General features: G+C 62.3%; 38 protein-coding genes, 2 tRNA genes and 1 pseudogene (2 of these 41 only partly in view). 23 read left to right on the top strand and 18 right to left on the bottom strand.

Annotation, left to right across the window (positions count from 1 at the left end):
- The 4 genes from NGM68_RS16235 to NGM68_RS16245 all read left to right on the top strand — a co-directional run.
- Positions 1–902, top strand: partial view of a PAS domain S-box protein gene (locus NGM68_RS16235; protein ID WP_252699269.1) — the 3' portion only. Its footprint begins 2416 nt before the window's first position; only the last 902 of its 3318 coding nucleotides appear in the window; its start codon lies beyond the left edge, outside the window; its stop codon occupies positions 900–902.
- A 114-nt stretch (positions 903–1016) separates the two neighbouring features.
- Positions 1017–1322 (top strand): HalOD1 output domain-containing protein, encoded by a 306-nt coding sequence (locus tag NGM68_RS16240; RefSeq protein WP_252699270.1) that lies wholly within the window; start codon positions 1017–1019, stop codon positions 1320–1322.
- A 139-nt stretch (positions 1323–1461) separates the two neighbouring features.
- Complete coding sequence (locus NGM68_RS18420; RefSeq protein ID WP_484549497.1) at positions 1462–1566, top strand: DUF7989 family protein; 105 nt, start codon at positions 1462–1464, stop codon at positions 1564–1566.
- Between the two features lie 148 nt (positions 1567–1714).
- Positions 1715–2686 (top strand): phosphoadenosine phosphosulfate reductase family protein, encoded by a 972-nt coding sequence (locus NGM68_RS16245; RefSeq protein WP_252699271.1) that lies wholly within the window; start codon positions 1715–1717, stop codon positions 2684–2686.
- A gap of 283 nt (positions 2687–2969) precedes the next feature.
- On the opposite strand, the gene glmS is transcribed toward NGM68_RS16245, so the two are convergent.
- From glmS to NGM68_RS16260, 3 genes are all read right to left on the bottom strand, one after another.
- Positions 2970–4766 carry a glutamine--fructose-6-phosphate transaminase (isomerizing) gene (gene glmS / locus NGM68_RS16250; RefSeq protein ID WP_252699272.1) on the bottom strand — a complete coding sequence of 599 codons (1797 nt, stop codon included), beginning with the start codon at positions 4764–4766 and terminating at the stop codon, positions 2970–2972.
- Entirely contained in the window at positions 4766–5938 is a 1173-nt protein-coding gene (locus NGM68_RS16255; protein ID WP_252699273.1) for a sugar phosphate nucleotidyltransferase, read from the bottom strand. The genes glmS and NGM68_RS16255 overlap by 1 nt, the downstream gene beginning before the upstream one ends.
- Positions 5939–6201: 263 nt before the next feature.
- Positions 6202–6651 carry a Rieske (2Fe-2S) protein gene (locus NGM68_RS16260; RefSeq protein WP_252699274.1) on the bottom strand — a complete coding sequence of 150 codons (450 nt, stop codon included), beginning with the start codon at positions 6649–6651 and terminating at the stop codon, positions 6202–6204.
- Positions 6652–6782: 131 nt separating this feature from the next.
- Here NGM68_RS16260 and NGM68_RS16265 point away from each other — a divergent pair, with 131 nt between their 5' ends.
- The 3 genes from NGM68_RS16265 (at position 6783) to NGM68_RS16275 (ending at position 9176) form a co-directional block, all read left to right on the top strand.
- Positions 6783–7805: a class I SAM-dependent methyltransferase gene (locus tag NGM68_RS16265; RefSeq protein ID WP_252699275.1), complete on the top strand. Its 1023-nt coding sequence runs from the start codon at positions 6783–6785 to the stop codon at positions 7803–7805.
- A gap of 135 nt (positions 7806–7940) precedes the next feature.
- Positions 7941–8013, top strand: a tRNA-Thr gene (locus NGM68_RS16270).
- A gap of 164 nt (positions 8014–8177) precedes the next feature.
- Positions 8178–9176, top strand: a complete 999-nt coding sequence (locus NGM68_RS16275) for a trypsin-like peptidase domain-containing protein (RefSeq protein WP_252699276.1) — start codon at positions 8178–8180, stop codon at positions 9174–9176.
- A 198-nt stretch (positions 9177–9374) separates the two neighbouring features.
- On the opposite strand, the gene NGM68_RS16280 is transcribed toward NGM68_RS16275, so the two are convergent.
- Positions 9375–9773 carry a CBS domain-containing protein gene (locus NGM68_RS16280; RefSeq protein ID WP_252699277.1) on the bottom strand — a complete coding sequence of 133 codons (399 nt, stop codon included), beginning with the start codon at positions 9771–9773 and terminating at the stop codon, positions 9375–9377.
- A 156-nt stretch (positions 9774–9929) separates the two neighbouring features.
- Here NGM68_RS16280 and NGM68_RS16285 point away from each other — a divergent pair, with 156 nt between their 5' ends.
- The 4 genes from NGM68_RS16285 (at position 9930) to NGM68_RS16300 (ending at position 17471) form a co-directional block, all read left to right on the top strand.
- Complete coding sequence (locus NGM68_RS16285; protein WP_252699278.1) at positions 9930–10409, top strand: hypothetical protein; 480 nt, start codon at positions 9930–9932, stop codon at positions 10407–10409.
- 126 nt (positions 10410–10535) lie between these two features.
- Entirely contained in the window at positions 10536–12782 is a 2247-nt protein-coding gene (locus NGM68_RS16290; protein ID WP_252699279.1) for a DEAD/DEAH box helicase, read from the top strand.
- Positions 12779–13858, top strand: a complete 1080-nt coding sequence (locus NGM68_RS16295; RefSeq protein WP_252699280.1) for a PD-(D/E)XK nuclease family protein — start codon at positions 12779–12781, stop codon at positions 13856–13858. Before NGM68_RS16290 ends, NGM68_RS16295 begins: the two co-directional genes overlap by 4 nt.
- Positions 13851–17471, top strand: coding sequence for a UvrD-helicase domain-containing protein (locus tag NGM68_RS16300; protein WP_252699281.1), 3621 nt, complete (start codon positions 13851–13853; stop codon positions 17469–17471). Before NGM68_RS16295 ends, NGM68_RS16300 begins: the two co-directional genes overlap by 8 nt.
- A gap of 149 nt (positions 17472–17620) precedes the next feature.
- On the opposite strand, the gene gltB is transcribed toward NGM68_RS16300, so the two are convergent.
- The gene (gene gltB, locus NGM68_RS16305; RefSeq protein WP_252699282.1) at positions 17621–22180 is read right to left on the bottom strand and encodes a glutamate synthase large subunit; all 4560 of its coding nucleotides are present in this window, start codon (positions 22178–22180) and stop codon (positions 17621–17623) included.
- Between the two features lie 267 nt (positions 22181–22447).
- On the opposite strand from gltB, the gene NGM68_RS16310 reads away from it, so the two are divergent.
- Together NGM68_RS16310 and NGM68_RS16315 are read left to right on the top strand one after the other, a co-directional pair.
- Positions 22448–23188 (top strand): AzlC family ABC transporter permease, encoded by a 741-nt coding sequence (locus NGM68_RS16310; RefSeq protein ID WP_252699283.1) that lies wholly within the window; start codon positions 22448–22450, stop codon positions 23186–23188.
- Complete coding sequence (locus NGM68_RS16315) at positions 23185–23529, top strand: AzlD domain-containing protein (RefSeq protein ID WP_425493582.1); 345 nt, start codon at positions 23185–23187, stop codon at positions 23527–23529. Before NGM68_RS16310 ends, NGM68_RS16315 begins: the two co-directional genes overlap by 4 nt.
- 510 nt (positions 23530–24039) lie before the next feature.
- On the opposite strand, the gene proS is transcribed toward NGM68_RS16315, so the two are convergent.
- Together proS and NGM68_RS16325 are read right to left on the bottom strand one after the other, a co-directional pair.
- Positions 24040–25527 carry a proline--tRNA ligase gene (proS, locus tag NGM68_RS16320; protein WP_252699285.1) on the bottom strand — a complete coding sequence of 496 codons (1488 nt, stop codon included), beginning with the start codon at positions 25525–25527 and terminating at the stop codon, positions 24040–24042.
- A 302-nt stretch (positions 25528–25829) separates the two neighbouring features.
- A pseudogene (locus tag NGM68_RS16325) lies at positions 25830–26267 on the bottom strand (DDE-type integrase/transposase/recombinase); the annotation flags it as partial.
- 69 nt (positions 26268–26336) lie between these two features.
- On the opposite strand from NGM68_RS16325, the gene NGM68_RS16330 reads away from it, so the two are divergent.
- Together NGM68_RS16330 and NGM68_RS16335 are read left to right on the top strand one after the other, a co-directional pair.
- On the top strand, positions 26337–26468 hold the full coding sequence (locus tag NGM68_RS16330) for an alpha-amylase domain-containing protein (protein WP_252699286.1): 132 nt from the start codon (positions 26337–26339) through the stop codon (positions 26466–26468).
- A gap of 239 nt (positions 26469–26707) precedes the next feature.
- Positions 26708–27676, top strand: coding sequence for a quinone oxidoreductase family protein (locus NGM68_RS16335; protein WP_252701444.1), 969 nt, complete (start codon positions 26708–26710; stop codon positions 27674–27676).
- A 77-nt stretch (positions 27677–27753) separates the two neighbouring features.
- Here NGM68_RS16335 and NGM68_RS16340 read toward each other — a convergent pair whose 3' ends face one another.
- The 4 genes from NGM68_RS16340 to NGM68_RS16355 all read right to left on the bottom strand — a co-directional run bounded on the left by NGM68_RS16340 (position 27754) and on the right by NGM68_RS16355 (position 30837).
- Complete coding sequence (locus tag NGM68_RS16340; RefSeq protein WP_252699287.1) at positions 27754–28245, bottom strand: 8-oxo-dGTP diphosphatase; 492 nt, start codon at positions 28243–28245, stop codon at positions 27754–27756.
- Positions 28246–28308: 63 nt separating this feature from the next.
- A complete protein-coding gene (locus NGM68_RS16345) occupies positions 28309–28686 on the bottom strand; it encodes a hypothetical protein (protein ID WP_252699288.1) in 378 nt (125 codons plus the stop codon).
- 79 nt (positions 28687–28765) lie between these two features.
- Positions 28766–30055 carry an MFS transporter gene (locus tag NGM68_RS16350; protein ID WP_252699289.1) on the bottom strand — a complete coding sequence of 430 codons (1290 nt, stop codon included), beginning with the start codon at positions 30053–30055 and terminating at the stop codon, positions 28766–28768.
- Positions 30056–30240: 185 nt separating this feature from the next.
- A complete protein-coding gene (locus NGM68_RS16355) occupies positions 30241–30837 on the bottom strand; it encodes a DUF6149 family protein (RefSeq protein ID WP_252699290.1) in 597 nt (198 codons plus the stop codon).
- A gap of 265 nt (positions 30838–31102) precedes the next feature.
- On the opposite strand from NGM68_RS16355, the gene NGM68_RS16360 reads away from it, so the two are divergent.
- A complete protein-coding gene (locus NGM68_RS16360) occupies positions 31103–32341 on the top strand; it encodes an NAD(P)/FAD-dependent oxidoreductase (protein ID WP_252699291.1) in 1239 nt (412 codons plus the stop codon).
- 1271 nt (positions 32342–33612) lie between these two features.
- Here NGM68_RS16360 and NGM68_RS16365 read toward each other — a convergent pair.
- Both NGM68_RS16365 and NGM68_RS16370 read right to left on the bottom strand, forming a co-directional pair.
- Complete coding sequence (locus NGM68_RS16365; protein WP_252699292.1) at positions 33613–34848, bottom strand: YncE family protein; 1236 nt, start codon at positions 34846–34848, stop codon at positions 33613–33615.
- Positions 34849–35147: 299 nt separating this feature from the next.
- Positions 35148–35942, bottom strand: a complete 795-nt coding sequence (locus NGM68_RS16370; RefSeq protein WP_252699293.1) for an Nmad3 family putative nucleotide modification protein — start codon at positions 35940–35942, stop codon at positions 35148–35150.
- Positions 35943–37310: 1368 nt separating this feature from the next.
- Between NGM68_RS16370 and NGM68_RS16375 the strand changes: the two genes are divergently transcribed.
- A complete protein-coding gene (locus NGM68_RS16375; protein ID WP_252699294.1) occupies positions 37311–37496 on the top strand; it encodes a hypothetical protein in 186 nt (61 codons plus the stop codon).
- A 410-nt stretch (positions 37497–37906) separates the two neighbouring features.
- Here the strand turns inward: NGM68_RS16375 and NGM68_RS16380 are convergent.
- The 3 genes from NGM68_RS16380 to NGM68_RS16390 form a co-directional block, all read right to left on the bottom strand.
- Positions 37907–37977: transfer RNA gene (locus tag NGM68_RS16380), tRNA-Pro, on the bottom strand.
- A gap of 41 nt (positions 37978–38018) precedes the next feature.
- Complete coding sequence (locus tag NGM68_RS16385) at positions 38019–39083, bottom strand: succinylglutamate desuccinylase/aspartoacylase family protein (RefSeq protein ID WP_252699295.1); 1065 nt, start codon at positions 39081–39083, stop codon at positions 38019–38021.
- 159 nt (positions 39084–39242) lie between these two features.
- Entirely contained in the window at positions 39243–42080 is a 2838-nt protein-coding gene (locus NGM68_RS16390; protein ID WP_252699296.1) for a PAS domain S-box protein, read from the bottom strand.
- 184 nt (positions 42081–42264) lie between these two features.
- On the opposite strand from NGM68_RS16390, the gene carB reads away from it, so the two are divergent.
- The 5 genes from carB (at position 42265) to NGM68_RS16415 (ending at position 54491) form a co-directional block, all read left to right on the top strand.
- A complete protein-coding gene (gene carB / locus NGM68_RS16395; protein ID WP_252699297.1) occupies positions 42265–45444 on the top strand; it encodes a carbamoyl-phosphate synthase large subunit in 3180 nt (1059 codons plus the stop codon).
- Positions 45445–45686: 242 nt separating this feature from the next.
- A complete protein-coding gene (locus tag NGM68_RS16400; RefSeq protein WP_252699298.1) occupies positions 45687–49094 on the top strand; it encodes a PAS domain-containing sensor histidine kinase in 3408 nt (1135 codons plus the stop codon).
- Positions 49095–49318: 224 nt separating this feature from the next.
- A complete protein-coding gene (locus NGM68_RS16405) occupies positions 49319–49540 on the top strand; it encodes a DUF8015 family protein (RefSeq protein ID WP_252699299.1) in 222 nt (73 codons plus the stop codon).
- A gap of 208 nt (positions 49541–49748) precedes the next feature.
- Positions 49749–52250: a dihydropteroate synthase gene (gene folP, locus NGM68_RS16410; protein WP_252699300.1), complete on the top strand. Its 2502-nt coding sequence runs from the start codon at positions 49749–49751 to the stop codon at positions 52248–52250.
- A 243-nt stretch (positions 52251–52493) separates the two neighbouring features.
- Positions 52494–54491 carry an ATP-binding protein gene (locus tag NGM68_RS16415; RefSeq protein ID WP_252699301.1) on the top strand — a complete coding sequence of 666 codons (1998 nt, stop codon included), beginning with the start codon at positions 52494–52496 and terminating at the stop codon, positions 54489–54491.
- Positions 54492–54758: 267 nt separating this feature from the next.
- Here the strand turns inward: NGM68_RS16415 and NGM68_RS16420 are convergent, their stop codons facing one another.
- Together NGM68_RS16420 and NGM68_RS16425 are read right to left on the bottom strand one after the other, a co-directional pair.
- The gene (locus NGM68_RS16420; protein WP_252699302.1) at positions 54759–55841 is read right to left on the bottom strand and encodes a glycosyltransferase; all 1083 of its coding nucleotides are present in this window, start codon (positions 55839–55841) and stop codon (positions 54759–54761) included.
- An 89-nt stretch (positions 55842–55930) separates the two neighbouring features.
- Positions 55931–56908, bottom strand: coding sequence for a hypothetical protein (locus NGM68_RS16425; protein WP_252699303.1), 978 nt, complete (start codon positions 56906–56908; stop codon positions 55931–55933).
- Positions 56909–57144: 236 nt separating this feature from the next.
- Here NGM68_RS16425 and NGM68_RS16430 point away from each other — a divergent pair, with 236 nt between their 5' ends.
- Positions 57145–57671: the 5' portion of a S9 family peptidase gene (locus NGM68_RS16430; protein ID WP_252699304.1), read on the top strand. 1354 nt of this gene lie beyond the right edge of the window; only the first 527 of its 1881 coding nucleotides appear in the window; it begins with the start codon at positions 57145–57147; the stop codon falls past the right edge of the window.

Below are 57671 nucleotides of genomic sequence, written 5' to 3' on the forward strand. Positions count from 1 at the left end.
ATCTTCGGCACGGAAAGTGGCGTACTGAAGCCCTCTCACGTGATTTTCAGAGCGTCTACGCTGTCCCGATGGTGTACGACGACTTCCTGTATGGGGTAATCTCCGTCTACAGCACCGATCACACCGCGTTCGACGACCCGACCCGGTCGACGCTCGCTGAACTCGGCGAAACGATCGCCTACGCGATCGACGCCGTTCAACGCAAACGTGCCCTTCTGGGGGACGAAACGACCGAAATCGAACTCGAGATCCCGGCTGAGACGCCGCTGTCGACGCTTTCACAGATCGTCGATGGTCGTGTCGATCTCGAGGGCGTCCTTCCACAGGAGGACGGAACGACGATCGTCTTCGCAAGCGTCGAGGGATCGGTCGAACCCGAGGAACTCGAGTCGATCAACACGGTCGCCAGCGGGAGCGTTATTACTCGTGATGATGATCGAACGGTGGTACAACTGACGCTCACCGAGACGTTCCTTTCGTCGATCGTAGACAGTCACGGCGGGGCACTTCGAGAGTTTACGACGCATCACGAAGAGGGGACGCGTACGACGCTCGAAGTACCACATTCCGTCGACGTGCGCGACGTCCTCTCCGACATCAACCGTCGTGGCCTGTCTGCGTCGCTGGTTGCACGGCGAGAACACATCGCGGACGATGGATCGAGTATCGATCCCACTCGACCAGAGCAGTACGACGAACTGCTTGGTAATCTAACCGATCGCCAGCGGGAGGTCGTGCAGACGGCCTATCACGGTGGCTTTTTCGACTGGCCGCGAGCTACGACCGGTGAGGATCTGGCGACGTCGCTCGACATTTCCCCACCCGCATTCCATAACCACGTTCGGACGGTAGAACGGAAGGTTTTCGCGGCGTTGTTCGATGGCGAACGCGCCGATGGTTAATCCTTTAACCACACCTCCTGGTAGCACTTATACAGTTAATAGTCACGCTCTTTAGAACCACCCTCGTACAGATAATCGTCTTCCCAGGACGCATATTGGGGGGTCGGATACAGCATGACCGAAACGTCTACACAATCACAGGGCATGGTTGCTGAAGCATACACAATTCAATACGATCGACTCGATAACACACCGCTCAGCGTAGCGGTAGCCGAAGCCGTCGGAACCGCCACTGGAACCGATATTACGGCACTCGACCCGCTTCATTATGCGATCGATGCTGACGCACTCGAGCGACTTTTTGAACCCCGGGCAGACGGGCTTCGAACCGGCGGTCGGGTTACGTTTGAATTCAACGAGTGTCTAGTTACAGTCACATCGGACGGTGAGATCACCGTCGAACCGATTGCTGAGCGTTAATCAGTTACTTTCGTTTCCGTTGGTATTTCACCCTGGTGTGGGGACGACTTCGTTGGGCCAGGGTGGGATATTAACACACTATATTGTATTTATCCATCATAGGAAACTGACTTATACCTGCTAGTCGCTACGATGTGCCATGACATCGAAGACAACGATGAAAGACGTCAGTCACACCCCACCAACCGGCGATTCAGTCACGAACGTCTGGCACCGAGGCCACTCGGCGCACGAAGACGAGTAGCGGACATCGTTCGGATTACGCAGTGTAAGCTATGTTGAGGTACTCGAACCGCGGTACGTACACTCGAGTGCACTCCCGACGAGTACCGACAGAGATTTCCGCCGCCCCAAGGGGTTTATACGCTGGTAATTATATCTCATTATAGCGTATGGCCACAGATTTCCCGCACAACGTTACCGTCGATTACGAAGACGGCATCGACGAAGACCCCGAGGACTATCCGCACATCCACGACAAAATCGAGAAAGCCATCGACGTCACCCGCCAGAGCCTTGAGCAGTACGAGAACCCGGCCGTGATGTGGACCGGCGGCAAGGACTCGACGCTCGTTCTGTACTTCGTCAAAGAGGTTGCCGATCGATACGACCTCGAGGTACCGCCAGCGATCTTCATCGATCACTACCAGCACTTCCAGGCGATCCACGACTTCGTCGACCACTGGGCCGACGAGTGGGATCTCGACGTCATCTACGCGCGCAACGATGACATTGGCGACTACGTCGACGACCACGGTCTCGAACCGGGTGACGACATCCCCGTCGCTGCACTCGACGAGCACAACCGTCACCACATCGAGAACATCCTCGAGTACGACGAGGAGTCGTTCCCGTTCCTGCTCGACACCTACGCGGGGAACCACCTCCTCAAGACCGTCGCACTCAACGATGCCCTCGAAAATTACGATGTGGACGGCGTGATCTCTGGTGTCCGCTGGGACGAACAGGAAGCCCGTGCCGACGAGACGTTCTTCTCCCCGCGCCACGATCCGGATATCTACCCGCCCCACGACCGGGTTCAACCGATCCTCCACTTCGACGAACGGGCGGTCTGGGAGGCCTTCTGGAACTTCGTCGTCCCCGATACGGTAGCGAGCTATCCCGACGACGGCTACGTCCCACAGAACGCCGAAGACCTCCCCAAAGGAGTCGAACAGGACGACATCCCGGTCTCGCCCAAGTACTGGGAGGGGTTCCGATCGCTCGGCAGCGAAATCAGCACGAAGAAATCGAACGACGAACCGGCCTGGCTCCAGGATCTCGAGGGGACGACCGAGCGTGCCGGCCGTGCCCAGGACAAAGAGGATCTGATGGAGCGGTTGCGCGACCTCGGGTACATGTAACTCGAAACGGAACGAATTGCTATTGGACGTATACGCCGCGACGTTCTGGTCACGGTGAATACCCCACACTGTCAAAAGACTCCGGTGGCATCGGAGAAAGTCGGCTCAACCAGTCCGGCGGAGGCCTGGTTCTCGAGCTGGACGAGTTTCCCAGCTGGCCCTACACATAGCGGAACCAGAATCGGAACATACGCTCCAGTAATCGAACGATTCTTTCGTGTTACAGGTGGATCGGCCGTCACCTAACGAGTGAGAACGCACCACCCTGTAACTGACCAACCGATCACTCGACCGTGACGCTCTTGGCGAGATTCCGCGGCCGATCGATCGAGCGGCCCAGTTCGTTGGCCACCCAGTAGGCGACCAGTTGTAACTGCACGTTAGCCAGCACCGACCCGGCGATCTGGTCGCTTTCGGGTACTTCGAGCACCGCGTCTGCGTACCGTTCGACGTCGCTTTTGCCGTCGGTCACCGCGACAACTGGTGCACCTCGAGCCTCGACTTCTTTGACGTTCCCGATGGTCTTCCGGGCGGCTTCCCCGTTGCCGATCACCGGAGCGAAGACCGGCGTCTCCTCGGTTACGAGCGCCAGCGGGCCGTGTTTCAGCTCCCCGGCAGCGAACCCTTCGGCGTGTTTGTAGGTAATTTCCTTCATCTTGAGTGCCCCCTCGAGTGCGGTCGGGTACAGTAACCCGCGACCGATGAAGAAGTACGCCTCGGCGTCGCGAAACACCTCGGCGACGAGTCGGGCCTGGGAGGTGTCGAGCACCGTTTGCACCTGCCCGGGGAGATCCCGGAGCGGTTGGATCGTCTCCCGATCGGGCGAGTCTGCGAGGTGCGTGGCAACCAACGCGAGTGCGACCTGCTGGCTCGCGAAGGTCTTCGTGGCGGCGACCCCGATCTCGGGGCCGGCCCGGATGTAGAGCGCGTGATCGCACTCTCGCGCGGCGGTGCTGCCGACCGTGTTGGTCACGGCGAGCGTCCGGGCACCCAGCCGGTTCGCACAGCGAAGCGCCCTGAGCGTGTCGGCGGTCTCACCGCTCTGGGTCACTCCGACGACGAGCGTATCCTCGTCGATGACGGCCGACTCGGGGGTGTACTCGCTGGCCAGGGTCGCGGTTGCCCGAATCTCACGCGCTCGCAGTAACTGAGCCCCAAACATGGCGGCATGATAGGATGTACCACAGGCGACGAACTGGACGAACTCGCCGCTCGAGAGTCCATCGAGATCCTCGAACGTGACGATCCCGTCGAGTTCGTCGACGCGGCCGCGAAGGCATTGCCGTAGCGCGGTCGGTTGCTCGTTGATCTCTTTGAGCATGTAGTGGTCGTACCCGCTCTTGCCTGCCTCCTCGGGATCCCAGTCGATCGTCTTCACGTCCATCTGGAGGGGGTTCCCATCGCCGTCGGTGACCGACATCGATTCCGCGTCGATCCTGGCGAACGTCCCATCCTCGAGGTACACCACTTGATCGGTGTGTTCGATGAACGCCGGAACGTCGCTGGCGAGGTAGTTCGATTCCTCCCCGAGACCCAGGACGAGCGGGGAGTCCTGGCGGGTTCCATAGATCGCGTCTCCCTCCGCGAACACCGCAGCGATTGCGTAGCTCCCCTCGAGTCGATCGATGGCCGTTCGAAACGCCCGTTCTTCGTCGAATCCTGCCTCGAGGTACTGCCCGATCAGGTGGGGGACGACTTCGGTATCGGTATCGCTCGAGAAGGCGACGCCCGAGTCCGTCAGTTTGTCCCGGAGCGACTGGTAGTTCTCGATGATGCCGTTGTGGACGACGGCGACCCGTTCGTCGCTGTCGGTGTGTGGGTGTGCGTTCTCGTCCAACGGTGGGCCGTGGGTACTCCAGCGGGTGTGGCCGATTCCGATCCGCGTCTCGAGGGGCGATTCCTCGGCGAGTGCGCGATCGAGCGCCTCGACTTCACCCGCACGTTTGCACACCTGAACGTCCGGGCCGGGAACGGCGACACCAGCCGAATCGTAGCCGCGATACTCGAGACTGTACAGCCCCTCGAGCAACACGTCCTGGGCGATGTCCTCGGAGCCAGCGTAGCCGACGATGCCGCACATCAGTGCCACACCTCGGCATCGCTCTCGAGCGTTCCATTGACGGTGGCTCCTGCGTGGATTACTGTTTCGGCACCGACCATCGTCCCGGGGGCGTACGTCACTCCACCCTCGTCGCTCACGCGATCGGCGAGCAGCGCTCCCAGGGATTCGCGCTGATGGATTCGGTCACCGACGACGACGTCACCGGGACCGCCGACGACCGAGGAGCCCACGCCGATCTGCACGCCTCGACCGGTGACCCCCTCTATCACCGTCGCGCCCGATCCGATTCTGGTGTCGGCATCGACGACGCTGTGTTCGACAACGGTTCCCGAACCGACGGTCACGTTGGCCCCCAGCGAGACGTACGGCCCGACGACGGCACCCGGCCCGACGACGCAGTCGGCCGATATCGCAACTGGCTCGCGAATCACGGCGGAGTCGTGGACGCGTGCAGCGGCGTCGACGTGGCTCTCGACGAGTCCGTGATCGAACAGTGCCCTCGCCACCTCGAGTAAGTCCCACGGATAGGTCGCGTCGATCCACAGCCCTTCGGAGGCGACACCGCGAACGGTTTCACCCCGATCGATGACTGCAGAGAGACAATCGACCAGCGACAGTTCACCCGCCACCCGATCCATCGATTCGAGAACCTCGAGGACGACGGGTTCGATCGCGTAGACGCCGGCGTTGAGGCGATAGTGCCGGGAATCCTGCGGTCGTTCGACGAGTTCGACGACGCGGTCGCCTTCGAGGATGACGCCACCGTACAGCGACACGTCGTCCCGTCGTGTCGTACCGATCGTCGCAGCGGCGGCTGCGTCGTGGTTGGTACGGACGTCCTCGACGATTCGCTCGTCGACGAGTTGGTCACCGTTGACCACGAGTGCGGAGCCGGAGATCTCCGAGGCGGCAGTGAGCAACGCGTGGCCGCTGCCGAGTTGCTTGTCCTGTACGACGTACGTGAGCGGGACGTCGCGATAGGTCGACCCGAAGTGAGATTGTACCCGGTCGCGACCGTGGCCGACGACGACGACGATTTCCGTTATTCCGGTATCGACGAGGACGTCGAATACGTGCTCGAGGATCGGTTTCGTGACGGCTGGTAACATCGGTTTCGGCCGATGTCGGGTGAGCGGGCGGAGCCGTCTCCCCTCCCCTGCAGCGAGAACGATAGCGAACCGAGGGTTCATACTACTGATAATAGATACACACAACGTTATTCTTGTGGCTTCCGAACAGGGGTCGTCGATGTCGGTGCCGTGTGGCAGATCGCGTATCGTGACTATCGCGAAGCGGCGAGTCTCAGGGAATTCGTTGACTGCTCGACTCCGTCTGTTGGTGACGGGATAGGTCACTCGATGAGTGACGATTGGTTACAGACCCGTCTCCCCTGCAGCGAGGGTACCGGACGCTCGTATGCAGCCCCATCGGACGGCGATAACTCGAGCCCGATTCAAAACGAGATGTGCGACGTCGATGTCGGGCCACTATCGTCATCGCCATCGCCATCGTCTTCATCGTCAACGCCGTCGATCCCGCCCTCGTGGGCGAACACGTGGCTCGAGTCCGTGAGGAAGACCGTTCCGTCCTCGACGGTCACGTCGATGGAGACGAGCCTGGTGCCCTTCGCTTTGCCGTTGTCACACTTGCCGGAACAGGCGTCGAACATGGAGCCGTGGCGCGGACAGACGATGTTGCCGTTGCGAATCGCGGCACCGAATCCACGGTCGAGACGCTGTGGCTCGTGCATACAGCGGTTGACCCAGGCCTCGACCCCCGACCCAGTATCACAGGGGACGAGGATGACCTCTTCGGGAGTGCCGAACTGATCGCGAACGGTGAAAAGCCAGGAGCCGTCCTCGTGGACGGTTTCGACGCTCGTGAGTTCCGTGTTCGTAGTCATGTGAACCCCTCTGGAGCAGACGGCAAAAACGATTGGTGATCTGCTCTCGAGGCCGATACCCTGGTGACTGCGCTGGTCATCCTACGGCGACGAAACGTCAGCGTTAGGGTACCCGAGCGGCGAGAACGCGTATGGACGTGCCGTGTGTCCGCGTCGCGCCCAAACACGGGGAGGCTGTTCGAAGTCGCCTCGCCGACGCGGACGTCGTCGCCGACGAGTTTGACATCACCGTCGAGGAGAGGTGGCTCTATATCCCGATCCGTGACGTCGAGGAAGCCACAGACGCACTCGAGGGATCGGCTGCCGAGACCGAGGGGAAGGTCATCGCGTACGATGTCGTCGACTACGCAGCACCGCCGCGAAAGACACAGACCATGCCGGCTGACATCCTCGGCTGGGAACCCTCCTACGAACGCCTGGGCGAGACAGCCCTCCTCGAGGAGGACGACGACGAACGGGCCCGCGAGATCGCTCGCGCAATCGCCGACTCGGATCTGCCGCTCGAGACGGTGTTGAACAAGGCCTCGAAGATCAAAGGCGAGACGCGCGTCCGCGACTGGGACGTCCTCGCCGGTGAGGGGACGACTGTCGTCCACCGTGAGTACGGCTGTACGTTCGAACTCGACCTCGCCGAGGTGTACTTCTCACCGCGCCTCGCGACGGAGCGCCATCGGGTCGCCCAGCAGGTGACGACGGGCGAGCGAGCGTTCGACATGTTCGCAGGCGTCGGCCCGTTCGTGATCCCGTTCGCCAAACGTGGGGCCGAGTGTGTGGGCGTCGACGTAAACGAGACGGCGATCGAGTACCTCCGAATCAACGCCGAACGAAACGGCGTCGAGGATCGCGTGACGGCGATCTGTGCGGACGTGCGGTCGGTCGCACCCGAGTACGGCAACTGGGCCGACCGGATCGTGATGAACCTGCCGCACAGTGCCGACGAGTTCCTCGAGTCCGCGGTCACGATCGCCGGCGACGACTGCCTCGTCCACTACTACGACATCCAGCACGAGGACGATCCCTTCGGGCCAGGCGAGCGAACGATTCGGGAGGCCGCCGAACCAGCCTACGAGGTGTCCGTCGAGACCCGCCGCGTCGTCCGGTCGTACGCTCCACACGAACTCAACGTCTGTCTGGACGTCCGCCTCGAACGTTGATCACCGTCTGATCACAGTCGTTTGAAGAGCGGCCTCGAGCGCTGAGTCGCGTTGACACGGCTCTCGATAGCGGATACGATTCGCAATCCTTATGCCGGCTTTCGATCCTACGTAGAAGTGGACGCGATGATCCGCGCCAGTGTAGCTCAGCCGGCAGAGCGAATCCTTCGTAAGGATTAGGTCGAGGGTTCAAATCCCTCCACTGGCTCTTTTCTATTCCTCGTGACGAAGCGGAAGCCACGCCCTGATAGGATCTTGATTTCGTCCATCTCTGCCGCGTTGTCAGCGTTCGACACGACACGCCACGTCTGAGACAACGAGCAAAAAAGAGCCAAAAAACGTTACTGTCCGTCTTCCGTATGAGAGGTACGCATGGACGGCTCGAACCATGACGATCCGAAATCGCCCTCACGTCGCGCACTTTTGGGCGGGATGGGCGTTGGGTTCGGGATGGCTCTCGCGGGCTGTGCTACGCCTACGAGCAGGGAAATTGATGACGACGGTGATGCCAACGACCAGTCTCGAGCCGTCGATACCGAGGCGGAAGACCGGATCGACGCCCTCGAGGCGGAGCTCGCTGCGGTCACCGCGGAAAACGACGCACTCAAACAGCAGGTGTCTGATCTCGAGAACGACCTCGAACGCTCGCGGCAACGTCTCGAAGCCGCTAATCTCTGGGGATTCGATCAAGCAACGATCGAAGCGCTCCAGCAGATCGCGGACGAATGGAAAGAATCGGTCGTCGTTATAGACGCGATCACCGACGACGGTCTCTGGAGCGTCGGAACCGGCTGGGTGTACGACGATGGCGTGATCGCAACGAATGCCCACGTGGTCGAGCCGCAACGGCTGCCAGACGACCACTCGATAACCCGCTATCACGTCTGGGATTACGAGGGGAACCGATCGACAGGCGACCTGCTCGGGTACACGTACGGAGGAGACGAGATCTTCGACGACCGGGAGGACATTGGCTTTCTCGAGGTCGCTGGCTCGATCACGGCAGGGAGGCGGATGAAGTACGGGATCTCGCGAGAGCTCGGCCCGGACGAACCGCTCGTTCAGATCGGCCATCCGTACAGCCTCGAGTTCTGGACAGCCGCTGGAGGGCCCTTCATCGCCCACGAAGAACCGTTTTTCACGTCGAATATTCCGGGTCAACCGGGCGTCAGCGGCGCTCCCGTCCTCGACCTCGACGGCGACGTTATCGGAATGACCTGGGGCGGCCGATACACGCGACGACAGCATCGACAGATTGGCGACGCCCCGCAGTCGGGGGACAGAAACGTGCTTACGGCGTTCGAAAAAGCGGTAAACGGAGCCCACTCCTATATGCGCCGAATTCACACGGCAGCCGATACGCTCGTTTGAAACGGTCGAAACGAAGGGGCCTTTGGCAGTGCGGCGGTGCGGTACTGGTAATTCGGATCTGGGTTACGTGCCCGAAATAGGGTGGCGAGTGGAAACGTGATACGAATAGAACGGCGTAAAGGCACCTCGAGTCACACTCCTTGAGGACAACGTAGAGGGGTTCGACGAATTAGATTACGCTGGTAACGGCGGCGACGCTTACACAGACGCCCGGAGCGTCGTCAGATAGCTCGCCAGATCGGTCGTCGTCACGATGCCGACGACGCTGCCATCGTCGTCGGTGACGGGCATGTGGTGAATCCCCCGCTCGAGCATCGCGTCGGCCACATCGACGATCGGTTGCTGGGGCGAGGCGGTGACGACGTCGGTCGTCATGTACCGGGAGACGGTCGTCTCGGCCTTCGGGAAGCTTTCGGCGACGATGGTCACGAAGTCGGTCGTCGTCAGGATCCCCTCGAGGTGTCCGTCCTCGTCGACGACGACGAGCGAGCTAATGCCGTGCTCGAGCAGTTTTTGTCCGGCGTCTTCGACGAGCGTATCTGGCGTGACGGTCACGAGATCGGAAGTCATCAGGCGTGCGACGAAAATATCGTCCATACGTGAGGGTGATGGACGCATCGTATAAATGTTGTCGTGGCAAGTGGTAGCTATGTACGCACCGATACAGCGTATGCCCTCGTTTCCAGAGCGTCGATGTCACGCTCGTTGAATATGCCCTCCAGAACTAACCGTCTGGCCCGCTTAAATTGCGTAATGGCCGAACGAGATACCGCCGACGCGGGCGACGCCGACACCCAGCAGACGCAATCTCGAGTCGACGCGACGACGGGCTACGGCGTCGCGATGACGTTCGTCGCCGGGGTTTTGCTGGCACTCGCCTACTACGGCTGGCTCGCGATCCAGGGGCCTCGAGCTATCGGACAGGGACTTCCCGAACCGTTTTACTTGCTCGCAATCGCCCTGTTGTTCGTCATCGAACTCCTCAACAGCCGTCAGGCAGGGATCGTCGTGGCCGTCGCCCGGGGTATCGCCGTCGCCGCAGTCTATGGGGCCCTGTTCGTCCTCGCGGTCGAAGGTGGCGTGTACATTTTGAACCAGCCCGAGGTCTTCCTCGACAACTTCGTCGGCGTCACTGTCGTGGCGGTCTCGCTCGTGGTCGCTGCCCTCCTGTACGTCGCGTACCTGACCGTCCTCGACACGATGGATCGCCCCCGGGAACCGGTAGAGCGGTAGCGGTTCAATCAGGGAAACGGTAGGGTTCCAATCAGGGCAGCGGTAGCGACCCCTGCTCGAGTCCCGACTATTCCGATCGGACACAGGTTTAAGTACCATACAGTCACTACACCGTGACAGACCACCATGCCGCCAGACGGGCCGCCGGCCCTCGAGGGAACGCTCGTCGCCTGTTCCCACCCCCGAAGCGACCTCCACGCGTGTATCACCGACGAGTACGCCGACCTGGTCGACCGCGTCGGCGCAAAGAACGTCCTCGTCCTCCAACGCCATCCGTCGGGACTCGAGCGACTCGAACGGACGCTGGTCGAAGCCGATACGATCCACACGCCCCGACTCGAGGCCCTGCCCGAACACGCCTCAAAGGTACTCGAGGAGTACGATCCGACGCTCGAACGCCTCGAGTACGAAGAGCGGATCGAACTCATCTCGCTCGTCATCGCCGGAGCGAGTCGCGACGTCCCGCCGTACCTCGAGCGTGCCAGCGACCACGATGGGTTCGCCCGTGACGTGGGTCGTCTCCTGCTCGAGGCGACCCGGCAACGAATCGATTCGACGACCATCGATCCAGACACCCATTCTTGTCTCGCCTACCTCTACGCGATGAACGATCGGTTTCACGACGAACTCGAGGCACGGGGGTTCATCGAGCGGGCGAGCGTGATTCCCCGGGTCGTCGATTTGCTCGAGGCGGACGCCGACGGCCTCCGAGAGCGCGTCACCGCATCGTTCGACGCCGTTCTCGCAGTGCAGTTCGAGGAGTTTCGCCGGCTGGATCGACACTATCTGGCGGCGCTGACCGCCGACGCCGACCTCGTCTGTGTCGGGCAACGGCACGCGAGCGTCGAACGTACCCGCGTCGAACCAGGCTCGCTCGAGTCGATTGCGACCGGGGTCGGTCTCGAGTGCCGTCCCCCAGCACGCGAGACGGGACCGGAGACGCCCCACCGAACGATTACAGAGCTCCTGGCAACCGGCTCACCCCCAGTGGACGAGCAGGATCCGTCTGGCACCGCCTACCGAATCCGGGCCGAAACCGCCCGCGACCAGGCCACACAGGTCGCCCGCGAGATCGAGTCACTGTGTGTTCGGGAGGGCTGGTCGTACGACGAGGTCGCCGTCGCCGTGCCGCGAGCGGAGCGGATCCCGCCCACCCGACGGTGGCTACGTGACGCCGGGGTGCCGACGGCGACCGTCGGCACACCGTCGCTGGCGGACGATCCGGCCGTCAGCGAACTGTACGCGGTCATCGAAGCCCAGTGTACGCTCGATCGGGGCCGCTCCACGGCCGACCTCGAGGAGGTCGTCGTCGATCGACTGGCCGCTCGCGTTCCCGACTTCTCGCCGACCACGCTCGAAACCTGCCGAGACCGGTCGGTGACGACGACCCTCGAGCGCTGGCTCGAGGTGACGAACCTCAAAGGCCGCATCGCACGCGACGAGCCCTGGGTCGACGCTCGCGAACAGTTCGAGAGCGTTCGCCGCGTCCTCGAGATTGCCCGTTTCGTCGAGCAGACCGACCTCGTTGCCCCCGACTGGCAGGGCCTCCGCCGGATGCTCCAGCGGACGATCGAGTACGACGCGCCTCACGTCCACACCATCGAGACCGCCACGACCGGTGGCGGAGTGTCCGTCTGTCCGATCGACGACCTCGCCACCGACACGCGGGAGGCCGTGTTCGTGCTCGATCTGACCGACGACAACTATCCGGGGACGCAGTTTCTGACCCCGTTGTTTCCTCAGGCGTGGCTGCGGTCGATGCCGGCGTTTCCCGCCGTGACGAATCCGACACCGGTGGAACTCGAGGAGACGTTCGCCACGGTCAGGGCGGACGAAGCGGTGGCCGATCCCTTCGAGCGCTACCACGCCGAACGATCGCGTCGGAAACTCGCGCTGGCTTCGCGGGCCGCACGGTGCCACCTCTGTCTCTGCTCGTACGAGCGCGAAACCGACGGATTACGCCGAACGCATGAGGAATCCCGGTTCGTTCGCGAACTCGACGCCTCGCCAGTCGTCGAACTGGAAGACGTCGATCCCCCCGATACTCGCGGGCGGATCCACGGCCGCCAGCGCACGCTCGAGGCGATTCTGGGGACGCCCTGGAACGACCTCGAGACCCTCCGGCGACGGACATCGATCGGTGAAGTGGCGTCGCTCTCAGATAGCGAGGAGTGGATGCAGGAGATCGCGCTCGCACTCGAGACTGTCGGGGGTGACAGGGATGCTGGTGGTTGGGCCGAGGATGCTGCAGGTGACGATGACGGAACCGTCGAAGGTGGCAATGACAGGGTTGCTGGCGGGTGCGTCGACGAGGAACTCCGACAGGCCATCGAGACGCAGTTCGAATTTGCCGCGGGGGAAGTTCGTCGATGACCGCCGAACCCGACCCGGATGCGGACACGGGCGACGAGAGCGGCTCGAGTGACTCGAGTGACCGCCACAACGTCCCCATCGAGGGGATCCAGACGTACCTCTCCTGCCCACGCCAGTACGAGTACGAGCACGTCTATCGGCTCACAGCCGACGACGAGAGCCCCGAGACCGACCGCTTGCACCTCCTGCGGAGAGCGATCTGTGCGGCGCTTCGAGCCGGCGACGTCGAGACGCTCGAGGAACGGGCACTCGAGGAGTTCGAAACCCAATGGGACGACTACGCCGAGGAGGTTCACTCACCCACACAGCGCCGTCACGAACGGCGCGTGCTCGAGGCCACGATTCGAGCCTACGCCGAAGCGGTCGGTTGCGACCACGCCAAGGGGCTGTACGCGACCAGGGCGACCGGCATTACGGGGGAGCTGGTCGGCCCCGATCTGCCGGTGACGGCGACGGTTTCCGCTACTCGAGTGGGCGGTGAGAACGTCGTCGACCTCGACATCGACGCCACCATCGACTACGCCTTCCTCGAGGGATCCTCGTTCGTCGGTGTCCGATTCGTGGCGGCGCCCGACCACCTCGGACTGGCTCGCTATCGCGACTCGTGGGAGGGCGACATTGAAGACGCGTTCGCCGATCACGTCGACCCAGAATCCGACAGGTTCGAACCGCGTCTCGTCGGCACCCTGTTCGAGACGGCCACGGTGCTCGAGGGTCTCCGCACCCTCCGGGATCGACTGGGGCTGGAGGACGCCCGAACCTGCCGATACGTCCAGATCCCACTCCTCGATCGAGGTGGGCTCTCAGTCAACTGGCATCGCGACCGCGTCGAAACGACGCTCGAGCCAATCGATCTCACCGATCGGTATCTCGACCACGACACCTTCGGGATGACGCTCGAGCATCGCAATCGAACGATCGACGGCCAGCTCAAACGGGTCACATACGCGGCGTCGACGGGATCGTACGAACCCACCGAGCGCTGGGAACAGATCGAACGCCACGCCTGTCCGACCTGCCCGTACACCGTCTGTTGTCCGGAGTATCTCTCGAGCGAGGTGGCGTTCGATGGGTGAGGAGGGAGACCGATCACAGACCCCACAGGGCAATCAGCGAGCAGTCATCGAGAGCGACGCGACGTGCATATCGGTCGACGCCGGTGCCGGAACCGGCAAGACGACGACGATGCTCATGCGGATCGAACGGGCACTCGAACGCGGGGACGTCGACCCCGAGGAGATCCTCGTCGTCACCTTCGCGAACGAGGCTGCCGCCAACATCCGAGAGTCGATCGCCGACAGACTCGAGCCCGCGGTGGCCGCACGCATCGACGTTTACACCTACCACTCGCTATGTTATCGGCTGGTTCGGGAGTACGCCTACTACCTCGGCCTTTCGCCGTCGTTCGAGGTCGTCACCGAACGCGGCCGGCGACGACTCCTGAATCGGCTGCTCGCCGAGCGCGATTACGGGTTCGCGGCGGTCGACGTTGCACCCGGTGAGCGGGCAACACCGGCGACGCTCGCGAGAACCGTCGACGAGTTCGTTTCCGTCATGAGCCGGGAGAACATCGATCCCGACGACCTTGAGGCGGCGCTCCCCGACGAGCGCACGCTCAACTTCCTCGACGAACTCCTCTCGATGGCCCGGCGGGAAGCCACCGCGTCGCTCTCGTTCGACAACGAAGCGCTCCGATACTTCAACCGGGACGAACATCTCGAGGCAGCCCGCGAAGCACTCGTCAGCTACGGCACGCGGTTGACGTTCTGCCGGGAGAAGATCGCCGAATCTCCGGCTTCGTTCCGGGAGGAACCACTCGTCGAGGAGATCGACGCGTATCTCCGCACCGTCCAGGCCTGCGTGACGAACGTTCACGGCGCGATGGATCTCGACGATCCTACTACGAAACAGCTTCCTCGGGTGCTCTTCGCAAACCAGATCTGGGGGGATCGAACGAAGGCGATCGAGCAGACGCCGATCGGTCGCCTCGAACACTACGTGGCCTTTCTCAGGCAAGCGATCCACTACACGGCGATCTACGCGGACTATCGGGAGCTCCTTGCGACGGAGGGTGCCGTCGACTTCGACGAACTCGTTCGGACGGCAACGCGACTGGTTGCCGATCCGAGGGTCGCCGACGAAATCGTCGGTCGGTGGACACACGTTTACTGCGACGAGTTTCAGGACACCGACGCGACCCAGTGGTCGCTGGTGACCGAACTCACCCGTGGCGACGACCGACCGGAGCTGCTCGCGATCGGCGACACCGACCAGGCGATCTACGGCTGGCGTGGCACCGATCCCAGGGGCCTCGAGCGCGTCGGTGCGGACGACCCGGATCACGAGTCGATCGAACTCGAGGTGAACTTCCGATCGAGACAGGAGATCCTGGATCTCACGAATCACTGTTCGTACGGGCCGCAGACGTCGAAGACGCTCCGGGAGTTCGGTCGAATCCCGGGCGAGTACGACGAATCGAATCCGCTACACCGCGTGCTGAAAGTCGAGAGCGACGACCTCGCGTGGTCGGTACCAGAGCAGGTGGGAATGACGATTTCCCGCCTGCTCACCGACGAGTGCGCCCGCGTTCCGAAGCGAACGGTCGGCGACATCGCCGTGATCGTCCGGACGAACGCTCAGGCACAGGCGATCACCGACGAACTCGAGTCCCGCCAAATCCCCTACGAGCGGGCCGGCTCGACGGTGGGTTCGACCGCCCCGGGCGTCCAGACGATCATCTCGTACCTCCGGGTGCTCGCTGACCCCGGTGCCGAGACCCACCTCCGGCGGGTGTTGCTCATGCGATACCGGCTGTCGGAGACTGACCTGACTCGACTCCAGACGGCCGACACCGGGCTGTACGAAGCACTCCGTTCCGTCGACATCGACACGCTAGAAAACCCGTCGCGCGTCGAACGAGCGCGAGCAGATCTCGAGGCGCTCACGGCCGAGACAGACGCCTATCCCCTCACCCAGTTTCTGCGACGGTTCCGTGAGCGAACGCGACTCGAGTGGTTCCTCGAGCCGGCGGCTCGACGTGCCTTCGACCGGATCGAACGCTTCGCCGACACGTACGACGGCAACGACGTGCTGGGGTCGCTCTCGACACGCTTCGTCGATGCGCTCGAGCGAGCGGTGACCGGTGGATCTGGCGACCGCCAGCAGGGAACGACCTCCGAAGATGCGATCGACGTTATGACCGTTCACCAGGCAAAAGGCCTCCAGTACGACACGGTACTCGTGCCGTACTGCTCCGACGAGGAGTGGTGTGTCCGATCTGACTACGCCTACAGCGCGCGATATCGACTGCTCACTGCCATGCTCGATGCGGACGAGGGGTCACCGTCACCATTGTATGCGGATCTCGCGACCGAACCGGTCGCCGAATCCTGGCGCGTTCTCCACGTTGCGCTGACGCGGGCCGAAAATCACCTCTTCGTGTTCGGTTCCGAGTACGACTACGAGGGCGGATCGGATGCATTGGGGTCGTCCACGGCCGAGGCGTGCCTCCCGTCATCGATCGAGTGGTCGGTCACAGGCGAGCGCCTGGATCTCTGGACGACACTCACCGAGGCGTTCGAGCGGGTCGAAGAAACCTATCCGGAGACCGTTGTGGACGTGACCGACACCCTCTCAGCGACCACGCAGGGCCCGATGGGAGAGGTTGCCTACACCGACGGCGATGACGAGCGCACGCTCGAGGCCACAGAGGCAGTCGGGGTGATCCACCGCCTGGGTCGGTTGCTCCGTAACGGCTCCCTACTCTCGGCGTCCGACGCGGCACCGTCCGTGTCCGAAACACCGATTCCAGCGAGCCGCCGAACCGGTGCGCTCGATCGGGCTGCCGTTCGATTTTCGATCGACGCCCTCTTCGATCCGACCGGTGACTCCGCTCCCGGCGCGCTCACCCACAGCTACAGCGCGTTGCGAACCCACGGCGAGTGTCCGCGAAAGCACTACCTCGAGTACGTCGTCGGTGCCCCGGACGATCCAGTAGCGGACGACTCGAGCAACGGAGAGGGTTCTGCCGACGCCACCGATCCGACGGCACCCCGCCAGAACGCTCGCCTCGTCGGTACCGTCTTCCACGCCGTCGCCGAGGAGTCGTTCCACCGAGGCTATACAAGCCAATCCGAGTGGGAGAACGCCGCCAGGCGACAGCTGGCGGCTCGTGGCCAGCACCAGCACGAACCGACCGTTCTGGCGTGTATCGACCGATACTTCGAGGCAGGCACACCTGAAATAGACGCACCCGTCCACGAGTGGCCGGAACTCGCCGCCGAAGTGTCGTTCACCGTCGACGACGTCCCTGGCGTCGACGGTTCCGTCGTCGGTGCGATCGACACCGTTCGTCGGACGCCCGACGGAGATCTGGTCGTCCTCGATTACAAGGCCACTGGCGAACGGATCGACCCCGACTCGGCCGTCCAGCTCTCGCTGTACGCCCGCGCCTACGAACGCCAGTTCGGCGAGGCCGTCGACGCAGTGGGCTACGTCTACGTTGGCCCGGTCGACGGTTCCCGACCGCGGGTGGATCTCCGCCAATCCACCGTAGTCCCCGCCTGGGAATCAGTTCGCGACGCGCTCGAGGCACTCGACCAGCCAGGGTACGCGGAGACGACGCCAGGCTCACACTGTCAGTACTGTGCCCACCGCTCGCTGGGCTGTGGGCCGGATCACCTCGAGTAAGCGGTGTGGCGAGCGATTTCGGCGAACTCGGGCTGGCGATCCTAGTCACTCCATTCCGCCGACTGATCGCAGGTGAGTCGGCTCGAGACTCGAGAGTCGAATAACGAGTCGGCTGTGACGACTACAGGTCGCTCGAAACGCAGGGTTGGTCAGTCGTCGCTCGCGGCGTAGCCCGCCGACTCCGGTTCCGGGGCTGCGCCAGCCGTACCCGGCAACTCCGCCCGGACGTCATCTCGCCCGTCCTCCGTAATCGCCTGGTGGTAGGCGTCTGGCATGACCTTCACGAACGCCTCGAGGCTCGCCTCCCACTCCTCGAGCAGTTCCCGGCCGCGTCCGGAGCCGGTGTAGGCGACGTGGTTTTCGAGCAGGCGCTCGAGCATGGCCTCGTCGGCCTCGTCGAGGTCGTCGTACAGCGAGACCATTTCGGTGTTGGCGGCCCGGCGGAGCGTCGATTCGGGGTCGTAGACGTAGGCGATACCGCCGGACATCCCGGCCGCGAAGTTGGTGCCCGTTTCCCCGAGGACGGCGACGACGCCGCCGGTCATGTACTCACAGCCGTGGTCGCCGACGCCTTCGACGACCGCCTTGGCACCGGAGTTGCGGACGGCGAAGCGTTCGCCGGCGACGCCGTTGACGTACAGTTCGCCATCGGTTGCACCGTACAACGCGACGTTGCCGATGGCGACGTTTTCGGTTGGGTCGTAGCCGGCCGTGTCGGGCGTCCGGACGGTGATCTTCCCGCCGGAGAGTCCCTTGCCGACGTAGTCGTTCGCGCCGCCCTCGAGGTGGAGTGAGACACCGCTGGCGAGGAACGCACCGAAGCTTTGCCCGGCGGTTCCCTCGAGGTCGACGGTCAGAGTGTCCTCGGGCAGCCCTGGCTCGCCGTACCGGCTGGTGATCCGGTTCGAGAGCATCGTGCCGACAGCACGGTCGACGTTCGAGATGGATTTCGAGAGGGTTCGCGGCGTCTGGGATTCAATCGCATCGGCCGCATCCTCGATGAGTGTCCGATCGAGATGCTTATCGAGTTCGTGATCCTGCTCGCGAATCTTCGTCCGCACGTCCCCGGCGGGGTCGGCGAGGACGTCCGAGAGATCGACCGTCCGCGCTTTCGGGTGGTCGACGTCCGACCGCTGGGTGAGGACGTCGACGTGACCGATCATCTCTTCCAGGGATCGGAAGCCGAGTTCGGCCATGATCTCGCGCAGTTCCTGGGCGATGAACGTCACGAAGTTGATGACGTGCTCGGGTTCGCCGGGGAAGCGCTTGCGGAGATCCTCGCGCTGGGTGGCGACGCCGACCGGACAGGTGTTCTTGTGACACTGGCGGGCCATCACGCAGCCCTCGGCGACGAGGGAGGCGGTGCCGAAGACGTACTCCTCGGCCCCGAGCAAGGCGGCGACGGCGACGTCGCGGCCGGTTTTCATCCCGCCGTCGGCGGAGACGCGAATGCGATCACGGAGACCGGTCGCACAGAGCATCTGGTTCGCTTCAGCGAGGCCGAGTTCCCAGGGGAGACCCGCGTGTTTGATCGAGGTTCGTGGGGAGGCACCGGTGCCGCCGGAGTGGCCCGAGATGTGCACGACGTCGGCGTTCGCCTTCGCCACTCCTGCGGCAATAGTTCCAATCCCGGCTTCTGAGACGAGTTTGACGTTGATGTCGGCGTCTTCGTTCGCCGTTTTGAGGTCGAAGATCAGCTGTTTGAGATCCTCGATCGAGTAAATGTCGTGCTGTGGCGGCGGTGAGATCAGGCCGACGCCGGGGGTCGACTTGCGCACGTGGGCGATCATCTCATTGACCTTCTGGCCGGGGAGGTGGCCACCCTCGCCGGGCTTGCTCCCCTGGGCCATCTTGATCTGGAGTTCGTCCGCGCTCGAGAGGTACGTGCTCGTCACGCCGAAACGGCCGCTGGCGACCTGTTTCACGGTACATTCGCGTTCGGTGCCGAATCGCTCGGGCGGTTCGCCGCCTTCGCCGGAGTTGGACTTCCCGCCGATTCGGTTCATCGCGACGGAGTTATTCTCGTGAGCTTCCGGAGAGAGGCTCCCCAGGCTCATCGCTGCCGTAGAGAACCGCTGGACGACGTCTCGGACGGGTTCGACCTCGTCGATCGGGATCGGGTCGCGGTCGCTGTCGAATTCGAGGAGTCCCCGGAGCGTCCGGAGGTCAGTCGACTGGTCGTTGATCTGGTCGGCGTACTCCCGATAGCGCTCGTAATCGCCCGAGCGGACGGCCTGCTGGAGAGTGCCGACGGTCTGTGGGTTCCACTGGTGGTGGATACCATCCGAGCGGTGCTCGAACTCGCCCTGGCGGGCCAGCGTCGCCTCCTTCTCGTCGAACGCGGCCGCGTGGCGCTCCATCACGTCGGCCTCGAGTTCGGCGAGCCCGATTCCTTCGGTGCGGTTCTCGGTGCCCTCGAAGTACTCCGCGACGAGCGAGGAGTCCAGACCGACGGCCTCAAAGATCTGGGCGCCCTGGTAGCTCTCGATCGTCGAAATGCCCATCTTGGCCTTCGTCTTCAGGATGCCGTCCTCGAGCGCGCCGACGTAGGCGTCGATCGCCACCTCGATGTCTGCGCCGTCGGGGCCCGCGGTGACGTCCTCGATGGTCTGGTAGGCGAGGTAGGGGTTGATCCCGTCCGCGCCGTAGCCGATCAGCGTCGCGAACTGGTGGACGGTTCGGGGATCGCCAGTCTCGAGGACGATCCCGGCGTGGTTGCGTAGCCCCTCGCGGACGAGGTGGTGGTGGACGCCCCCCATTGCGAGTAGACTCGGGATGGGAACGGTGTCTTCGTCGACACCACGGTCGGAGAGGACGACGACATCGTGGCCCGCTTCGATGGTGGCAACTGCGTCTTCGCGGACGCGTTCGATGGCGGCCTCGAGTGCGGCCCCCGGTTTTGCGTCGTCGACGGCTCCTCGATCGTAGGTGATGTCGACCGTCGCAGCCGTAATACCGTTTTTCTCGCATCCGCGGATCGCCTCGAGCTGGGCGTCGGTGAGTATCGGCGAGTCGGCGACGAGCTGACGGGCGTGTTCGGGCGACTCCGCGAGGAGGTTGCGCTGGAAACCCAGGCGGGACTCGAGGGAGGTGACGCGCTCCTCCCGGATGTAATCGAGCGGCGGATTCGTCACCTGCGCGAACAGTTGCTTGAAGTACGAGAACAGCGGCCGGTTGAACTCGGTGAGCACCGACAGCGGCGTGTCGTCGCCCATCGAACCGATAGGATCCTTCCCCTTCTGGGTCATCGGCTCGATCATGTTCTCGAGTTCGTCGTGGGTGTAGCCGAAAGCGGCCTGAGCGGCTCGGATCGACGGGACGGCGTGCTGGGGCGCACGTTCGCCCGTCGTTTCGATCGACTCGAGTGCCACCTGTTCGCTGGCGACCCACTCGCCGTAGCGATCGTCGACCAGCGACTCGAAGACCTCCTCGTCGGGGATAACACGCCCTTCGTTCGGATCGGCGAGGAAGAGTTCTCCCGGCTGGAGTCGACCGCGTTCGGCGAGGTTTTCGGGGTCGGTCTCGAGCGCACCGGCCTCGCTGGCCATGATCAGTCGATTGTCGATCGTCACGTCGTACCGGCAGGGACGGAGCCCGTTGCGATCGAGGACTGCGCCGACGCGCTCGCCATCGGTTGCCGCGACGAGTGCCGGACCGTCCCAGGGTTCGACGAGCGAGGCGTGGAAGTCGTACCAGTCCCGGCGAGCCTGATCCATGGTCTCGTCGCTCCGCCAGGCCTCGGGGACGAGCATCCGAAGGACGTGCGCGAGGTCGCGCCCGTCCTGGAGGAGGAGTTCGACGGCGTTGTCGACGCTCGCCGTGTCGGACTGGGTCGGATCGTTGATGCCGGGTTTGACCGCCTCGAGATCCGAGATGACGTCGCTCTCGAGATCCGTCTCGCGGGCGCGCATCCAGTTGACGTTCCCCTGAATCGTGTTGAACTCGCCGTTGTGAACGACGTTGCGGTACGGGTGAGCGAGGTGCCAGGCACCGAGGGTGTTCGTCGAGAAGCGCTCGTGCACCATCACGAACGTCGATTCGAGGCGCTCGTCGGTCAGATCCGTGTAGTAGGTCGCGAGCTGTTCGCCCTTGAGCAGGCCCTTGTAGACGACGGTCTTCGAATCGAGCGAGCAGACGTAGAAGCGGTCGGAGCCGTCGATATCGGTGTTCTCGACACTGTTCTCGAGTGCGCGTCGGGCAACGTACAGCCGTCGGTCGAAGGCCTCGCGCTCGAGGTCGTCCGTCGGCGCAACGAACACCTGCCAGACGTCCGGTTCAGAGGACAGTGCGGTCTCGCCGAGGCCGTCGGCGTCAGTGGGGACGTCCCGCCAGGTCAGCACCTCGAGGTCGTACGTCGCGAGAACGTCGGTGACGATATCGGTGAGTTGGTTGCGGGCGGTCGCATCCTGTGGGAGAAAGAGCGAGCCGGCGGCGTACTGCCTCGGCAGATTGACGTCGAGATTCGCGTCGAAGAACGAATCGGGCGTCTGTACCATGATCCCGGCACCGTCGCCGGTATTCTCCTCGGCACCGGTGGTTCCACGGTGCTCGAGGTTCACGAGTAACTCGATTCCGTCGGCGACGACGTCGTGGCTCGAATCGCCCTCGAGATCCATGACGACGCCGACACCGCAGTTCGACCGCGTGTCGTCGGGGCTCGCGAGACCCCGGTGGCTGTGGAGCGACGAGGCTCCGTGTGGCTGTGGCATGTCTTCACGAGGGAGCATCTCCCATAAGAGGTTACCCCATAATGACTAAGTGTATTATAATCACATATTAGGTTATTTTATCAATACGGGTGTACTCGAGGTCGAACACCGGTTCGACGAACCGGTGTCAGGAACGCGCTCACAAATCGGCGATATATTCCGCGGACGAAACGCTATACTACCGTGTTCACAACGGAGATGTATGAACGGGTGGATCGTCAGGAAACTGGAGCCTCGCATCAGATCGCGACGGCGGTGGCCCTCTCGATGACGGCCCGTAATGATTTTTTCGACGGGATGCGCGCGTGTGCGCCACTTATGGTCGGGATGGTGCCGTTCGCGCTCATCGCCGGCGTCACCGCGGTGAACGTCGGTATCGATCCAGTACTGGCTGTTGTGATGTCTCTCGTCGTGTTCGCTGGAGCGGCTCAACTCGCGGCGATCGACCTGATTGGACAGACGGCATCTGTCGTCGTCGTCGTGTTCACGGCGATCGTCATCAATCTCCGCTTTATGATGTACAGCGCATCGATCGCACCGCATTTCAGCCGCTTTTCGCCTGCCTCGAAGTGGTTCAGCGCGTACGTACTTACCGACATGGCGTACGCCCTCTCGGTCGCCGAGTTCGACGCGTCCCCCTCTGAAGACCGGAGCAGAAAGTGGTACTATCTCGGGACGGCGATGATGGTCTGGATAACCTGGCAACTTGGCACCATCGCTGGCGTTATCCTCGGCACCAGTATTCCGGACGGGCTCTCCCTCGAGTTCGCGATCCCGTTGACGTTCATGGCGTTACTCTTCCCAGTCCTGAAGGGGCGTCCGACGATGCTTGCGGCGCTGGTCTCCGGGTTCATCGCGATGATCGCGGCACCACTGCCGTTCAATCTCGGGCTGGTAACGGCGGCCCTCGTCGGCATTCTCGCCGGCGTGCTTATCGAAGTGCGAGCCGGGAAATTCCCGTCGGGGCGACAGGCCGAGGACGTCGGCGACAGTGGTGAGTCGGCGTGACGACCGGCTACAGCTCACAGACCATTTTGGTGATAATCATTGCTGCTGGAGTCGGCACATTCGCATTGCGCCTCTCGTTCATTCTCCTGTTCGGCCGACTCAGCGAGGTGCCACCCCGTGTGATCGGCGTCCTGCGGTTCGTGCCCGCTGCGGTTCTCGCCGCGCTCGTCGTCCCCGCCATCCTCAGTCTCGAGGTAGACCCTACGATCGGGCTCGAGTTCGAGTGGCCGACGCTCATAGCCGGAACAATTGCTGCGGTCGTCGCCTGGCGAACCGAGAACGTTCTGGCGACTATCGGTGTCGGCATGCTCGTGCTGTGGACGCTACAGCTGGTGCTGTGAGTTGGTGGCGACTGACCATCGTGTGTTCCTCACAATCAGGGCGATAGCGACACCACTCGAAGTGATGGTTCCACAAAAGGTGTCAGAGGCACGTAGTGCCCACCCCAACGGATGAACACCACGTATGATACTCTCTGCTCCATCCATATGCGCTCAGGGGCTAAACGATTAGGGTTGGTTGGGATTATCACACATCAGTCGCCTCAGGGTCTGGCTCACTCTCGATATGGCGTTCGATCGTGTACGCAATTCTATGTCCACTCACGCACAATCTCACGCTCAGTTCAAGATTCCATGTACACTCACGCTTAATTCCCCGTCTAGCTTGAGTACGCAGGACGCGTGTAACCGGTTTCACCGACAAGCGCAAGCACGAGAACGAACGTCGATAAACAATCGAGTAACCGCGTCCGGATTCGGACGAGCCGACCTCATAGGTATGTTGTAGTCTCTTTTCGGTGATTCCCCTCCAGATCGACAATAACCGGCAAAAAGTTACAGCAAACCGTATCAGTACGTCCGGGCGAAGTACGCCAGCTGATCCGCGTGCTCGCCACAGATCGTACACGTCGCGTCTTCGTCGTCGGGGGCCACCGGTTCGCCGTCGGTCTCGGGGCTTTCTTCGGCGAGGGGCTGGAAAACGATCTCAGCGGCGACTTTCTCCTTGATGACCTCCTCGCAGGCCTGGTCGCCACACCACGGCACCTTCACGTAGCCGCCGTGGCGACCGATCGTTCCCATGATATCCTCGGGGCTGTCGGCCGTCCGAACGTTCGACTCGAGTGTTTCCTCGGCCGCATCGTAGAGCTTCTCGTAGATCGTATCGAGGTGTTCGTCGACGGTGTCGTCGATCCCCTCGCGGTCGGCGACCAGCTTTTCGTTGTCCGGCCGGTGAACCAGCGTGACCTCGCCGTCCTGTGCCTCGTTCGGCCCGATCTCGAGCCGCAGAGGGACGCCCTCGAGTTCGTGCTCGTTGAACTTGAAGCCGGGATTGCGCTCGTCCCGGTCGTCGAGTTCGACGCGGAAGCCGGCGGCCTCGAGTTCGTCGGCGATGTCACCGGCGTAGCCGAGTACCTCGTCCTGGGTGTCGGCCTGCCAGATAGGGACGATCACGACCTGCGTGGGCGCGACCGTGGGTGGGAGCACCAGCCCCTGGTCGTCCGAGTGGGTCATGATGAGCGCGCCCAGTGCGCGCCAGGACAGTCCCCAGGAGGTCGTGTACGCCGTCTGCTCGTTCTCGTCCTCGTCGGCGAAGGTGATGTCGAACGCCTCGGCGAAACTCTGGCCGAGGTGGTGGCTCGTCCCGCCCTGGACGGACTTGCCGTCGGGCATCAGACACTCGACGGTCGTCGTCGTATCCGCGCCGGGGAACTTGTCGTGTTCGGGCTTCTTCCCTTTCAGGACGGGAATCGCGAGAACGTCCTCGTACACCCGCGCGTACTGCTCGAGACGTGTCCAGACCTCCTCCCAGGCCTCCTGGTCGGTTTCGTGGGCCGTGTGGCCTTCCTGCCAGAGGAACTCCTTGGTTCGGAAGAACGGTTTGGTGTCCGTCGCCTCCCACCGAACCACGGAGCACCACTGGTTGAGCCGCATGGGCAGGTCGCGGTGGCTCCGCGTCCACTCGGCCATGAAGGGTGCGATGATCGACTCGCTTGTCGGGCGCACCGCGAGACGCTCCTCGAGTTCGGTGTGCCCGCCCTGGGTGACCCAGGCGACCTCGGGGTCGAAGCCTTCGACGATGTCTTTTTCGCGCTCGAGGTAGCTCTCGGGGATGAAAATCGGGAAGTAGGCGTTCGTGACGCCGGTCTCCTTGAACCAGCCGTCGAGGGCATCCTGGATCGATTCCCAAAGCGCGTAGCCGCGGGGTTTCGTGACGATGAAGCCGCCCATGGGTGCGTAGTCTGCCAGTCCGGCCTTCTTAACGACCTCGGCGTACCACTCGCCGGGTCGATGCGATTTGGACTCGGTGATGCCGAGTTCCTGTGATTCCTCGCTCATACGTCGATAGTCTGCCAGCGCACTCTTAAACGATGCGAAGGTGTGTGAGCGTTACTCCCCCCGAGTGTGCTGCTTCAACACGTTGAAGGCGCGTATGGTGTGCGTAGCACCAACTGAAACGAGCTACACACCGATCGAAGCCTCATCTTGCGATCGGAAGTGCAGTGACGTTCAGTGGCTATTTTTGACTCGGTCGACACGAGGCCACAACTGATTGGCTCGCCGATAGCCCAGTATCGACCGGTTATTCGTACACCCCTGTTATCGTTATTTCAGCATCATATTTAGTCACACGGTACTGTCTAGTTCTTCACCTCCTCGACGGGAGTTCGTTCGTTTAGTGCCTGGTTCGATCGATCGTGGTTATAATGGTGTCTGAAGCGTCTCAGCCAGCGGCGTGCACTGGCTGGACTGCCCCGCCAGAACGAGTGAAAGCGGTCGATCCGCATCGACACGGTCTGAAACCACTTTTCGATGTGGTTTCGCTCGCTGTAGTCGAGCTGACCGCTCAATTTCCGACGAGCAAGGGCAGTCAGATAGCACCCAGCATCCACGAGAAACGCTGTGTCGTTGAGTTCGTGTTTCTCCTCCAATCGGTGGAGAAAGGCCGCTGCGGGGTCGGTGCCGCGACGGCTGAACACGTCGATTTTGAGCAGCAGCTTCGATTCTGTGTCGATTGCGGCGTACAGCCACTTTTTCTCGCCGTCGATCTCGATCTGTTTTTCGTCGACCGCGACCTCTACGTATTCGAACGCGAGGGGAACCTCCTGGCGGGGATCAACAACGGGGACGGGCCGCTCGAGACGACTGTGGACACTACCTGGGCTGATCAGACGCTCACCGATTTCACCGATCACGGTGACGACGTCGAGGTTGCGGACGACGGGACGGTGACGCTCGAGGTACCGGCCAAAGGCTGGGTGATGTACGCCCCAATGTAGCTCGAGACGGAAGACAGTACTTCAAAAAGTATAGAATGGATGTGGTCGCCGAATTGGATTGCTTCCAGCGGCTCGAGCGACTCTCGCTGAGGCGTTTCAATCGTATTCGGCGGCAAACACTAATCAGAGACGCCGGTCACGGTCACGCCGGCGTGAACGTGAACGGGAACCCCGTTGGTTCCGGTTCTCCGGCTTTTATGCGAGTTGGTCAAAAACACGTAAGGACGCACATGACCACCATGCACGCGATCGAAGTCGGTGCCTACGGCGACAGCGACGAACTCGAGTCGGTCGAGCAACCGGTTCCCGAGACGGAGGCGGGCGAGGTTCGTATCGCCGTCGAGGCGGCGGGTATCAACTTCGCGGACATCATGCAGCGGCGCGGTCTGTACCCCGGGGGGCCGGAACCTGCCTACGTGCCGGGGATGGAAGTCGCCGGAACGATCGATGCCACCGGCGAGGGCGTCGGCCTGAGCGAGGGTGACCGGGTCGTCGCCATGTGCAACGGCGGGGGCTACGCCGAGTTCGTGACAGTCGACGCACGGATGATACTCCCCGTTCCGGATGGGATGAGTTTCGTCGATGCCGCCGGATTCCCCGTCCAGTTTCTCACGGCTCACTCCTGTCTGTTCGCCTGGGGTGGGCTCGAGGCGGGGGAGTCGGTGCTCATCCAGTCCGCCGCGGGCGGCGTCGGCACGGCCGCCGTCCAGCTGGCCTCCCGAGCCGGGGCGACGGTGTTCGGTACCGCCAGCAGCGACGAGAAACTCGAGCTGGCGGCCGACCTCGGATGCAACCATCCGATCAACTACACCGAGACCGATTTCCGCGAGGTCGTTCGAGCGGAGACCGACGACGGCGTCGACCTCGTCCTCGAGAGCGTCGGCGACGACGTCTTCGACAGGAGCCTCGACGCCCTGGCTCATTTCGGTCGGCTGGTTACCTATGGCGTCGCGAGCGGGGTTCCAGCGACGGCCCAGAACCAGCGGCTCCTGTTCGAGAACAAGTCCGTTATCGGGTTCCACCTGGGGCAGGCGTCCCGTCGCGACCCCGAGCGGATCATGCAGGCCATTCCGGAGCTGACAGAGGGGCTCGCGTCGGGCGACCTCGAGGTTGTCGTCGGCGAGACGTTCCCGCTCGAGGACGTCGCCGAGGCCCACCAGTTCATCGAGGATCGAGAGAGTATGGGGAAGGTCGTACTCGTTCCCTGAGTGCCAGTGCCAGTGACAGTCGTCCGTCTCTTCGGATGTCCCTTCGAGAACGCACGTGTGAGTCAGTATAATCGAGTTTACGCCGATCCGTCGAACGAGACGCCGCGCTCGAGACCGTGATCCACGAAGTCCGCTTCGTCGAGCGGCCGACCGCCCTCGAACCGGAACGTTCCCGCGACGGTGTCGCCCTCGAGGACGGCTGGCAGCCACAGGCGGTCGTCCTCCCACATTCGATCGTAGGGAACGGCGTCGACCGACACCCACTCGGGTCTGGCTTCGGGTGTCGCCGTCGGCTGTCCTTCGTATTCGGTGGTACGGAACACGTGGCAGACGGTGTGCACGTCGCCATCCAGCAAGAATGTGAGTTCGCCCGCTTTTTCCGTCTCGTTGGGATCGATCGCGAGGCTCACCTCCTCGTGAACCTCCCGCACCGCACACTCGAGTGGTGTTTCGCCGTCCTCGAGTTTACCGCCGGGGCCGTTGTACCACCCCTCGCCGAGTCCGCGTCGTTTTTCGATCAACAACACGTCGCTTCCGTCCAGGATAAAACAGAGCGTCGCCTCGATCATACGCGTGTGTTCGCGTGTGACGGGAAAACTGCTGGTGATTTTCGATCGGTTCGTTTGGGGTGGCTACCGATCGGCCGCGACCGCCCGGACGGCGGCGACGAGTACCACGAGGCTACAGAGGATCATCGCCCCCTGTGCCCCGACGGCGACGGGTGCGTCGACGGTGTCCCCGGTCAGCAACTCGAGCAGGTCGGGGATGCCACGCGTGCTACCGGCGATGCCGAGCACCGACAGGCCGGCCAGCCCGTAGACGGCGAGGGCGGCGTGCTCCGTTCGACTGCCGGCGAGACCCAGACCCACGAAGAGAACGCCGAATATCGCCGGAATGAGGGCGGTTACGCTCGCGAAGTCTGTCACCACATACGCTGCGATGCCGATGACAATCAGGAGCGCACCGATAACCGTTCCGACCGTGAGCGCCTGGTTCGTTGCTGTTGCCATACCGGCCGTTCCGTGAGAGTTACCAAAAAGGTGCCTGGTACGCGTCTCGATAGATAGCTCGGTTCTCCAGCTGCCTCGCTCACGCCTCTGGGTCGACCCCTGCGTCCGTCGACTTCCGGTCTAACAACCGGTCGAGACCGAGCGCGAGCGCAACCGAGAGGCCAGCACCGACGAACGCGAAACTGGCGATGACGACGAAGAACGTCGAAAGGGCGAACTCCTCGAGCACGAAGCCAGCAATCGCGATGCTCGCCGCTCCGAACCCGAACTCGCCGAGGTAGGTGTAACCGTACGAGAGGCCGCGACTATCGGCGGGGGTGTAGACGGCTACCGCGTTCTGGTAGAACGGCTGGATCGCAAAGAGGAAAAAGCCGAGGACGCCACTGAGGACGATCAGCGCGCCCAGTCCCAGGTTTACGACGGGGATGAACGCCAGTGCGAGGACAGCGAGGATGACGAAGAAAACTGCCAGCCCGCGGGCGGCTGGAATCCTGTCCGTGAGCTTTCCGCCAGCGTACTGGCCGGCCATCCCGACGACCAGGAGACCGACGTATATGTAGAACCCGGGATCGATGTCGTACTGCTCGAGCGCGGGCAAGATTTCGAGTCCCTCGACCGCTGGCAGTCCGTGCATGATCTCGGGGAGGTAGGTGAGCATCCCGCGGTAGTACAGGCCTTCGAACGTGACGATGACGAAGACGATGGCGAACGCACTGGCGAAGAGGGCTCTGGAGTTCGTGACCAGGTCGCCGAGCGACAGCGCTTCGTCCGGGCCGGCATCGACGTCGTCCGCGACGGCCGCCGTCGAATCGAAGTCTGCGCTGAGTCCGTAGACGACCGCCAGAAAGCCTGGAACCGCGAGCATGGCCGCGACCAGCGGCCACTCGAGGAAGATCAGCAACGTGGCGGCGACGAACGGACCGAGGGCGATGCCAAAGTTCCCGGCGATCCCGTGCCAGGCGAACACCGTTCCCCGTTCCTCGACGCCGGTACTGATGAGCGCGAGTCCAGCGGGGTGGTATATGCTCGCGGCGATCCCCCACAGCAAGAGCCCGACGGCGATGGCGTAAATCGACTCGAGAACGGAGGCGGCCGCGAGGACGGTGAACGCGAGGCTCATCCCGAGCAGACAGAGCAGGATCAGTCGTTTAGGACCGTACCGATCGGCGAGGATGCCACCCGGGAGGGCGCCGATGCCGAACGGTGCATAGCCCAGGGCCACGATGAGGCCGATGAGGGTGACGGTCACGTCGAACTCGGCGAGCCAGACGACCAGAAAGATCGGAATCGCGGTCTCGAACCAGTGGACGAGGGCGTGGCCCGCCATGGTGAAGCCGGCGATCGATCGATCGTTCGAGTTGAGAGACATACGAGTGGGTTGGTACTCGAGTGGCTGGCGTCCGACTACTTAGCCGCTTGGAATTCGGCACTCGAGGGAGCGGTGACGAGACTGCTGTGAAACCGGTGATCAGATTGCTCGGAAATGGCTCTTCGTCGACTACATTCGGCTCGTTCCTGGAATCGAAGGAATAGCGAGTCCGTGCCTGAAGAGGGTTACTCGTCTTCGATATCGCGATCGCGAACGCCGACGGCCTTCGAAACGTCGACGTCCTCGGGTTCCTCCTGGCCACCCACGACGAGGTCGCCGTCGGGCCCCTCGACGTAGACGTCGTCGGCAAACCCGCCTTCGGCGTGGGGGTGTTCGGGATCCTCGAGTCGCTCGGGGGTCGATGGAGCCTCCGGAATGCCGCCCTCCGGTTCGAAGTCGCCGAGCGGATCGGCGATCGTGATGCCCCAGGTGTCGAAGAAGTCCCTGTAGCGCTCGTAGTGATCCTCGAGTTCGTCCGCGGGGAACTCCATCATCTCCGTCCAGCCGTGGTTGTAGAAGTCGAAGTTCGCCTGAATGTGGGTGATCTCGCGCGCTTCGGCCTCGGAGTACCCTTCGCGCAGCGCCTCGAGGTAGCTGTCCATCGTCGCCTCGAACAGCGCGTCGAGGTGGGCTTTGCGTTCCTCTGCGTGGGCCGAGTCGGCCTTCCTGGTGAACACTTTCGTGTGTAGGCGAACGAGTCCGGAGACGGCGACCGTCCGGACGACCGGCGTCTCGAGGGCCTTCCGGGAGGCGAAGTGACGAGCGTTCTGTCGAAGCTTCATAGGTCGTCGTAGGGGGCCGATCCTAAAGAGCGATGTGGAGTCGTCTCAGCGGACTCGTACGGATGAGTAATGCGTGGTGCCTCTCGGCCACGGGGAACTCGAGTGGACGCGTTCGATCAGAAAGCACATTCGTTCGGACATAACACGTTCACATGAACACCACCGCGCTCTTGAGGTCGTCACTCGGTTCAAACGAACATGTCCGATGACTCGAGGATAGGCGATATAGCAACCCACTTTAACCCCCGTTGCCAACATTTCGGACATGACTGAGTACGTCATCATCGGCGACGGGATTTCCGGCAGTTCGGCTGCCGAGACACTCCGGGAGGAGGATCCGGAGTCGTCGATCACCGTCATCACCGATGAGGGTGAACCGCTGTACAATCGAATTCTGATCAAAGAACACGCCAAAGGCAAACTCCCCGAGGCACCGATCTCGATTCACGACGAGGGATGGTACGAAGAGCGCGACATCACGCTTTCGCTCAACACCCACGTGACAACCGTCGACACCGACAAGAAGATGGTTCGTACGCACGAGAAAGCGGACATCTCCTACGACAAGCTGCTGATCGCGACCGGTGGGACGCCGACGCAGTTGCCCGTCGAGAACAGTGACGCCGACGGCATTCATCACTTCTGGACGTTCCAGGACGCCCGGAAAATCCGCGAGAGCGCCGAAGCAGCCGACGACGCCGTCATCGTCGGTGCTGGCCTGCTCGGAATCGACTTCGCCGCCGTCTGTGGTTCCCAGGACGTCGCCGGCAAGTACCTGATGCGCGGGGATCGGTGGTGGCGCTACGCGCTGTCGGCCGACGGGGCTGAAATCATGCACGACGGGATGCGCGACGTCGGCGTCGAACCGGTCTTCGACAGCGGCGTCAGTGAGTTCGTAGTCGACGACAACGGGTGCGTTGAGGCCGCCATCGACGCCAACGGCGACCGCTACCCGTGTGACTTCGCGGGCGTGGCTATCGGTCTGACGTTCAACACGGAGTTCCTCCGCGAGACCGACATCGAACAGGAAAACGGCATCGTCGTCGATCAGTACATGCAGACCAACGTCGACGACGTGTACGCCGCCGGCGACCTGACGCAGTTTTACGACGTACTACTGGGCGAACAGGCACAGAACGGTTCCTGGGGGTCGGCCAAAGAGCAAGGTCGGGTCGCCGCCGTCAACATGGCCGCCGACGACGACGCCGAGGAGTTCGAGTGGGTCTCCTCGTACTCGATCACGCACTTCGACTTCCCCTTCCTCTCGTTTGGCCATCCGACACTCGGCGACGAACACGCCGAACGACGCTACTCCGACACCGAGTGGCGACGGATCGCGTTCAAAGACGGCAAAGTCATCGGTGGCGTTCTCATCGGGGATCTCTCAGCACAGAGCAAGTTGAAACAACTCATGCGCGAACAGCGCGTCGTCTCCGATCAGGCCGAGGTACTGCTCGAGAAACGCGTCGATCTCGACAACCTCGCACCAACCCAGGAACAGTAGCCTTCGATCCGATACCGACCAATCGTCGATTTCTGGTGTTATTCCCATCGAACGGGCTGTAGAACCCATTCCTCGAGATTGCGGTGCTGGTTCAGCAGTGTTCATCGAGAAGTCACTCGAGTGTACGGATTCGGTTAACTCTGTTGAAACCCTTTAGGTGTGATAGAAATAGCGTACTGAATTGAGAGGATGGATGCAGAAAATCGACGCCGTTACTTTAACCAATTCGCGTAAATAATAACGACCAGTGGAACTACCTATTGTTTGTTAAGGGGGCGACAAAATAGTTACTTTATTGTAATCGATCGTCGCTATTTTTTACCTTTCCCCTTTTTGTACCCTTTGCCCTTTCCACACTTCTGCCTCGGCTTGTGGCCCTTCTTGCCTTCACGTTTTTTATGTTTATTACGGCTGTCTTTGCCAGTGTTGACGTAGCGAATGCACTGTCCTTGGTTTCGGAAGCCGTAGTTTTTCCATCCGCCACTCTTACAAGCCTCTTTGTTCGTTGGTGAGTCTCCGACTGCCGTGGCGCTCCCGCTCGCTGCCGTCCCCACGACGACGAGTGCGCCTACTGCCGCTCCTTTTTGCAACACGGAGCGTCGGATACACTGTCCGTTATTGGTTCGCTCTTTTCTGTCATGGTAATTCCACCTCACGCCTGTGAGGCGAACGCAAGTACTCCAGAGGCCCACTTTTAATAGATAGACCGTTCCAACCAGATCACATAATGGTTTCAATGGCAACACCAGAATTCGGTACAGAAGTCGACTGATAAACTGAGGTTGAATTTGACTAATTTTCCAGGACACATTTTACCAACCTTGAACATATTTGTTGTAGAATTTACGTTTCAACCTCCATTAATTGTTTTCATCAACGTAATTGCGTGGGTAATATCACGGTGGCGTGATTATTTTGACGGGAGCAAGAGGACATTTACACCATTAAAGACGGGTTATGAGCCAAGACCAAAATCGGGAAGAAATGCATTTGCTTACGCGTTCAAAAAATCCAGTCCAGAACAGCACGTGGGCAGTGAGCGTCCCATGAATCCGTGTAGAATCACCACCACCACCACAAACCATGCCAGATCTCGCGTGGCGTTCGCGCCCTGTATTCAGCACGACCCTTGAAACCTATCACCGATTACGGATCTCAACAGAGCCGTTCATTTCTGTTTTCTCACTGCTGCTGTGAGTCTTTCCTCTCGAGTGAACCAGGAGTCACGACCTACACGTCACCAATTGCGAACTGCAAACAAGTGCTCTCTACTACGTCGACCGAACGCCGATGCCGTGGAAGTCGCTGTCCTCGTTACCCTCGTCGGGTTCGACGACGGTGACGATCTCGCGATCCTCGACGCTGAGAACGGAGAACCCTGGCGACTCACCTTCGGCAGCGTGTGGGTCGCCCGAAAGCGGCTCGGGGCCGCGAAGGCTGACGAACATGTACTCGTCGTCCGGGGAGCCCCACATGATGTCCGGCGCGGGGCCGTAATCGTCAACTTCGTCGACGACTTCGTTTGTCTCCGGGTCGACGACCAGGCCGTTATCCGTTTCTCGGTTGAGAATCCAGAGTTCGTCGCCGTCGTCGGTGAACCAGAATCCGTGGGCGTCGTAGCCGTCGGTGTCTCGAGCGACGTCCTCGGCACTGTACTCGTCGGTCGGTTCGTTGGTTTCCGGATCGATCGGTTGGGTAGTTTCGGTGTCGACGGCGTACCACTCACCGACGCCACCCGTTTCCTCGTGGTTGCTTGGTGCACCAGCGGTCAGGTAGACGGTTTCCTCGTCGGGGCTGGCCATCGTCCCACAGTTAGTGCGGAGCTCAGCAGGGCTGAAGACGTGATCTATCTCGAACGAGTCGTAATCGAGCACGACGACGCCAGCGAAGTCGATTGACGGCCCGAGCGTGTGATAGGAGTGGCCGTTCGCATGATCGTGACAGATCGGTCGCCCGCGCACGCCGTCGTCGTCTTCGGGGAACTCGTCCTCTCGATCAGCGAACGCCGGTGCCTCGTCGATGACGAGTTCATCGACGATTTCGAACTCCTCGCTCTCGATATCGGCGTCGACGCGAACAATCGCTCCCTCGCCAATGGCGTCGACGTGGATGTGTTCGTCGTCGGGAGTGAACCCGGCGAAGTGCGAGCCAGCACCGGTCTCGAGATTCGCGACGAGTTCGCGATCCTCCGTTCGGTAGACGAGCGTCCGTGCTCCGGCGGTACACGCTACGGCGGCGTACTCGCCGTCGGAGCTGAAGTCAATCATGTGGGGTACCTGTCCGAACTCGTCGACGTCGTCGTTGACGTCGATCGAGGCGATTTCCTGGAATTCGTCGTCGCCGGTTGGTTCGTAGACGTAGATCTGGTCAGTTCCCTGATCGAGCGCCCACACCTCGTAGCTGTCGCCGCCGGCACCGTTGTCGTCGCTGCCAAGGCAGCCAGCAACGGCCGTGAGGGTCGCACCAGCCGCCCCGCCAAGAAACGCACGCCGAGTTGATTGTCTCATCGTACTACTCTCTGAGAACCCCATACGCAAAAATACACGGGTTTCAAGCCGTCTAAGCGGCAAATCTCATATCTAGACATAGGCTCCGGCAAAACTTGACACAGGTTTTTGTGTGTGTTCGAAGCGGATCAATGGATGTTCCTCGAGTCGCCAGTTGACCGGTCGGTCTCGCGAGTACAAACCCGACATGCGGTAATATATGCCACTTTCTGTGACAACGGCGGAGGTGGACTCGCAGGTGGTGACAGTACGCTGTGTCCCCCACATTGATTTCGTTGGGCCTATCAATGAGATGGCCGTCAACGCTGGCCAGGCACTCCGACGCACTTGCGGAACGCTTCCCCGGACAGGTCACAGCGGTAGGCCGGCTTGTACATCATGTTCGAGCCACCGGCGTCGACGCACCACTCCTCGGCGATCGACTCCCGGAGGTAGTACTGCGGGCGGACGTTCCCCGGCTGTACAACGTACTCGCTCAACTGGATCGGGGCACGCTCGAACAGCCCGCCCGGTTCGCGGCCGTCGATCAAGACGACTGACTTGTCTTCGAGATAGAGTCGCCCATCTCGAGCGCGCTTGGTGTGAGCGTTGTCGGGATGTGTCTCGAGGATTCGTTCCCGCTCGGTTCGTGGCGTCTCCGGGGTGACGACGTCGACGCGGTCGACGGTCAGGTAGCCGATCAGGTAGCGGTGGGCTCGTCCGTCGGGGTCGTCTTCGCGGCGAAGCCCCGCGTAGAAGCCGACGACGTCGCCTGACTCGAGTTCCCGGAGGCTGGTGACGTAGCCGCTGGTACGGTGTTCGCCGTAGGTGAGCGCCTCGAAGTTCGGATCGTGGTGGAGCGGCCAGGCGGCGAGGTCGTCGCCGGTGACGACGGCATCCCCGTCGTGGATTGGCTGGGGTCGAATGCGGGTCGTCAGATCGGCGGCACAGCCCTTGCTGTATCGGAGGTTCCACGAGCCCAGTGTTTCCGTCTCGCTGGTCTCGCGCGTTTTCTCCGGGATCGGCACGTACTCGAACCGGCCGTCGGCGTACAGCGGCGCGAGCGCGCCGATGTTCGTCGTATCAGCACCAATACCGGCGAGTACCACGGTCATAGGCGATGCTCGAGCGGCGGGTACAAAATCCTCGTGATGTCGGTGTCGGCGGTCGCTGTTGAGGGGTGATGGGTGCCGACGATTGGTCGTGTATCGTTTGCGAGGTGCCGGCGGTGAGACGATCGGTCTCGGTTTGGGAGCACACCGCTGGTCATTTCTCGACAGGGGTTCAAGAGGGGGTAGATAGAAACTATTATTTGAGACCCATATATTGTGTGACACTGATGGCACATCGTGGTGATGGGGAACGAATCTTAGCCAAATGTGCTAACTGCGACTCCGTTTATGCAGCACGGATGTGGCCAAACGGTGATGTGCAACCGATCGGTGCCACCGAATGCAGGTGTGGCACGACGGAGTTCATCGTCCTCGCAGAAATTGAGGATTCCGACTCCTCGAGGACGACCGGCACGGAGTGACTGCTGTGTGTTCTCGATCGTTCAGCGAGGGAAGACGCTCGAAAGCCACTGGATGAATCGGTCTGCCCATCCGATGAACCGCGTCGAGATCACGTGATCCGAAAGCCTTCGTCTCTCGTCAGTACGGTAGCCTCGGTCTGGCGAACGCCCTCGAGGCACGCGCCTTGCTTCGTTGAAGAGCTGTACTCCGTAGCTGGTTTAAAGATATAGATCGAGTACCGTCGCTCGCGAGAATATGAACGTATGTTCAAGAGTCAGTTTTTCCTGCGAGATCCTTTTGTCCTGCTGTAGCGTGAGTCGAATATGGCGACCAAATCCGACCCATACTGCAAAATCTGCAACGATACGATCGATTCCGGTGATACTCTCGAGCATCACTTGGTGAAAGAACACAGGCCGCCCGAACTGGCCGAGCGGCTCGCTTCACAGTGGGAAGCGGAAGAACTCGGTGACCCCGAGTGACGACGCTATTCGCAGCCAGTAATCGTACTGGCTGGGTGCCCGTCCAAATCACACTGAATAAACCCATTTAGCAAGGTTCCCTCACCGGCTACTGGAGGTACCGAACGCATGTGCTGTTCGTTCCCAGCCGGTAGACCAAACCTCGAGCCAAGAACTACGACCTGAATTGGACACACAGGGCTCGAGAAGATCGCCGGATCATTCGCTGAGTGAGGACACTTAAAGATCAGCTCGAGCGCTCGTAGCGACCCAGTCGAACACCTTTCACGGAACGTGTCGGCTCTGCGCGGGGCCGTTTAACCACGTCGATAGGTTCGTCACAGCGTGCATTCCCTGTTCTCGGCGAATCGACTGCCGAGATATACCCCTTTGAGTTCGCAGCGACTTCTCAGACTGCGATGACGAATGATCAGCCCTCTGCCGTGGTGAGCATTACTGACTGTGTGCTCGTAGAATATTTTTATAGTATTGCAAATAGTACTGAGGCATGAACACCCTGGAAGAATACCTCTTCTCGGCCAGCTTTTCACTCCCCGCTATTGGGTTCGTTGCTGGATTTTTAATGGGTGGCCCCATTGGTGCAGCATTGCTCGGAATCTTTGGATTCGTAGCCGGGATACGGTTAGATAAGATCGATGAATTGGAACGTGGAATTGAACAATTGAAAGACTAACTAATGGCACCACACACGGCCGAAACGCTCAGTGGCGAGCGTGGGTCAGTCAAGCACGTGCTTCCCCTGAGTGTTCGACTGCTACAGTAGAGATGCCTACAGTTTCGGGTGTGGTTTTCGGGCAGCAGACTTACTCGAGTGTGTCGGAATTGAACAGGCAGTGAATCTCGAGTGGCACTAACGAATGGCCGCACAGCGGTCATTCGACCCCTTTCTTCTGCGTCGTGAAAATGGAACCGCGGTCGCAGCAAAGCTTCTCCCTGCTCCCATTTTCATTCCTCGCTCGCCACGGTCGCTCCGCTCCCTCGGTTGCTTCGTTGTGAAAATGGAACCGCCGAGATTGAGCAAACCCGCAGGGTTTGCGATGTACGGCGGTCTCACGAGTGAACGAGCGCAGCGAGTGAATGAAGTGGGACCGCCGAGAGTCGAACTCGAGTCCTACGGACCCCATCCGCAGAGGATACCACTACCCCACGGTCCCGCATTCTGACCGATGGGCGTCCGGCGTTTAAGCGTATCGCTTCACGAACGGGGTGTGACGAGGTCACCTTCGTCACGAATCGCCAGACTCGAGACCGGATCGTTCTCGTAGGTCACCGGCGAGCGCCACCCCAGGACGTACCCATCGTGGGGTGCCGAAAGCGTCTCGACGCAATCCCCGTGAGGCGACACCACATCGGCAACCGCCTCCTCGGCCTCGAACGCGGTTCCGGTCTCGATCTGAGGTCGACAGATACCCACCGACTCGGCACGCGGCCCGACGAACCGCCTGACGGGGAACGACACCGGCGACTCGAACCCTGGATCGGCCCCCGCTATCGATTCGGGAACCGACGGCAGCATCTCGAGGTGCCTCATCGCTCGGTAGACAGCGGCTACGCCGGCCGCACGACTCCCTTCCTCGATCGCATCGTGCCCGCCCAGCTCGAGCGTCAACGCGGGAATCCCTGCCTCGTTGAGCACGGCACCGGCGGTCGAGCGGTGGAGATTACGGTCGGCGTACTCCTCGGCGGGGTACTCGTTGACCAGCGGGAGTTCCGTCGCTCGAGCAAGGCCGTCGAGTCGGCCGGCCAGGTCGCGGGCCGCCGCTTCGTCGCGATGGGTGCCGTAGAGGACGCGGTCGCGGATGACGAACGGCACGGAGCCCACCTGGGCGGTGTGCAGATCCAGCAGGGCGTCCGCGGAGTCGACGATTTCCTCGTACAGCCGCTCGTCGATCAGTTCCTGCACTCGCTTCCCGGTCGTATCCGCCGCATCGGCCGCCGGGAAAAACCGATTGGGATCGTCGTCGTGATACGAGGAGGTACGCTCGAGCCGCCTGATCCCGGAGGGGTTGCACATGGGAACGCAGACGACGGTGCCCCGTAACCCATCGGGAACGCCGTTGGTGAGGACGTCCTGCACCGCGGCCACGCCCGTCATCTCGTTCCCGTGGATGCCGCCGGTGATCCACAGCGTCGGCCCATCGCCTTCGCCGCGAGCGACCACGACGGGCAGGCGTTCAGCTCCACCGGTCGGTAGTGTCGTGACTTCGAGATAGCCGGTGGTTCGCGTCCCTGATTCGCACTGTACTGAACCAATCTTCATACCCGATTTCACGGACGGGGGTATCGAAATGGTACCGACTCGAGTCCGCTGTAGTCACGCTGACACTGGTACCGACTCGAGGGTCTGTGGGTACGCCGGAAGAAACGGACTCGAGGGGCTGTCGGTACTCCGGAAGAAACGGACTCGAAGATTCTACGGTCACTCCGAATCGATTCGGCGGGCGTGATCGGCATCGTCCACGGCACCAGCCTGGTCGCTCGGGTCGCCAGCGACGGCGGGTCTGATCTCGACGTCGAAGCGGGCACCACCCTGTTCGCTCTCGGCGATCATCACGTCCCAGCCGTGAGCCTCCGCGACTTCGGTAACGATCGCCAGTCCAAACCCTGTGCCTTCTGGATGGGTCGTGTAGCCAGACTCGAGCACTGATGACCGTTCCTCCGGTGGAATCCCTGGCCCGTTGTCGGCGACGTAAAATCCCGTTTCGGTCACGCCGACGGTCACGGTGACGTCCTCGCCAACGTGTTCGATCGCGTTCCGAAAGAGGTTCTCGAAGAAAACGAGCACCCGGTTCTCGTCGGCCATCACCGTCGGTAACGTGCCCTCGATCTCGATCCCGAGATCCGGGTCGACGGTGCGTCCGGCCTGCCGGACGACGTCCTCGAGAGCGAGGGACTCGGGATCGGTGAGGTTTCGGCCGCTTCGGGCGAGGGCGAGCACGTCGTCGATGAGTTCGTCCATCCGCTCGAGCGCCCACTCGATCTCCTCGAGGGAGTCAGTGATGCCCATATCGTCGGTCGCCCGGTCGGCGATCAGATCGAGGTGTCCCGTCGCGAGCGTGAGCGGGTTTCTGAGGTCGTGGGAGACCGTCCCGGCGAACTCCTCGAGTCGTTCGTTCTGGCGTTCGAGTTCCTGGCGACGTGCGTCCAGTTCGCTCTCGCGTTCGGCTCGTTCGATTGCCGCCTCGACGTTCGCCGCGAGGATGTTCGCGAGCGCGAGTGATTCCTCGTCGAAGTCGTTGCGGTCGACCGACGCGACCAACAAGAGGCCGTACTCGCCGAGGGGAAGGTGTGCTTCGCTTCGAATTGGCGTCTCCGGGTTCTGTACTCCGTTCTGATACCGGACGTCGCCGTGGGCAATCGGCTGTCCAGCCTCGTAGGCATCCCAGGCGAGCCCGCCATTGCGCTCGATAATCGGTGGCTCGCCGAACAGCTCGCGAACACCCTCCGAGACCGCGACCGGAACCAGACCGTCGACTTCGGGATCGTATCGGTGAATCCCGTTGAGCTGGTAATCGAGGATTTCGTCGGCGATGTCACACCCAACTCTGGCGACCTCGTCGGCGTTTGCCGCGGCCATGAGTCGGCGGGTACCGTCGTGCAACGCTCGGATTCGTTGTTCCCGTTCCTTTCGGTCGCCGATGTCGCGAATCACGCCGACGCTTTTGATGAGGGTACCCTCTTCGTCGGCAATCGGTGCGATGTTCGCCTCGGCGACGTGTTCTTCCCCATCGGTGCTGGTAAAGGTGAGTTCGAACGTCCCCCACGTGCGCTCGTCGTCGTCGATGATTTCGTACAGTATCTGTTGGCCACGTGCGACCGCCTCTTGTGGCATGAATTCGAGGGGGTGTGCACCGATCACCGCCTCGCGGGTCGTCCCGACGGCGTCGATCATCGCGTCGTTTGCCACTTCGATCGTCCCATCGGTATCGAGAATGTACATCGGATCACCGACCGTTTCGACGAGCGTCCGATACTGCTCGAGTTCGGTCTCCCACCGTTTTTGCTCGGTGATGTCGGTGTAAATGGCGTATTCGTAAACCGTATCGTCGAGTTCGACCGCGAAGCCGCGAGCGAAGAACTCCCGGGGGCCGTTTGCCGTCTGGCGAGTGACTTCGGCGGAAATGACTTCGCCGACACCGACTGTGTCGTAGACGTCGACCGCTTCGATGCCGTCCGGTAACACGTGTTCGTCGAGCTTGTCGCCGATCACCTCGGAGCGATCGTAGCCGAAGAGTCGTTCGAAGGCGGGGTTGACGTCGACGATGGTGTCCGATCCCGCCGTCCCCAGGAAGGCGACGGCGTCCGGCACGTTCTCGAACAACGCGGCGAATCGGTCTCGCTCGCGACGAACCGCCTTCTCGGATCGGATCCGGGAAATCGCAGCGGTGACGTGTGCGGCGAGTAACTCGGCGAGGGTTCGATCGCGTTCGGTGAACGACGCCGGATCCGTGGCTGCCGCCTGCAACACGCCGAACGAGCCAACGGGGACGCTGACCCCCGAACGAATTCGTTCGTCGACCGGTTTCGCCTCCGCACCGGTGTCGACGTGGTGGACGATCGAGGACTCCCCGGATCGATAGGTGCTTCCGACCACGCCTTCGCTCACCTCGAACGATTTCGACAGTTCCGACACGATCTCGCCAGCAACGGCGGCGGGGCGTAATTGACCGTCGGATTCGATGTAGAGGGCACTGGCGTCGCTCTCGAGGACGTGTACCATCGCCTCGACGGCCAACTGATAGACTCCGTCGGGGTCGTGGCAGGATTCGAACTCGAGGGCGACGTCGTGCATCGCGTCGACGCGGCCGAACCGGTTTTCGGCGTCGTCGGCCAGTACGTCGATGACGCGTGTACAGAGCGTCTGGAGCGCGGCAGTGTCGGTGCCAGCTGTCTTTCGAGCGTCCGAATCGGTCACCGCGGGCACGTACGCAGAAACACCCGCGTCGATTGCCGTAGCGGCGAACGCTTCGGAGCCGTCGCTCGCGTACAGAATGACCGGCGTTTCCGGGTACGTTCGCCGAACGGTTCGAGTAAACGAGAGGCTGTCCGATCGGGAGAGTGGCGACGCGACCACAACGCAATCGACCCGTTGGTCACCGAGGGTCGAGATGGCGTCTGCGGCGGTTTCGACGGCCGTCACTTCGAGCCCAGGGCACGACGACTCGAGGGCCTCGACGGTGCGAGGTGAGCGGTCGGTGGGGTCGACATACAGGAGCGTCCCGTTGGCCGTCGACCGCCGCGCTCCGGAGTCGGGCATGTCGTCTATTTCTACCTCCGTGGCAACTGGTATAAGCGGTTCGGCCATTGGTCTCGTGAAGGATCCGTCCGCGTTCGCATATCGATGGACGATCGGGCCAATGTGCGAAATTCGAAATTCTATTTCGAGATTCGCATCATTTCGTGGCGTTTATTACGATGTACACACTCCGGACGCACAACGAATGAGCACCGACGACGACACCGGGGACGATGGGCGCACTATTTTGTTGATCGGCAGCGGGCCGATACAGATCGGCCAGGCCGCCGAATTCGACTATTCGGGTGCACAGGCCTGCAGAGCCCTCCAGGAGGAAGGAGCGCGCGTCGTGCTGGTCAACTCGAACCCGGCGACGATCATGACCGACCCGGAGATGGCGGATCGGGTGTACATCGAACCGATCACGACCGAAGCCATCGCCGAGATCATTCGCACGGAGCGTCCCGACGGCGTCATCGCCGGCCTCGGCGGCCAGACCGGCCTCAACGTCACCGCCGAACTCGCCGAGGAAGGAGTCCTCGAGGAGTACGACGTCGACATCATGGGCACGCCGCTCGACACGATCTACGCGACGGAGGATCGCGACCTCTTCCGCCAGCGCATGGAGAAGATTGGCCAGCCCGTCCCTCGATCGACGACCATCTCGCTCGACGCTGGTGAGTCGGTGAGCGACCTGAACGAGTCCCACCTCGAGGAGCGCGTCCACGACGCCGTCGAGAGCGTCGGCGGCCTCCCGGTCATCGCTCGGACGACCTACACGCTCGGTGGCTCCGGATCGGGCGTCGTCGAGGAGATGGACGAACTGCTCGCTCGCGTACGCAAAGGACTTCGTCTCTCGCGGAACAACGAGGTGCTCGTCACCGAATCGATCGCCGGCTGGGTCGAACTCGAGTACGAGGTGATGCGCGACGCCGACGACTCCTGTATCATCATCTGCAACATGGAGAACATCGACCCGATGGGAATCCACACCGGCGAGTCGACGGTCGTCACGCCCTCGCAGGTAATCCCCGACGACGGCCACCAGGAGATGCGCACCGCCGCACTGGACGTCATCCGCGAACTCGGGATCCAGGGCGGGTGTAACATCCAGTTCGCCTGGCGCGACGATGGCACGCCCGGCGGCGAGTATCGGGTCGTCGAGGTGAATCCCCGCGTCTCTCGCTCCTCGGCGCTCGCGTCGAAGGCGACCGGCTACCCCATCGCCCGCGTCACCGCGAAGGTCGCTCTCGGCAAGCGCCTCCACGAGATCGAAAACGAGATCACCGGCCAGACGACCGCGGCGTTCGAGCCGGCAATCGACTACGTCGTGACGAAGGTGCCCCGGTGGCCCAAGGACAAGTTCGACGACGTCGACTTCACGCTCGGCACGGCCATGAAGTCGACCGGCGAGGCGATGGCCATCGGCCGCACGTTCGAGGAGAGTCTGTTGAAAGCGCTTCGCTCGAGCGAGTACGACCCCGCCGTCGACTGGGCCGACGTCTCCGACGGCGAACTCGAGACCGACTACCTGGAGGCACCGACGCCCGATCGCCCGTACGCCATCTTCGAGGCGTTCGAGCGCGGCTACACGGTCGAGGACATCTGTGCGCTGACGGGCATCCACGAGTGGTACGTCGAGCGATTCGAGAAGGTCGCCGACGCGGCAGTCGCCGCCGCTGAAGGGAACTTCGCCGAGGCTGCCGAACTCGGCTACACGAACCAGCAGGTCGCTGCCCAGGCCGGAGCCGACGTTGGGGCGGTGGAATCCGCCGTCCCCGACCGGACGTTCAAGCAGGTCGACACCTGCGCCGGCGAGTTCGCCGCCTCCACGCCGTACTACTACTCCGCCCGTGACGCCCTCGCGTCCGGCGCCTCCCCGATCGCTCACGACGAGGTACAGGTCGACACCGACGTCGAGAGCGTCGTGGTCGTCGGCGGGGGCCCGATCCGGATCGGTCAGGGCGTCGAGTTCGACTACTGTGCCGTCCACGCCGTTCGCGCCCTGCGGGAGATGGGCATCGACGCACACGTCGTCAACAACAACCCCGAAACCGTCTCGACGGACTACGACACCTCCGACGGCCTCTTCATCGAGCCGGTCACCGCAGAAGAGGTCGCCGACGTGATCGAAACCACCGGCGCCGACGGCGTCATGGTGCAGTTCGGCGGTCAGACGTCGGTCGACATCGGCGAACCGCTCGAGACCGAACTCGAGCGCCGTGGGCTCGACTGTTCGGTCATGGGCACCAGCGTCGAGGCGATGGATCTCGCTGAGGATCGCGACCGGTTCAATCAACTGATGGACGACCTCGGCATCGCTCAGCCGGAAGGCGGCGCGGCCTACAGCCGCGAAGAGGCGTTCGACCTCGCACACAACCTCGGCTATCCCGTGCTCGTGCGCCCATCGTACGTGCTGGGCGGCCGCGCGATGCAGGTCGTCTACGACGACGAAGAACTCGCGACCTACATCGAAGAGGCGGTTCGGGTGAGCCCCGACAAACCGATTCTGGTCGATCAGTTCCTCGAGGGTGCGGTCGAACTGGACGTCGACGCCGTCTCAGACGGTACGGACGTGCTCATCGGCGGCATCATGGAACACGTCGAGAGCGCCGGCGTCCACTCCGGCGACTCGGCGTGTATGATCCCGCCGCGGTCGCTGAGCGAGGCAGCGCTGACCCGCGTGCGCGAGGTAACCGAGGACATCGCCGCTGCCCTGGAGACGAAGGGACTGCTCAACGTCCAGCTGGCCGTAACGGGCCTCGAGGACGATGCGGACTTCGAGGTGTACGTCCTCGAGGCAAACCCCCGCTCGTCCCGAACGGTGCCGTTCGTCTCGAAGGCGACGGGCGTCCCGATCGCCAAACTCGCCGCGAAGGTGATGGCCGGCGACTCCCTCGCCGACCTCGAGGCGACTGAACGGATCCCGGAACACACCTCGATCAAGGAGGTCGTCCTCCCGTTCGATCGGCTCCCGGGCAGCGACCCCCGTCTCGGCCCGGAGATGAAGTCGACCGGCGAGGTGATGGGCACCGCGAGCACGTTCGCGACGGCCTACTGGAAGGCCCAGCAGGCGGCGTCCAACGCGATCAGCGAGGGCACCGCCATCGTCGACCTCGCGGTCGACGGCTTCGAGCAGTTCTTCGACGTGAAGACGGTCGAAGACGCCCCCGCAGCGATCCGTCGGGGCGAGATCGACTTCGTCGTCAGCGACGACCGGGACACCCTCGAGATGGCCGTTGAGGAGGACGTCCCCTACCTGTCGACGGCAGCGAGCGCCCACGCGTACCTGAATGCACTCGAGGGGTTCGACGGGAACCTCGAGGTGGCGGCCGTCAGCGACCGCCCACAGCGGGTGGCCGAGTGGGGCAACACGCCGCAGTGATTGCGCACCGTCGGAATACTCGAGACCTGGCATCTCGACGTCGGTGACTACTCTCGAGCGATTTGTATGATCCCTCTCTTACGGTTCGGTGACTCCTCTCTTACGGTTCGGTGACCACTCTCGAGCAATCCGCTGATCGTTCACAACCCGTGAGCGGCGCACGCAGCCGTTGAACGAGGTATTTTCGACGGTCGAGAGATCCGACAGAGGGTTTAACTGAGTCGAGAATCACTACCTCTGCAATGTCCGAACGCGGGAGGCAAGAGACAGCTTCGTTTTGGGGGTCGGTGGCTCCCACCGACGGCTTCGAACGATTCCAGCAACTCGTCGACACGGTCGACGACGGCATCTACCAGCTCGACGCCGGCGGGCACTTCGTCGGCGTCAACGACGCGCTCCTCGAGGCGTCCGGCTACGTTCGTGACGACCTCCTCGGCGAACACGTCTCGATGCTTCTCGAGGATGCCGACGTTCGGCGTTTCGAACGAGAGGTTCAAGATCGACTCGACGGCGACGGAACGGACGACGCCACGTTCGAGGTGATCGTTCGGTCGGCCGATGGGAGCCCGATCCGCTGTACGGTGCGATTCAGTCTGCTCACCGACGACGGCGCGTTCGAGGGAACGGCTGGCATCGTCAGGGACGCAGGGCCTCCCCACGATCACCTCGCGTCGGTGTGGGCGGCGGACGAATCGATCACGGCTGTCATCAACGAAGCCGACGTCGGTGCCTTCGTCCTCGACGAGACCGCGACCGTCGCCTGGATCGACGACACCGCAGCGGAGTTTTTCGGCCTGGATCGGGCGGCTGTGGTCGGTCGGGACAAACGCGAGGTTATCGAAGAGACGATTCGCGATCGAGTCGATGACGACGATGCGTTCGTCGAAACCCTCCTCGCGACCTACGACGACAACAGTTACGTCGAGCGTTTCGAGTGCCTGGTGACCGCCGGGGAGGGCCGCGAAGCACGCTGGCTCGAACACCGGAGTAAACCGATCGAGTCGGGTCAGTACACGGGCGGTCGCATCGAACTCTACTACGACGTCACCGATCGAAAGCGGGCCGAGGCCGACCTGCGCGAGAGCGAATATCGCTATCAGTCCCTCGTCGACGCCGTCGAGGAGTACGCTATCTTCCTGCTCGACGTGGACGGTCACGTCACGAGCTGGAACGAGGGTGCAAAACGCATCAAGGGGTACGAGGAAGAGGACATTCTCGGCGAACACTTCTCGCTGTTTTATACGGACGACGATCGGTCGGCCGGTGTTCCCGACCTCAACCTCGCGACCGCCGCGGCCGACCACACGACCACCGACGAAGGCTGGCGAGTCAGACGCGACGGATCGCAGTTCTGGGCGAACGTGACGATCAGCGCGATCAGAGACGACGACGGCGAGTTGCAGGGCTTTGCGAAGGTCACGCGGGATATGACCGAGCGGCGGGAGTACGAGCGCGAACTCGAGCGCCGAAAGCGGGAGGCCGAACGGGAACTCGACGAGGTGTTCCACCGCGTCTCGGATGCCTTCTACGCGCTGGACGAGGAGTGGCGATACACGTTCGTCAACGAACGTGCCCAGACGTTGCTCGGGCGGTCGGAGGAGGAGTTACTCGGTGAAGTCGCGTGGGAGATATTCCCGGAAGCCGTCGACACGAACCTCTACGAGCAGTACCACGAGGCGATGACGTCTCAGCAACCGGTCTCGTTCGAACGGTACTCGGATCCACTCGGCATCTGGGCGTCGGTGACCGTCTACCCATCGGAGACCGGTGTTTCTGTATACTTCCAGGACATCACCGAGCGCAAAGCGCGCGAACGTGAACTCGAGCGATACGAGACCGCGTTCGAAACGATCTGGGACGGCGTGACCATTCTCGATTCCGAGGGGTGTTTCGTCCTCGTCAACGACGCGTTCTGTGCCCTCACCGGGCACGAACGCGATGACGTCATCGGCGAACACGTCACGGTTGTCCTCGACGAGTCCGTCCACGAGGAGGCCGCAGAACTGTACGAAGACGTCACGGCGGGGAGCCTCGACGTCGCGACGATGACCTACGACCTGCAGACGTCGACGGGGGAGCGCGTTCCCGTCGAGGCACGGTTTGGGCCGTACCAGCACGAAGACGGTTCGGCCGGCGGCGTCGGCGTCATCAGGGACATCAGCGAACGCAAAGCGCGTAACCGGGAACTCCAGCAGTACGAGACCATCGTCGAAACCGTCGAAGACGGCATCTACGTGCTCGACGAGACGTATCACTTCAGTGCGGTCAACGACGCGTACGTCGAGATGACCGGCTACACACGCGAGGAGTTACTCGGCGAACACTGTTCGATCGTGGTCGGCGACGACGTCTCGAGCCAGGCGGCGACGCTCTCTGAACACCTCACTCGAGGCGAGGATCAGGGCGCGGCGACGATCGAAGCCGACATCGAGCGTGCCGACGGAAGTCGGATGCCTGCGGAAAGCCGGTTCACGCCGCTGCCGACCGACGATGGCGCCTACCGCGGGACGGTGGGCGTCGTCAGGGATCTCACGGATCGCCTCGAACACCAGCGCAAACTCGAAGAGAGTGAACGGCGGTATCGGACGCTCGTCGAGCACTTCCCGGACGGGATGGTCGCGCTGTTCGACGACGACCTTCGGTACACCGCCGTCGGCGGCCAACTACTCGAGCACTCGCCGGACGACCGAAGCGACCTCGTGAACGAGTCCATTCTCGATCGGTATCCGGACGACATCGTCGACGCGATCGAGCCACATTTCCGACGTGCTCTGGCGGGCGAGACTACCGAGTTCGAAGTGGAGTATCTCGACCGCCACCTGCACGCCTACGCACTCCCGATTGGGGACGGCGGTGATGACGGTGACGGCGATTCTGACGACGTGGGCGACATCGACGCCGGAATGCTCGTCGTCCAGGACATCACCGAACGGCGGGAGTACCAGCAGCGCCTCGAGGAGTCGAACGAACGCCTCGAACAGTTCGCCTACGCGGCCTCACACGACCTCCAGGAGCCGCTTCGGATGGTCTCGAGTTATCTCCAGCTCATCGAACGCCGCTACGGCGATCACCTCGACGAGGAGGGCACGGAGTTCCTCGAATTCGCCGTCGACGGGGCCGATCGCATGCGAGAGATGATCAACGGGCTCCTCGAGTACTCCCGGATCGAAACACTCGGCGATCCCGTCGAGCCGACCCCGTTAGATCCCATTCTCGAGTCGGTGCTCGACGATCTTCACCTCAAAATCGAGGAGGCCGATGCCGAGATCACGGCTGATTCGCTTCCCGAGGTGATGGGTGACGCCAACCAGCTTCGCCAGGTGTTCCAGAACCTGCTCGACAACGCCCTCGAGTACAGCGGGGAGACCCCGCCAGAAGTGGATATCGGAGCCGAACGACGCGGCGACGAGTGGGTCGTCTCGATCAGCGACCGGGGAGTCGGGATCGATCCCGACGCTACCGATCGGGTGTTCGAGGTTTTCGAACGCCTCCACACCCACGACGAACACGCCGGCACCGGCATCGGTCTCGCGCTCTGTACGCGCATCGTCGAACGCCACGGCGGCGACATCTGGGTCGAGTCGGCACCTGGAGAGGGATCGACCTTTTCGTTTACGCTGCCGACCAGTGACCGTCCACGCGAGGACTGACTGGAACCGTCGTCCTTCTACGCTGTTTGTCGATTCCGTGGCGGACGAACGACGGAACGTGCCCACGACGATTCCGACGACGTGGGACACTTGGAGTGACGACGCTGTCGTTCGTCCGATTCAGTGCCACCGAACCACCTGTGTGATGGACACCGATCCAGTGCTATCGACGGCTTTCGAAACATTTTCCAGATTCGATAGCGTACGTCACGATGGTGATGAATATGACGGCGAGAGGCATCGATCCACAGACCCGACACGGTCGCTCGATTAGCCGTCACGATCTCGTACTCGCCAGTATCCCGCTGGCATTTCTCGCCATGGGGCTGGTGTCCGTCGTGTTTGATGTGCGGTTCGAGACGGCGATGCTGTCGGCGAGTCTGATCGGCCTGTTCGCGATGGTCGATGGGATGGTGCTTCGCCCGCCGAACGGCCACGGCGGATGACGATCGATTTCGCGACGCTGTATTCGATCGGGAACTGATTCTGGATACACAGGTATAATTTCTATAGTGTAATGATCCAATAGTTGTAGTAATGCCGTCGCGTCACCCGTCCCGTGCCCACTCGGGCACCGATCCGTTCCGCTTCAGTTCCTCCACAACCGCCAACCAGGTTCGACACCCTAAAGCGGCCCGCCTCTGAGACACGACTATGGAGTATCACGAGGCGGCGGACTTCCTCTTCTCACTTCGTCGATTCCGCCCCAAACCCGGCACCGAATCGACCCGGGCGTTCCTCGAGCACCTCGAGAACCCACACGAGGGCGTCCCGTTCGTTCAGATCGCTGGCTCGAACGGCAAGGGGAGCACCGCACGGATGCTCGAGTCGACCCTTCGCGAGGCGGGGCTCACGGTGGGTTTGTTCACCTCGCCACACCTCGACGACCTCCGCGAGCGGGTGCGCGTCGACGGACGAAAGATCCCGAAAGCGGCCGTTCGTGACTTCGTCGATACCGCCCACGAGTACGTCACCACGCAGGCAGCCGCCGGTGAATCCCCGACCTTCTTCGAGGCCATCACGACCCTGGCACTCTGGCACTTCGGCCACCAGGACGTCGACGTGGCCGTCCTCGAGGTCGGAATCGGCGGCCGATACGACGCGACGAGCGTCGTCGATCCGGTCGCCAGCGCAGTGACGAGCGTCAGTTTAGAGCACACGAGCGTCATCGGCGACACCGTCGAGGAAATCGCCGCGGACAAAGCCCAGGTCGCCCCAACGAACGCCCCGCTCGTCACCGCCACGACGGGCGCGGCTCTCGAGACCGTCCGGGAGGAGGCCGGAGACGTTTGTACGGTCGCGGCGGCTGAATCGAGTGCAGCCGAGGATGCCGACGTCGTCGTCAGCTACGATGGTCTCACGAACCACGCCGAGGCGGCCATCTCGATCGAAGGTGACGGCTGGGGCGTCGACACCCGAATCCCCGTCCTCGGCCGCCACCAGGCGGAGAACGCTGGCATCGCCGCCACGCTCTCGCGCCAGGTTGCCGACGCCACAGCGGCCGACCTCGAGCGCGGCCTGCGAAACGCCCACTGGCCAGGCCGCTTCGAAGTGATGAACACCGCACCGCTGACGGTTCTCGACGGTGCCCACAATCCCGGCGCATGCGAGCGACTGGGCGAGACCCTCTCGTCGTTCGAGTACGAGGATCTCCACCTCGTGTTCGGCGCGATGCACGACAAGGATCACCGGGAGATGGCCGACGCACTCGCGACGCCGGATCGAGTGGTCACCTGCGAGCCGACGATCGACCGCGCCGAAGACGCCGACGTGCTCGCCCAGGTCTTCGCCGACGCCGGCGTCGATCACGTCGAGAATGGCGGATCCGTCGCCGACGCGCTCGAGCACGCCCTCGAGGTGGCAGGATCCGAGGACTGCGTACTCGTCACTGGATCGCTGTTCGCCGTCGCCGAAGCGCGCCGGCGGTGGACGCGTCGGGTTACACCCAAACGGGTTCGCGACCGGGCCGATGCTCGAACCGTGCTCGAGCGTGCCGACGTCGAGGCGGGAACGGTCACGCGCGTCGCCGGCAGCGGCGTCCACCGCGTCGTGACCCTGTCGCTCGAGCGCCAGCAAGCCCTCACGGTCGACCGCGAACTCGTCCGAATCGGCGGGGACTGTACGATTTCAGCCGTTCGGAGCGAGGACGATCCCGTCGACATCGTCCTGATGGGAACGCTCTCGGAGTTCGAGCGGCTGGCGACTACCCTCGACGACCGCCCGGACGGCCTTTCGTCGATCGCTCGAGCCCTGCGTCAGGCGCTGAATCTCGAGAGCGAAACTGGCAAACGCCAGGACGCCACCAACGCCGGATCCAACACGAAACACGGGCGGGAGTACCCCTGGCACGACGAACCTGCCGTAATGGGCATTCTGAATGTCACCCCGGACAGCTTCCACGACGGCGGCCAGTACGACGCCCTCGAAGCCGCAGTCGACCAGGCCAGATCGATGGTCGCCGACGGGGCTACCATCATCGACGTCGGCGGCGAGTCGACCAGACCCGGTGCCGATCCCGTCTCCGTCGCCGAAGAGATCAATCGCGTCGTCCCCGTCATCGAGCGGCTTTCCGATCTCGAGGCGCTCGTCTCCGTCGACACCCGTCGGGCCGTCGTCGCCGAAGCCGCCCTCGAGGCCGGCGCGGACATCATCAACGACGTCTCCGGGCTCGAGGATCCCGAGATGCGGTTCGTCGCCGCCGAGTCCGACGCGCCGCTCGTCCTGATGCACAGCATCGACGCCCCCGTCGTCCCGGGGAAGGAGGTACAGTACGACGACGTCGTCGAGGACGTCATCGATCAGCTCACCGAGCGCGTCCTGCTGGCTGAGAAAGCTGGCCTCGAGCGCGACCGGATCGTCATCGATCCCGGTCTCGGCTTCGGAAAGTCGCCCGTAGAGAGCTTCGAGCTCTTGGGCCGGCTCGAGGAGTTCCGGGCCCTCGGCTGTCCGCTCCTCGTCGGTCACTCCCACAAATCGATGTTCGGCCACGTCGGTCGCGACCACGGCGAGCGACTCGAGCCGACCGTCGCCGCGACGGCGCTGGCGGTCGACCGCGGTGCGGACATCGTCCGGGTGCACGACGTGGCCGAAAACGTCGCCGCGGTGCGGACGGCGCTGGCGACCCGTCGTGACGGTGGCTCGAGCGAGTGGGACTGAATTGATTTAACAGACCCTCTCAACGCTCGCTACCGATTGCCCACTCGGCGACCATCACAGGAGAGGGTGGTACGAGGAAGCCTATAGAATCATTACGTGCTGACGAGCGAGTTCCACTCTCGACCCACTCGACTCCGAAGGGACGTATCAGCAGAACCAACCCTCTACCGTAAACGAAGGTGTGATACTGATAGGTTTGCTCAGTAGAAGGATTTACCCACGTGCCCTCTTTTGTCTGTATCAATGGCTTCAGAGCCACAGGGGAACGACGCACTCAAAACCCAAATCCGGCAACAGGAGGTAGTCGCTGCACTCGGCCAACAGGCGCTCGAAACCGACGATCTCGATCAATTGATGCACGACGCGTGTGTGACCGTCGCTGAGACACTCGAGACTGAGTACGCGAAAGTCCTCGAGTTGTGCCCGGGTGGCGACGACGTATTCCTCCGGCAGGGTGTCGGCTGGAACGACGGGCTCGTCGGAAGCGCAACCGTTCCTACCGATCTGGACTCGCAAGCGGGCTATACGTTGCTAAGCGAAGCGCCCATCGTCGTCGAGGATCTGCGCACCGAAGATCGGTTTTCTGGCCCCGACCTGCTCACGGATCACGACGTCGTGAGTGGAATCAGCGTCACTATCGGCTCGGTCGATGACCCGTGGGGTGTCCTCGGGACGCATACGACCGACCACCGGGAGTTCACCGAACACGATGCCACCTTCGTTCAAAGCATTGCGAACGTGCTCGCCTCCGCCATCGAAACTACAGAAGCGAGACGAGCCCTCGAGCGGGAAAAGGCGCTCAAAGACCAGATCGTCGATACCAGCCCCGTCGGGATAACGGTCGTCGGTTCGGACGGGCAGATGCAGTTCGCTAACGAATTCGCCGAGGACATCCTCGGTCGGACTCGTACGGAAATCGAAACGTTCTCACACGACGATCCGCGGTGGGGGCTCGTCGACAGCGACGGCGAATCACTGTCGGGGGGAGAGACTCCGTTCGAGCAGGTGCTGCAAACGGGCCAGCCAGTCTTCGACATGGAAATCGGCTTGCTGCGACCGAGCGGCGAGCGGATCTGGATCATGGTGAACGGTGCACCATTGGACACCGACGTCGACGGTGACGATCCGTCACACGCAGTCTTCTCCCTCACGGACGTCACCGAGCAAAAACGCCTCGAGACCGAATTCGAAGAGATGGTTGGCCGAATCTCCGACGCGTTTTACGCCGTCGACGACGAGTTTCGGTTCACTCACGTCAACGAACGCGCCGCAGAATTACTGCAGCGGCCTGCGGAAAAACTCATCGGGGAGAAGCTCTGGACGATGTACCCCGAGGCGGCCGAGGTAGAGGAAGTCTGGGAGGCGTTCCACACGGCGCTGAACGAGCAAGAACAGACCAGCTACGAACTGTACTTCGACCCACTGGATTTCTGGGTCGAGGCGAACCTCTACCCATCCGAGACCGGCGTCTCCGTCTACTTCCGAGACGTTACTGAACGCAAACAGCGCGAACAACGACTCGAGGAGACGAACGAACGGCTCGAACAGTCGAACGAACGGCTCGAACAGTTCGCCTACGCCGCCTCCCACGATCTGCAAGAACCCCTGCGGATGGTCTCGAGCTATCTTCAGCTCCTCGAACGGCGGTACGAAGGCGTCCTGGACGACGACGGCGAGGAGTTCCTCGCGTTCGCGGTCGACGGCGCCGACCGAATGCGTGCGATGATCGAGTCACTGCTCAAATACTCTCGGGTCGATACACAGGGTGATCCGCTCGAACCAGTCGAACTGGATGCGGTACTCACCGACGTCCTCGCCGATCTACAGTTTCAGATCGACGAAACCGAGGCCGACATTACAGCGGAGTCCCTCCCCCGGGTCGAAGGGGATGGCAATCAACTGCGCCAACTCTTCCAAAATCTGTTCGATAATGCGCTCACCTACTCGGGTGACGATCCACCACGAATAGCCGTCACTGCCGAACGAAGTAATGGACAGTGGGTAGTGTCGATCACGGACGACGGAGTCGGTATCGCCCCAGGCGACCACGAAACCGTCTTCGAGGTGTTTCAGCGTCTACACAGTCGCGACGAGTACGGCGGTACCGGTATCGGGCTGGCGCTCTGTCAGCGCATCGTCGAACGTCACGGTGGCGATATCTGGGTCGACTCGGCCCCCGGCGAGGGATCGACGTTTTTGTTCACGTTGCAGGCAGTTGATGATGCTGAGTTCGAGGTGTGAACCAACGCGACAGGCAGAACCAGCGGATGTCGTCTCCTCGAAGAGAGTCCCGGTGTCGTAAGGCCGTCTAGGTGGCATTCGGAGCATTCGAAAGAGATCCGCGCCGAGTATACGTGCACCATCGCGGAAGGCGGCGCCCGAGCCTTCGATTTCTACCATTACGTCAGTTGAAACCGTTAATCACCAGAATCGACTGGGAATCAATGAGTACTTCGAGAAGTCGATTGACGCTCGTTCCTGGGACGGGTGGAAAGTGGAAACGGCGTACTACAACAACCCGTACTCGTCCTGCAGATCCTGGTACATTTCGAGGTAGGACTCGAGCACTCGCTCTCGATCCAGATTGGCGAACGAATCGTCGAATGTGCGGTGATCGAGGCTCCCTGCTTCCAGAATCGCGTCGGCGAGTTCCTGTTCGCTCGTGGTTCGGAAGCCCCGATCCCAGCCTTCGACCAGTTCGTGGGCCGACGAGTTGGCGTGATACTCCACGATCCCGATACACCCGGCTCCGAGCGCCCAGGCGAGTTCCGTCGGGAAGACACACTCAGTCGCCGTCTGGACGAACACGTGGGCACTCCGGTAGGCGGCGATTCGCTCCTCACGAGTGGCTTTGCCGTTGAACGTGACTCGATCGTCGATCCGAAGGTCGCGCGTGAGTCCTTCGTACAACTCTCGCTCGGGGCCGTCGCCAAGAATCAGCGCTTGCCAGTTGCGATCCCGAAGTTCCGCTAACCCGAGCAGCAGGCTCTCGAGGTTCGCCCCTTCGTCGAGTCGTCGGGCGTACACCACGTCGACGCGGTCGTCGGGTGGCGTCGACTCGATCCGCTCGAGGTCGATCGGGTTCGGGACGACCTCGACACGGTCCCCTGGAACCCCCCGTTCACGCACCCAGGTGCTGACGAGCCGTGAGGGGGTGACGATTCGATCCGGTTTCCGTGCCGCGTAGCGGTGGCCTCGGTCGTCGGGCACGCCAGAGAGGCTCCCCTCGAGATCGCTTTCGGGATACCACTCGAGGGCCAGTGGCGCTCGAGCGAGCATCGAGCCCCACTTCGCCGCACGCACCTGGCCGGTGGGTTCGACGCCGGCGTGGATGATGTCCGGGGCGATCGACCGGAGGGTAAACGGCACGCGCAACACGAACGATTGGCGGGCCTCGAGGTCGGGAACGACGCCGTGGTAGACGACGTCGTCTTGCTCGAGTCGTGGCTGTTCGTCGGGCCAGAACTTCGCACAGCAAACGTGTACCTCGTGGCCACGGTAGGTGAGGAGGTCGACGATTCGTTTGAACCGCTGGTTCGTCTCCGTGGGTCGGTGGTGGATGGTTTCGAAGGAGACGAACGCGATTCGCATCTACTCACGGCAAGACAGCGAGGGGGTAAAAATATAGGGCATTTTGGCTTCCGGGTGACACTCGAGGTCGGTGTTCCGACGTTTTGGGTTCAGTTGTCGGTGTTCTCGTCGTTTTCGTCGTCTCCGTCCCCTTGTTCATCACTCTCGTCATCGTCGTCTTCGTCACTGTTGTCGTCATCGCTCTCATCGTTGCTGCTGTCGTCTTCTTCCCCGTCGCTGTCTTCATCGTCGCTGTCGTCCTCGTCGCTGCTGTCATCTTCTTCATCGTCGCTGTCGTCCTCGTCGCTGCTGTCATCTTCTTCATCGTCGCTGTCGTCCTCGTCGCTGCTGTCATCTTCTTCCTCGTCGCTGTCGTCCTCGTCGCTCTCGTCGGTCTCTTCATCGTCGTTCTCGTCATCGTCGGTCTCGTCGTTCTCGTCATCGTCGGTCTCGTCGCTCTCTTCATCGTCGGTCTCATCGTCATCACCGTCAACCTCATCACCCACGTCGTCACTTTCGTCATCGTCGCTCCCTTCGTCACCCTCTCCTTCGCCTTCACCATCTTCCCCTCCAGTCTCGTCATCACCCGTATCACCACTGTCGTCATCCCCATCAGCTTCATCCGGATCGTCATCGTCGGCGTCGTTCTCACTCCCGTCACCTCCGCTCCCACCATCACTATCATCATCGCCGTTTGCAGTATCTTCAGCCCCGTCGTCACCAGTATCAGCATCGTCCCCAGCGCCACCTGCATTTTCGTCATCCGCCCCGCCAGTGTCCGTTTCGTCGTCTTCACCACTGTCTTCTTCCTCGTCGCTCGAGCCATCGCTCCCTTCGGTATCAGTATCTCCCGAATCCGTCCCATCGTCCGACGACGAGGTGTCGTCATCGAGCCCCTCGAGTCGGTCACCGTCGCCGGAGTCGACCACGTCTGTAGCCGGCCCGACGTCGAACACGGCTGCCGATCCAGCCAGCCCGATCGTCAGCCCAATGCCGAGGAGAGCCGCACATATCGTGATGAGCACTGCGGTCGCCGACTCGGTCTGTTGCTGTGGTCGTGACGTCTCTCGGTCGATCCCCGTTGCCATCGATAGGCGACAGCACCAGCCGAACGGGCTTTGTTAGGCAGGTGCTTCCAGGCCCAGGATCAGCCCACCACAGGTGCGTTAGGAGCGTGGATGGATTCGAGCACTAACAATGGTAATCGTGCGCATCCGTCTCCAGAGCCACACAGTATCGCCGAACAAGTCACTCAGAACGAAACGTCGTACCCACAACCGACGTTCCGGAACCCATTACTATTTCGGAACGATACTACCGACACATGCCAACGTACGACATCGAGCGGTACCTGAACGTCAGGAGCGCCTACGGCGCTTCCGTCGGCCCCGACGGCGACCGACTCGCGTTCCTGATGAATACGACCGGAACGCCCCAGGTGTGGACGCTCGAGGACGCTCGAGCCTGGCCCGAACAGCGCACGTTCTACGACGAACGGGTGACGTTCGTCTCCTGGTCGCCCGAGCGACCGGAACTCGCGTTCGGGATGGACGAAGGCGGGAACGAGCGCGCACAGCTCTACCGTCTCGACGCGGGCTCCGGTGACATCACGAATCTGACGGCGATGCCCGACGCCAAACACCGCTGGGGTGGCTGGAGTCACGACGGCGACCGGTTTGCGTTCACCTCCAATCGCCGCGACGAGGCGGTCTTCGACGTCTACGTTCAGAAACGAGACGAGGCCGGCGACGAGGCGACCCTCGTCTACGAGGGCGAGGGCTGGCTCACCGTGGGCGGCTGGAGCCCCGACGATTCCCGATTGCTCGTCGCCCAGGCGTACTCGAACTTCGA

This window comes from Natronosalvus vescus (assembly GCF_023973145.1).
In the GTDB taxonomy this organism is placed as follows: domain Archaea; phylum Halobacteriota; class Halobacteria; order Halobacteriales; family Natrialbaceae; genus Natronosalvus; species Natronosalvus vescus.

What these genes read in the sequence shown, in the direction of transcription:
- glmS (WP_252699272.1), bottom strand. Translation starts at nt 4,766, where the DNA reads ATGTGCGGCATCGTCGGCTACGCTGGCTCCGAGGACATCGCCCAGGAC.
- carB (WP_252699297.1), top strand. Translation starts at nt 42,265, where the DNA reads ATGAGCACCGACGACGACACCGGGGACGATGGGCGCACTATTTTGTTG.
- NGM68_RS16345 (WP_252699288.1), bottom strand. Translation starts at nt 28,686, where the DNA reads ATGGCAACAGCAACGAACCAGGCGCTCACGGTCGGAACGGTTATCGGT.
- NGM68_RS16360 (WP_252699291.1), top strand. Translation starts at nt 31,103, where the DNA reads ATGACTGAGTACGTCATCATCGGCGACGGGATTTCCGGCAGTTCGGCT.
- NGM68_RS16255 (WP_252699273.1), bottom strand. Translation starts at nt 5,938, where the DNA reads ATGAACCCTCGGTTCGCTATCGTTCTCGCTGCAGGGGAGGGGAGACGG.
- NGM68_RS16285 (WP_252699278.1), top strand. Translation starts at nt 9,930, where the DNA reads ATGGCCGAACGAGATACCGCCGACGCGGGCGACGCCGACACCCAGCAG.
- NGM68_RS16415 (WP_252699301.1), top strand. Translation starts at nt 52,494, where the DNA reads ATGGCTTCAGAGCCACAGGGGAACGACGCACTCAAAACCCAAATCCGG.
- NGM68_RS16420 (WP_252699302.1), bottom strand. Translation starts at nt 55,841, where the DNA reads ATGCGAATCGCGTTCGTCTCCTTCGAAACCATCCACCACCGACCCACG.
- NGM68_RS16310 (WP_252699283.1), top strand. Translation starts at nt 22,448, where the DNA reads ATGACGGCCCGTAATGATTTTTTCGACGGGATGCGCGCGTGTGCGCCA.
- NGM68_RS16405 (WP_252699299.1), top strand. Translation starts at nt 49,319, where the DNA reads ATGACGGCGAGAGGCATCGATCCACAGACCCGACACGGTCGCTCGATT.
- NGM68_RS16385 (WP_252699295.1), bottom strand. Translation starts at nt 39,083, where the DNA reads ATGAAGATTGGTTCAGTACAGTGCGAATCAGGGACGCGAACCACCGGC.
- NGM68_RS16350 (WP_252699289.1), bottom strand. Translation starts at nt 30,055, where the DNA reads ATGTCTCTCAACTCGAACGATCGATCGATCGCCGGCTTCACCATGGCG.
- NGM68_RS16245 (WP_252699271.1), top strand. Translation starts at nt 1,715, where the DNA reads ATGGCCACAGATTTCCCGCACAACGTTACCGTCGATTACGAAGACGGC.
- NGM68_RS18420 (WP_484549497.1), top strand. Translation starts at nt 1,462, where the DNA reads ATGACATCGAAGACAACGATGAAAGACGTCAGTCACACCCCACCAACC.
- NGM68_RS16400 (WP_252699298.1), top strand. Translation starts at nt 45,687, where the DNA reads ATGTCCGAACGCGGGAGGCAAGAGACAGCTTCGTTTTGGGGGTCGGTG.
- NGM68_RS16375 (WP_252699294.1), top strand. Translation starts at nt 37,311, where the DNA reads ATGAACACCCTGGAAGAATACCTCTTCTCGGCCAGCTTTTCACTCCCC.
- proS (WP_252699285.1), bottom strand. Translation starts at nt 25,527, where the DNA reads ATGAGCGAGGAATCACAGGAACTCGGCATCACCGAGTCCAAATCGCAT.
- NGM68_RS16370 (WP_252699293.1), bottom strand. Translation starts at nt 35,942, where the DNA reads ATGACCGTGGTACTCGCCGGTATTGGTGCTGATACGACGAACATCGGC.
- NGM68_RS16265 (WP_252699275.1), top strand. Translation starts at nt 6,783, where the DNA reads ATGGACGTGCCGTGTGTCCGCGTCGCGCCCAAACACGGGGAGGCTGTT.
- NGM68_RS16260 (WP_252699274.1), bottom strand. Translation starts at nt 6,651, where the DNA reads ATGACTACGAACACGGAACTCACGAGCGTCGAAACCGTCCACGAGGAC.
- folP (WP_252699300.1), top strand. Translation starts at nt 49,749, where the DNA reads ATGGAGTATCACGAGGCGGCGGACTTCCTCTTCTCACTTCGTCGATTC.
- NGM68_RS16355 (WP_252699290.1), bottom strand. Translation starts at nt 30,837, where the DNA reads ATGAAGCTTCGACAGAACGCTCGTCACTTCGCCTCCCGGAAGGCCCTC.
- NGM68_RS16300 (WP_252699281.1), top strand. Translation starts at nt 13,851, where the DNA reads ATGGGTGAGGAGGGAGACCGATCACAGACCCCACAGGGCAATCAGCGA.
- NGM68_RS16275 (WP_252699276.1), top strand. Translation starts at nt 8,178, where the DNA reads ATGGACGGCTCGAACCATGACGATCCGAAATCGCCCTCACGTCGCGCA.
- NGM68_RS16365 (WP_252699292.1), bottom strand. Translation starts at nt 34,848, where the DNA reads ATGAGACAATCAACTCGGCGTGCGTTTCTTGGCGGGGCGGCTGGTGCG.
- NGM68_RS16295 (WP_252699280.1), top strand. Translation starts at nt 12,779, where the DNA reads ATGACCGCCGAACCCGACCCGGATGCGGACACGGGCGACGAGAGCGGC.
- NGM68_RS16335 (WP_252701444.1), top strand. Translation starts at nt 26,708, where the DNA reads ATGCACGCGATCGAAGTCGGTGCCTACGGCGACAGCGACGAACTCGAG.
- NGM68_RS16425 (WP_252699303.1), bottom strand. Translation starts at nt 56,908, where the DNA reads ATGGCAACGGGGATCGACCGAGAGACGTCACGACCACAGCAACAGACC.
- gltB (WP_252699282.1), bottom strand. Translation starts at nt 22,180, where the DNA reads ATGCCACAGCCACACGGAGCCTCGTCGCTCCACAGCCACCGGGGTCTC.
- NGM68_RS16290 (WP_252699279.1), top strand. Translation starts at nt 10,536, where the DNA reads ATGCCGCCAGACGGGCCGCCGGCCCTCGAGGGAACGCTCGTCGCCTGT.
- NGM68_RS16280 (WP_252699277.1), bottom strand. Translation starts at nt 9,773, where the DNA reads ATGGACGATATTTTCGTCGCACGCCTGATGACTTCCGATCTCGTGACC.
- NGM68_RS16340 (WP_252699287.1), bottom strand. Translation starts at nt 28,245, where the DNA reads ATGATCGAGGCGACGCTCTGTTTTATCCTGGACGGAAGCGACGTGTTG.
- NGM68_RS16390 (WP_252699296.1), bottom strand. Translation starts at nt 42,080, where the DNA reads ATGCCCGACTCCGGAGCGCGGCGGTCGACGGCCAACGGGACGCTCCTG.
- NGM68_RS16240 (WP_252699270.1), top strand. Translation starts at nt 1,017, where the DNA reads ATGACCGAAACGTCTACACAATCACAGGGCATGGTTGCTGAAGCATAC.